At 59.2% G+C, this 57,671-nt stretch carries 45 protein-coding genes, 1 tRNA gene, 2 pseudogenes and 1 riboswitch (2 of these 49 cut by a window edge); of the genes and pseudogenes, 21 read left to right on the forward strand and 27 right to left on the reverse strand.

From position 1 onward, the window contains the following. From mgtA to JJD66_RS09985, 5 genes and pseudogenes are all read left to right on the forward strand, one after another. Positions 1–1,388, forward strand: a pseudogene (gene mgtA / locus JJD66_RS09965) (magnesium-translocating P-type ATPase) (it extends 1,317 nt beyond the left edge of the window). A gap of 163 nt (positions 1,389–1,551) precedes the next feature. Continuing rightward, entirely contained in the window at positions 1,552–2,268 is a 717-nt protein-coding gene (locus tag JJD66_RS09970) for an MgtC/SapB family protein (protein ID WP_003190369.1), read from the forward strand. A gap of 288 nt (positions 2,269–2,556) precedes the next feature. Continuing rightward, positions 2,557–3,183, forward strand: a complete 627-nt coding sequence (locus tag JJD66_RS09975; protein ID WP_034127079.1) for a response regulator transcription factor — start codon at positions 2,557–2,559, stop codon at positions 3,181–3,183. A 6-nt stretch (positions 3,184–3,189) separates the two neighbouring features. Beyond that, positions 3,190–6,804, forward strand: a complete 3,615-nt coding sequence (locus tag JJD66_RS09980; protein WP_200648056.1) for a transporter substrate-binding domain-containing protein — start codon at positions 3,190–3,192, stop codon at positions 6,802–6,804. A 134-nt stretch (positions 6,805–6,938) separates the two neighbouring features. Next, positions 6,939–7,361: a chemotaxis protein CheY gene (locus JJD66_RS09985; RefSeq protein ID WP_105226412.1), complete on the forward strand. Its 423-nt coding sequence runs from the start codon at positions 6,939–6,941 to the stop codon at positions 7,359–7,361. A 35-nt stretch (positions 7,362–7,396) separates the two neighbouring features. On the opposite strand, the gene JJD66_RS09990 is transcribed toward JJD66_RS09985, so the two are convergent. From JJD66_RS09990 to JJD66_RS10005, 4 genes are all read right to left on the reverse strand, one after another. Continuing rightward, a complete protein-coding gene (locus JJD66_RS09990; RefSeq protein WP_198715200.1) occupies positions 7,397–8,320 on the reverse strand; it encodes an ABC transporter substrate-binding protein in 924 nt (307 codons plus the stop codon). Beyond that, entirely contained in the window at positions 8,317–8,676 is a 360-nt protein-coding gene (locus JJD66_RS09995) for a (2Fe-2S) ferredoxin domain-containing protein (RefSeq protein WP_200648057.1), read from the reverse strand. Before JJD66_RS09995 ends, JJD66_RS09990 begins: the two co-directional genes overlap by 4 nt. Further along, positions 8,676–10,598 carry a TonB-dependent receptor plug domain-containing protein gene (locus tag JJD66_RS10000; protein ID WP_200648058.1) on the reverse strand — a complete coding sequence of 641 codons (1,923 nt, stop codon included), beginning with the start codon at positions 10,596–10,598 and terminating at the stop codon, positions 8,676–8,678. Before JJD66_RS10000 ends, JJD66_RS09995 begins: the two co-directional genes overlap by 1 nt. 91 nt (positions 10,599–10,689) lie before the next feature. Then, a riboswitch (cobalamin riboswitch) is annotated at positions 10,690–10,895 on the reverse strand. Between the two features lie 62 nt (positions 10,896–10,957). Next, a complete protein-coding gene (locus JJD66_RS10005; RefSeq protein WP_200648059.1) occupies positions 10,958–12,037 on the reverse strand; it encodes a 3-deoxy-7-phosphoheptulonate synthase in 1,080 nt (359 codons plus the stop codon). Between the two features lie 982 nt (positions 12,038–13,019). On the opposite strand from JJD66_RS10005, the gene JJD66_RS10010 reads away from it, so the two are divergent. Both JJD66_RS10010 and JJD66_RS10015 read left to right on the forward strand, forming a co-directional pair. Further along, complete coding sequence (locus JJD66_RS10010) at positions 13,020–13,769, forward strand: carbon-nitrogen hydrolase family protein (RefSeq protein WP_200648060.1); 750 nt, start codon at positions 13,020–13,022, stop codon at positions 13,767–13,769. Next, positions 13,770–14,216 (forward strand): GNAT family N-acetyltransferase, encoded by a 447-nt coding sequence (locus JJD66_RS10015; protein ID WP_200648061.1) that lies wholly within the window; start codon positions 13,770–13,772, stop codon positions 14,214–14,216. A gap of 35 nt (positions 14,217–14,251) precedes the next feature. Here the strand turns inward: JJD66_RS10015 and JJD66_RS10020 are convergent, their stop codons facing one another. Continuing rightward, entirely contained in the window at positions 14,252–14,491 is a 240-nt protein-coding gene (locus JJD66_RS10020) for a DNA-binding protein (RefSeq protein ID WP_200648062.1), read from the reverse strand. Between the two features lie 82 nt (positions 14,492–14,573). On the opposite strand from JJD66_RS10020, the gene JJD66_RS10025 reads away from it, so the two are divergent. From JJD66_RS10025 to JJD66_RS10050, 6 genes are all read left to right on the forward strand, one after another. Beyond that, complete coding sequence (locus tag JJD66_RS10025; protein ID WP_054895748.1) at positions 14,574–14,939, forward strand: helix-turn-helix domain-containing protein; 366 nt, start codon at positions 14,574–14,576, stop codon at positions 14,937–14,939. A gap of 151 nt (positions 14,940–15,090) precedes the next feature. Continuing rightward, the gene (gene gacA, locus JJD66_RS10030; RefSeq protein WP_005786991.1) at positions 15,091–15,732 is read left to right on the forward strand and encodes a response regulator transcription factor GacA; all 642 of its coding nucleotides are present in this window, start codon (positions 15,091–15,093) and stop codon (positions 15,730–15,732) included. Between the two features lies 1 nt (position 15,733). Continuing rightward, positions 15,734–17,557, forward strand: coding sequence for an excinuclease ABC subunit UvrC (gene uvrC / locus JJD66_RS10035; protein ID WP_019821446.1), 1,824 nt, complete (start codon positions 15,734–15,736; stop codon positions 17,555–17,557). A 32-nt stretch (positions 17,558–17,589) separates the two neighbouring features. After that, positions 17,590–18,150, forward strand: coding sequence for a CDP-diacylglycerol--glycerol-3-phosphate 3-phosphatidyltransferase (gene pgsA, locus JJD66_RS10040; protein ID WP_003190391.1), 561 nt, complete (start codon positions 17,590–17,592; stop codon positions 18,148–18,150). Between the two features lie 60 nt (positions 18,151–18,210). Beyond that, positions 18,211–18,286: transfer RNA gene (locus JJD66_RS10045), tRNA-Gly, on the forward strand. A gap of 497 nt (positions 18,287–18,783) precedes the next feature. Then, positions 18,784–19,071: a helix-turn-helix transcriptional regulator gene (locus JJD66_RS10050; protein WP_198715206.1), complete on the forward strand. Its 288-nt coding sequence runs from the start codon at positions 18,784–18,786 to the stop codon at positions 19,069–19,071. A gap of 71 nt (positions 19,072–19,142) precedes the next feature. Here JJD66_RS10050 and JJD66_RS10055 read toward each other — a convergent pair whose 3' ends face one another. The 19 genes and pseudogenes from JJD66_RS10055 to tssB all read right to left on the reverse strand — a co-directional run bounded on the left by JJD66_RS10055 (position 19,143) and on the right by tssB (position 41,521). Then, on the reverse strand, positions 19,143–19,493 hold the full coding sequence (locus JJD66_RS10055; RefSeq protein WP_198715208.1) for a DUF3085 domain-containing protein: 351 nt from the start codon (positions 19,491–19,493) through the stop codon (positions 19,143–19,145). 238 nt (positions 19,494–19,731) lie between these two features. Beyond that, entirely contained in the window at positions 19,732–20,025 is a 294-nt protein-coding gene (locus tag JJD66_RS10060) for a hypothetical protein (protein WP_200648089.1), read from the reverse strand. Between the two features lie 1,029 nt (positions 20,026–21,054). Then, the gene (locus JJD66_RS10065; protein WP_200648063.1) at positions 21,055–21,405 is read right to left on the reverse strand and encodes a hypothetical protein; all 351 of its coding nucleotides are present in this window, start codon (positions 21,403–21,405) and stop codon (positions 21,055–21,057) included. A 242-nt stretch (positions 21,406–21,647) separates the two neighbouring features. After that, entirely contained in the window at positions 21,648–22,325 is a 678-nt protein-coding gene (locus JJD66_RS10070; protein WP_200648064.1) for a hypothetical protein, read from the reverse strand. Then, positions 22,258–24,258: an RHS repeat-associated core domain-containing protein gene (locus tag JJD66_RS10075; RefSeq protein ID WP_234452195.1), complete on the reverse strand. Its 2,001-nt coding sequence runs from the start codon at positions 24,256–24,258 to the stop codon at positions 22,258–22,260. The genes JJD66_RS10070 and JJD66_RS10075 overlap by 68 nt, the downstream gene beginning before the upstream one ends. A gap of 135 nt (positions 24,259–24,393) precedes the next feature. Further along, positions 24,394–24,867: an SMI1/KNR4 family protein gene (locus JJD66_RS10080; RefSeq protein ID WP_200648065.1), complete on the reverse strand. Its 474-nt coding sequence runs from the start codon at positions 24,865–24,867 to the stop codon at positions 24,394–24,396. Positions 24,868–24,879: 12 nt separating this feature from the next. After that, entirely contained in the window at positions 24,880–29,517 is a 4,638-nt protein-coding gene (locus JJD66_RS10085; protein WP_200648066.1) for an RHS repeat-associated core domain-containing protein, read from the reverse strand. Between the two features lie 54 nt (positions 29,518–29,571). After that, positions 29,572–30,000 carry a DcrB-related protein gene (locus JJD66_RS10090; protein ID WP_198715050.1) on the reverse strand — a complete coding sequence of 143 codons (429 nt, stop codon included), beginning with the start codon at positions 29,998–30,000 and terminating at the stop codon, positions 29,572–29,574. A gap of 272 nt (positions 30,001–30,272) precedes the next feature. Next, positions 30,273–31,779: pseudogene (locus tag JJD66_RS10095) on the reverse strand (type VI secretion system Vgr family protein); the annotation flags it as partial. Between the two features lie 25 nt (positions 31,780–31,804). Next, on the reverse strand, positions 31,805–32,062 hold the full coding sequence (locus JJD66_RS10100; RefSeq protein WP_198715052.1) for a PAAR domain-containing protein: 258 nt from the start codon (positions 32,060–32,062) through the stop codon (positions 31,805–31,807). Between the two features lie 76 nt (positions 32,063–32,138). Further along, complete coding sequence (locus JJD66_RS10105) at positions 32,139–32,660, reverse strand: Hcp family type VI secretion system effector (RefSeq protein ID WP_198715053.1); 522 nt, start codon at positions 32,658–32,660, stop codon at positions 32,139–32,141. 105 nt (positions 32,661–32,765) lie between these two features. Then, on the reverse strand, positions 32,766–33,611 hold the full coding sequence (gene icmH, locus JJD66_RS10110; protein ID WP_200648067.1) for a type IVB secretion system protein IcmH/DotU: 846 nt from the start codon (positions 33,609–33,611) through the stop codon (positions 32,766–32,768). Next, a complete protein-coding gene (gene tssK / locus JJD66_RS10115) occupies positions 33,604–34,950 on the reverse strand; it encodes a type VI secretion system baseplate subunit TssK (RefSeq protein ID WP_200648068.1) in 1,347 nt (448 codons plus the stop codon). The genes icmH and tssK overlap by 8 nt, the downstream gene beginning before the upstream one ends. A gap of 37 nt (positions 34,951–34,987) precedes the next feature. Next, the gene (gene tssJ, locus JJD66_RS10120; protein WP_200648069.1) at positions 34,988–36,337 is read right to left on the reverse strand and encodes a type VI secretion system lipoprotein TssJ; all 1,350 of its coding nucleotides are present in this window, start codon (positions 36,335–36,337) and stop codon (positions 34,988–34,990) included. Then, positions 36,334–37,356, reverse strand: coding sequence for a type VI secretion system baseplate subunit TssG (gene tssG / locus JJD66_RS10125; RefSeq protein WP_198715057.1), 1,023 nt, complete (start codon positions 37,354–37,356; stop codon positions 36,334–36,336). The genes tssJ and tssG overlap by 4 nt, the downstream gene beginning before the upstream one ends. Continuing rightward, positions 37,320–39,086: a type VI secretion system baseplate subunit TssF gene (tssF, locus tag JJD66_RS10130; protein WP_200648070.1), complete on the reverse strand. Its 1,767-nt coding sequence runs from the start codon at positions 39,084–39,086 to the stop codon at positions 37,320–37,322. Before tssF ends, tssG begins: the two co-directional genes overlap by 37 nt. A 7-nt stretch (positions 39,087–39,093) precedes the next feature. Next, complete coding sequence (gene tssE / locus JJD66_RS10135) at positions 39,094–39,507, reverse strand: type VI secretion system baseplate subunit TssE (protein WP_198715059.1); 414 nt, start codon at positions 39,505–39,507, stop codon at positions 39,094–39,096. Further along, a complete protein-coding gene (gene tssC / locus JJD66_RS10140; protein ID WP_200648087.1) occupies positions 39,508–40,980 on the reverse strand; it encodes a type VI secretion system contractile sheath large subunit in 1,473 nt (490 codons plus the stop codon). Positions 40,981–41,017: 37 nt separating this feature from the next. Beyond that, positions 41,018–41,521, reverse strand: a complete 504-nt coding sequence (tssB, locus tag JJD66_RS10145) for a type VI secretion system contractile sheath small subunit (RefSeq protein ID WP_200648071.1) — start codon at positions 41,519–41,521, stop codon at positions 41,018–41,020. Between the two features lie 336 nt (positions 41,522–41,857). Here tssB and vasI point away from each other — a divergent pair, with 336 nt between their 5' ends. The 7 genes from vasI to JJD66_RS10180 all read left to right on the forward strand — a co-directional run bounded on the left by vasI (position 41,858) and on the right by JJD66_RS10180 (position 54,677). Continuing rightward, positions 41,858–42,520: a type VI secretion system-associated protein VasI gene (vasI, locus tag JJD66_RS10150; RefSeq protein ID WP_234452196.1), complete on the forward strand. Its 663-nt coding sequence runs from the start codon at positions 41,858–41,860 to the stop codon at positions 42,518–42,520. Next, complete coding sequence (tssA, locus tag JJD66_RS10155; protein ID WP_200648072.1) at positions 42,508–43,926, forward strand: type VI secretion system protein TssA; 1,419 nt, start codon at positions 42,508–42,510, stop codon at positions 43,924–43,926. The genes vasI and tssA overlap by 13 nt, the downstream gene beginning before the upstream one ends. A 4-nt stretch (positions 43,927–43,930) precedes the next feature. Next, positions 43,931–46,450, forward strand: coding sequence for a type VI secretion system Vgr family protein (locus JJD66_RS10160; protein WP_200648073.1), 2,520 nt, complete (start codon positions 43,931–43,933; stop codon positions 46,448–46,450). Continuing rightward, positions 46,447–48,243 carry an esterase/lipase family protein gene (locus tag JJD66_RS10165; protein WP_200648074.1) on the forward strand — a complete coding sequence of 599 codons (1,797 nt, stop codon included), beginning with the start codon at positions 46,447–46,449 and terminating at the stop codon, positions 48,241–48,243. The genes JJD66_RS10160 and JJD66_RS10165 overlap by 4 nt, the downstream gene beginning before the upstream one ends. Next, positions 48,231–49,484: a T6SS immunity protein Tli4 family protein gene (locus JJD66_RS10170; protein ID WP_200648075.1), complete on the forward strand. Its 1,254-nt coding sequence runs from the start codon at positions 48,231–48,233 to the stop codon at positions 49,482–49,484. The genes JJD66_RS10165 and JJD66_RS10170 overlap by 13 nt, the downstream gene beginning before the upstream one ends. 180 nt (positions 49,485–49,664) lie before the next feature. Then, positions 49,665–53,303, forward strand: coding sequence for a type VI secretion system membrane subunit TssM (gene tssM, locus JJD66_RS10175; RefSeq protein WP_200648076.1), 3,639 nt, complete (start codon positions 49,665–49,667; stop codon positions 53,301–53,303). A 51-nt stretch (positions 53,304–53,354) separates the two neighbouring features. Then, the gene (locus JJD66_RS10180) at positions 53,355–54,677 is read left to right on the forward strand and encodes a hypothetical protein (protein ID WP_200648077.1); all 1,323 of its coding nucleotides are present in this window, start codon (positions 53,355–53,357) and stop codon (positions 54,675–54,677) included. Positions 54,678–54,828: 151 nt separating this feature from the next. Here the strand turns inward: JJD66_RS10180 and JJD66_RS10185 are convergent, their stop codons facing one another. Beyond that, positions 54,829–55,056 (reverse strand): hypothetical protein, encoded by a 228-nt coding sequence (locus JJD66_RS10185; RefSeq protein ID WP_054895720.1) that lies wholly within the window; start codon positions 55,054–55,056, stop codon positions 54,829–54,831. Between the two features lie 220 nt (positions 55,057–55,276). Then, positions 55,277–56,245 carry an AraC family transcriptional regulator gene (locus JJD66_RS10190; protein WP_200648078.1) on the reverse strand — a complete coding sequence of 323 codons (969 nt, stop codon included), beginning with the start codon at positions 56,243–56,245 and terminating at the stop codon, positions 55,277–55,279. A gap of 101 nt (positions 56,246–56,346) precedes the next feature. Between JJD66_RS10190 and JJD66_RS10195 the strand changes: the two genes are divergently transcribed. Continuing rightward, a complete protein-coding gene (locus JJD66_RS10195) occupies positions 56,347–57,597 on the forward strand; it encodes an MFS transporter (RefSeq protein ID WP_198715068.1) in 1,251 nt (416 codons plus the stop codon). A gap of 40 nt (positions 57,598–57,637) precedes the next feature. On the opposite strand, the gene yecR is transcribed toward JJD66_RS10195, so the two are convergent. After that, positions 57,638–57,671: the end of a YecR family lipoprotein gene (gene yecR, locus JJD66_RS10200; protein ID WP_198715069.1), read on the reverse strand. It continues 269 nt past the right edge of the window; 34 of the gene's 303 nt are visible here — the last part of the coding sequence; the start codon falls outside the window, past its right edge; its stop codon occupies positions 57,638–57,640.

A 57,671-nucleotide genomic window follows, 5' to 3' on the forward strand; every position in this document is an offset into this window, starting at 1 on the left:
TTCCACAAGGTCGACGAGATCCCATTCGACTTCAACCGCCGCCGCATGTCGGTGGTGGTGGCCGAGGAGCACCAACCGCACCTGTTGATCTGCAAAGGGGCGGTGGAGGAAATTTTGTCGGTGTGCAATCGCGTGCGTCATGGTGACGTCGATGAGGCACTGACCGACGAACTGCTGGCGCGCATTCGCCAGGTGACCGCGGCCTTTAACGAAGAAGGGCTGCGGGTGGTGGCGGTAGCGGCGCAGCCGATGCCGGCAGGACGTGACACCTACACCCTGGCCGATGAAAACAACCTGACGCTGATCGGCTACGTGGCGTTTCTCGACCCGCCCAAGGAAAGCACCGCCCCCGCCCTCAAAGCGCTGAAGGCTCACGGCGTGGCGGTGAAAGTGTTGACCGGCGACAACGAACTCGTCACGGCGAAGATCTGCCGCGAAGTGGGCCTGGAGCAACAAGCTTGCTGATGGGCAACGACATCGAAGCGATGAGCGACGTCGAACTGGCCCTGGCCGTGGAAACCACCAATGTGTTTGCCAAGCTCACGCCCAGCCACAAGGAGCGCATCGTGCGTCTGCTCAAGGCCAACGGACATGTGGTCGGCTTTATGGGCGATGGCATCAACGACGCTCCGGCGTTGCGCACGGCGGATATCGGAATTTCGGTGGACAGTGCGGTGGACATCGCCAAGGAAGCGGCTGACATCATCCTGCTGGAGAAGAGCCTGATGATCCTGGAGGAGGGCGTGCTGGAAGGCCGGCGCACCTTCGCCAACATGCTCAAATACATCAAGATGACCGCCAGTTCGAACTTCGGCAACGTGTTCTCGGTATTGGTGGCCAGTGCCTTTATCCCGTTTTTGCCGATGCTGCCGATGCACCTGCTGGTGCAAAACCTGCTGTATGACATCTCGCAGATTGCGATTCCGTTCGACAACGTCGATGACGAGATGCTTGCCACGCCGCAACGCTGGCAGCCGGGGGAAGTGGGGCGCTTCATGTTGTTTTTCGGACCGATCAGTTCGATCTTCGACATCACCACGTTCGCACTCATGTGGTATGTGTTTGATGCCAACACCCCAGACCACCAAACGCTATTTCAATCCGGCTGGTTTGTGGTGGGGCTGCTGACCCAGACCCTGATCGTGCACATGATCCGCACGCCGAAAATCCCATTCCTGCAAAGCCGCGCAGCGCTGCCGTTGATGTTGATGACCGGTGTGATCATGGCCGTGGGGATATTCCTGCCGATGGGGCCTTTGGCGCACTACTTCAAATTGCAGGCGCTGCCGTCGCTGTACTTCGTGTTCCTGCCGGTGATTTTGCTGGCTTACATGGCGCTGACCCAAGCGGTGAAGGGCTACTACATTCGCAAGTTTGGCTGGCAGTAACAGGTTCCATGCAACATCGCCAATCCTGTGGGAGCCGGGTTTGCCCGCGATGACGGTGTATCAGTCGCCAGATTCATTGGTGGTATACCGCTATCGCAGGCAAGCCAGCTCCCACAGGGACCTGCGAGTTACCAATGTGCCGCTGCATTCATGGAGATTTCTTATGCAGGCAATCAACAACATAAACCTCAACTCCCTGGTCGACACCGTGGTCAGCCTCAGCGCTGCGTTTATTCTCGGTGGCCTCATCGGGTTCGAGCGCCAGTACCGCCAGCGCACCGCCGGCTTACGTACCAATGTGCTGGTGGCGGTGGGCGCGGCGATCTTTGTCGACATGGCCAACCGACTGGGCGGTGCGGAAGGCGCGGTGCGCGTGGTCGCTTACGTGGTGTCGGGCATCGGCTTCCTGGGGGCGGGTGTGATCATGCGGGAGGAGGGCAATGTGCGTGGGCTCAATACAGCCGCCACCCTTTGGGCTTCGGCCGCGGTGGGCGCCTGCGCCGGGGCCGACCTGATCCTCGAGGCGTTGCTGGGCACGCTGTTTGTGCTGGCGGCCAATACCTTGCTGCGGCCGATCGTCAATAACATCAATCGTCAGCCCTTGGACGTGGTGTCGGCAGAGGTCACCAATATCCTCTATGTCATTGCGCGCCGCAGTCAGCAGCAGGCCGTGATGGTGTTACTGGAAGCCGAGCTGGCACGCTGCAACTACCCTGCCAGCGACGTCGACGTGCGACCGTTCGGCAGTGACGAAGTGGAAATCGAGGCCATCCTGGCCGCCACGTCGGTGGATGGCGACGAACTGGACGCGCTGGTGGCGCGCCTCTCAACGTCAACCCTGGTGGTGCAGGCCTTCTGGAGTCCGAGCACCACCGACTGATCCTTATGGGCTGGCCAGGATTGGCTAAGCTTGCATGTGGAAAAATCCTACATGTTGTCCGGATTATCCCTTCGGTTGAAACATCATTGCATTGCTAAAGTTAGGTACTTGCGGCTGTTGCGCCGTTGAGGTCCGGCGTCCGTCGCTCTGTTGAGTTAATTGAAAGGGCCAGACACTGCTTGGTTACCGCTCCAAGGAAGCAGTGCCGCTTGTCGGAACTGTCATTTCTCACAGGTACCCAGGTCCGGCGTGATGTGTAAGGGTATTTTGTCCACATAAGGAAGTTTTATGAGCAAAGCATTAATTGTGGATGACCATCCGTTTATCCGGGCAACGGTCAAACACCTCCTGCAATTGGAGGGGTTTGATGAAATTTTTCAGGCGGGGGATGGCGCTGACGCTATGCAGTTGGCGAGGGAGCAACGTCCCGAGCTGATTATCCTCGACCTGGCGATGCCTAAATTAGGCGGGTTGGAGGTTATCAGCCGCATCAAGGCGTTGGGCTTGCCGTGCAAGATTCTGGTGCTGACCTCCTACCTGGCGGTATTTTTTTCTACCCGTTGCATGCGTTCCGGTGCGATGGGGTTCGTCGCCAAGACCGGTGAGCTGGATGAGCTGCAAAAGGCTATCAAAGCGATCATGTCGGGCTACAGCTGCTTCCCCAGTTTGCCGACCAGTTCGGTGCGCCGCGATGATCTGCAAGAAACGGAACGGCAGATGATCGAGTGCTTATCGGACCGTGAGTTAACCGTATTGCAAATGTTGGCCCTGGGGCTGGGCAACAAGGAAATTGCCGAACAGATGCTGCTGAGCCACAAGACCATCAGCACTTACAAGACTCGACTCAAGGAGAAGTTACGCATGTCTTCGGTAGTGCACTTATCCAAGTTTGCCCAGCGCAACCATCTGATCTGAATTGAGATGATCACCACCGCGTTTATAAGGTTCGCCACGATCTTCTGGATGAGCCTGTTACCTCAGATCGCGGTGGCCCTGGATGAGCCCCATGCTTTGCGGCTGTTGGGGCACTCACGTATTGACACCCCGCAAGTAGCACTGGATGAGTCTGATTGGCGCTGGCTGCGCGAGCGGCGCACATTGTTGATGGGGGTTTCTGCTCCCGATTATGCGCCTTTTGACTTGACCAATAACAACGACGAGCTTGAAGGTATCACAGCCGATTTTGCCGCACTGGTGGGTCAGGCCCTGCATATCTCCATAGAGGTACGGCGTTACGATACCCGCGATGAAGTGATCGAAGCCTTGAAGCAGGGAGGCGTGGATTTTCTCGGTTCCGCCAATGGCTACGAAGCGGCCGACCCGCAACTGCTTTTGTCTCGCTCCTACGCCAACGATCAACCGACCCTGGTGACTCGCAGCGGCGATAGCCAGGTGTTGAATGACGACCTGGCGGGCAAGCGCGTAGCGATGCTGTATCACTATATGCAGCCCGACGCCGTTCGGGCGTTTTACCCCCAGGCCCAATTGGAGTTGTTTGCCTCGACTTTCGAAGCTATTGGTGCCGTAGCGTTTGGTCGCGCCGACGTCTATCTGGGGGATGCTATCAGCAGCAACTACCTGATCAATCGCAATCACCTCAACAATGTACGTATGGCGGATTTTTCCGGCTTGGAAGTCAACCCGTTTGCGTTTGCCGTCGCCCGCGAAAATACGCGTTTACTGCCCATTCTCAATGCCGCGCTGGAGGCGATTCCCGCCAGCGAGCAGATGGAAATCCTGCGCCGCTGGAGCGGAGGTAACCTGGGGATAATCGGCGTTGACCGGTTGCATTTGAGTGCCAGCGAACAACGTTGGGTGCAAAAGAATCCGAGGGTCAGAGTCGCGGTGCTCAATGACTTTCTACCGTTATCTTTTATTGGTGATCAAGGCCAGTTCGAAGGGTTGAGTGCCGAGGTATTATCGCGTATCAGCTTGCGTACCGGCTTGAAGTTCGATGTGGTCCCGGGCGGCTCATTGCCGCGCCAGATCAATATCGTCAGTGCGGGTACGGCGGACATGCTGGCGGTCGTCACGCCTAGTGCGGAGCGTGCTGAAAAAGTGCGTTTTACCCGGCCCTACCTGACCAATCCCTTTGTGCTGGTAACCCGTAACGGTCCCCACAGCCCGCTCACGCTGGAGGACATGGTCGGCAAACGCCTGGCCATGGTGGTCGGCAATGGCCTGCATGAGGACATAGCGAAAAATTTTCCAGGTGTGATGTTTGTCGACGTGGAGAACCCCCAGCAAGCCATGGCGCTGGTGGCCAATGGTGACGCCGACGGCGCGGTCAACTCGTTAATCAGCGCACGTTATCTGATCAGCCGTTATTACCGCGACCGCCTGCGTGTCAGCAGTACGGTTGGCATTGAGCCTGCACGCGTGACCTTTGGGGTAAATCGCAGTCAGTTGGAGCTGTATTCGATCCTCGATAAGGCGCTGCTGAGCATCACCCCTCAGGAAATGGACGAACTGATTGGCCAGTGGCGTAGTGAGGTCATCATCGAGGACAGCTATTGGTTGCGTTATCGGAATGTGATTCTTCAGGGCTTTGGGTTGGCGGCGCTGTTGTTGGCAATCACGCTGGGCTGGGCCATTTACCTGCGCAGCCTGATTCGCAAGCGCCTGCAGGCCGAGCGAGCGCTAAGCGATCAGATGCGGTTCATGAGCGTATTGATCGACGGCACACCACACCCGATTTACGTGCGCGATCGCCAAGGGCGGCTGATGGCCTGCAATAACGCCTACCTCGACGTGTTTGGCTACAAACTTGAAGACGTGATCGGCAGGACCGTGGTGGAAACCGACATCGAAAACCCGCCACAGGCCCGGTCGTTTCATGAGGATTACCTGCGCTTGATGGCCGGCGGCGAGCCGCAGATTCATGATCGAATCCTCAAGGTGCCCAATGGCGATGTGCTGACCATTTACCAGTGGATGCTGCCGTACCGCGACGGCGACGAGAAGGTGGTGGGCATGATTGCCGGTTGGGTAGACGTAAGCGAACGGCACCGGCTGCTCGGCCAGCTACAGGAAGCCAAGGACGATGCCGACGCCGCCAATCGCGCCAAGACGACCTTCCTGGCGACCATGAGCCACGAGATCCGCACGCCGATGAACGCCGTGATCGGCATGATCGAACTGGCCTTGAAAAATGCCGAACAGGGGCGGGTCGACCGCGATGCTCTGGAGGTGGCCTCGGTAGCTTCGCGGGGTATGTTGGAGCTGATCGGCGATATTCTCGATATAGCGCGGATCGAGTCTGGGCATTTGTCACTGACCCTGGAGCCCGCCAACCTGCATGAGTTGTTGGCGTCGGTCGCACGTGTATTCGAGGGGCTGGCCCGAGCCAAGGGGTTGGCACTGCAGGTTGAGCTGGACCCGTTGATTGACCAGGCGGTGCTGGTCGACCCGCTGCGATTCAAGCAGGTGGTCTCGAATCTGCTGAGCAATGCCATCAAGTTCACTCCCCATGGGCAGGTCAGCCTGGTCGCGCAGGCGGTGGTCGAGGACGATCGCTTGGCCGTGCAGTTATGGGTGCAAGACACTGGCATCGGAATCAGCGTCACCGACCAGCAGCGGTTGTTCAGTGTGTTCATCCAGGGCAGCAATAATCAGCAATCGGCACGCAGCGGGTCTGGGCTGGGGTTGGTGATCAGCCGCAGCCTGTGCGAAATGATGGGCGGCCAATTGCACTTGAGTAGTGTGTTGGGGCACGGCACTCGGGTGGACGTGACGTTGACCCTGGCCATGACCACCACGCTGCCGGCCCCGATTGAGCCTGTGCAAGAGGCGGCGCCAGAGGGGCGCGCGCTGAGTATTCTGGTGGTGGACGACTACCCGGCCAACCGCTTGCTGCTGGCTCGACAGTTGAGCTTTCTGGGGCACCGTATCATCACGGCCGAAGACGGTGTCCAAGGGCTTGAACAGTGGCGAACGGGGCAGTTCGACGGCGTCATTACCGATTGCAACATGCCGTTCAAGAACGGCTATCAGCTGGCCCAGGAGATTCGCGCACAGGAGCGTGAGCGCGGTCTGGAGCCCTGCCTGTTACTCGGTTTCACCGCCAACGCCCAGCCGGAGGAAGCCGAGCGCTGTCGGCAGGCTGGCATGGATGGCTGCCTGTTCAAGCCCACCGGGCTGGACGACTTGCGGGCGGCATTGGCGTCGCGTTCAGTTGGCACTAGCCCGCGACCCTTGGCTACCTTCAACTTGAGCACCCTGGTTGCGCTGACCGGGGATGATCATGCCGCGCTGGTCGAATTGCTGGCGCCGTTACTCGAAAGCCTGGAGGCGGATCGTGCCTTGCTGCCACGGCTGGCAAGCCAGGCAGACTTTGCCAAGTTGCACGACCTGGCTCATCGTGCCAAGGGAGGCGCGCGGATGGTCAAGGCCAACCCATTGATCAGTGTATGTGAGGCATTGGAGGCGGCGTGTGAACAGCAGGACCGTCAGGCATTGGGGCCAGCGGTTGCAAGCGTGGGTGAAGCGATCGATGTTTTGCATCATGGCTTAAGCGCTTATTGCAATCAGCCCTGACTGTGGTTGATCGCCTTTCGGAGGATTTGGGAAAGTTCTTACATGAAGGGGGAATATGCCTGATTTTTTCGTCGGCATATGTCTGGAAAATGGGCGACGCTCACTGTCGAGCACTGCCTGCCCAGGGGTTTGCCATGCCGAACAAAGCATTGACCATCCTGATTGCCGATGAACAACATCTGCAACGCCTGTACATCGAGAAAATGCTCAACCACTTGGGCTATTACCGGATCGTGCCGGTGCAAACGTTCGAAGAGGTGCGGATTCTCACTGCCATTCCTGCCGAACCCTTCGACGTGCTGATAACCAATGCAGGGCTGTTGGCCCATGCCCATGAGCCTCAGCCCCAGGTGCGTCATGTACTCGTCTACGAGCATCTGGACCTGGGCGCCCCTTGCGGCGTAACGCCGGCCGTGCGAGTGCGATTGCCGGGCGTGCCGGACCACGTCAACCTCGAACACTTCATGGACATCGTCGACCCCTGCGAGACTGCCCACGGCCTGCGGGTGTTGCCGTGGCTGCGGGAGTTGTCCCGCATGCCGGTGGCCCGGGCCTAGTCCACAGTCATAGGAGCGAGCTTGCTCCTTACAGATTACCGTATGCCGCGAAATGTACGGGCCAGTTCAATTGCCACCTTGCCGCCGCCGACGCCGGGTACTAAATGGGTAAACGGAATATCGATCATCCGGTTCTCACGCACCGCTCGCAGCGTCGATAACACCGGGTCGGTGGTCAGCAATTGGCGCTTGCGGTTAGCGGGGGACCACAGGGCGTCGGCCAATAAAATGATGTCAGGGTCCTTCATCAGCAAGGTTTCACTGTTCACGGTCACTCGTGATAGGGGGATGTCAGCCAGCACATTGCGGGCACCCGATGCGGCCAGCAGTGCTGTGACAAACCCCCGTTGGCCTTCACTGGCGAGGCCGTTGACCTCACTGTCCAAGTAAAATACCGATACCGGTTGGGCGTTGTCAGCCAATGCCTGGGCATGTTGCAGGTCGGCGTCCAGTGCGTCGCTCAGGGCCTTGGCGCGTTGTGATTTGTGCAGCAGGGCACCAAGGGTGAGCAGGTCCTGGCGGATGTGCGCGAAGTAATCCAGGGTGTGCCCGTCACACGCGGACTCCAGCAGGTAGGACGCCACGCCGTTGTCGGCCAGGCCAGTGCGTGAGCTCACACCCTTGCCGAACGCGCTGGCGAACCCGCCCACCACCAAGTCGGGGCGCTGTGCATACAGCATTTCGCTGGAGGGATATTGGGCGGCAATCACCGGCACTTCGAAATACCGGCCCTGTCGATGCGTGTTGTCGCTGTCGTCCAGATAGGCCACGCCCACCATTGAAGGCCTGGCATCCAGCGCCAGCAAGAGGTCGGCCGCGTGTTGATTGAGGGCGACGATGCGCGAGGGCGGCGCGTGTGGCAGTGTCCAGGCCTGGGCGCAATTGGTGTAATTGTCTGCCAGCGTCTGTGTTGCGCAGAGCAGGGCAATCAAGATCAAGCATAAGCACCACGTTTTCATGCGCGCTCCTTGAGCAGTAGATCGTCAACCACTTCACCGCCTGCCAGGTGCATATCCACCAGGCGTATCACATCCGCCTTGCTGTGCACGCCGTACCAGCAGCGCTGCGGGTAAACCGTGAGCACCGGCCCGAGGTTGCAGGGGAACTGGCAATGGGTGCGGGTCAGCAGCACGCCGTCGGGCACTTCGATGCGTTGCAGCTCCAGCAACCGGCGGCGCAGGGCTTTCCGCAGTTGCAAGGCTCCACGCTGGGTGCAGCGCGGGCCGGTACACAGGAACACATGGTGACTGTGGTCAGGAATTCGCGACCAGTCGGGGTGGGTGTCGACCCCGTCGATTGGCGTGATGTCGGCCATCAGAAGCGATACCTGTAACGCACCTCTGCGGTGAAGGGGCGGCCGAGGTTGTCGACGTTGTTGGCGCGACTGGTGACGTAGTCGCGGTCGAACAGGTTTTCCACCAGCAGGCTCAAACGATGCTGGTGGGCACTGTCCAGATAGCGATAGGCGTCGGCGTCCACCACCGAATAATGCCCGTACTCGACCTGCTTGGCGCTGATGACATCGCGGATATAACGCAGCGCCGCGCCTGCACCCCATAGGCGGTTTTGCGATTCAAAACCGATGCGTGAGCGGGCGAAAAAACTGGGGATATCGTTAAGGGTGACCCCGGCGCGGGATTCGGTCAGGTTGCGGGTCATGTCGGCCTGCACGCTCCATTGGTCGTTGAGCGCCAACCTGGCGTCGGCCTCGAAACCGCGCATTTGGATCTGGCCCTCACCATTGACCCACTGCACATCGTCCAGAGTGATCAGGTCGCTGATCTTGCGTTTGAACACGGTGACGCTGGCGCTGAAATCGCGTTCCGCAAGTTGCCCTGAGTAGTCGAGGCCCAGTTCAGCGTTGCGGCTTTTCTCTGGCTTGAGGTGGCGGTTGCCCTGTTCGTCCGCTTCGTTGACGAACAGCTGTTCGGCATTGGGCAGCTTGTAGGCGGTGCCGTATTGGCCGCGCAAGGCCCAGTGATCGTTGAGGTTGTAGAGGGACGTGAGCATGCCGACGGTGGCACTGTCACCGCCGCTCATGGCCTCGTGGCGTACGCCGAGGCTGGGGTGCCAGTCGGGCAGGGCGTCGATCTGCGGGCGCAGTTGGCTATACAGCGCGTGGGCCTGGGCTTTGTTATCGTCGATCACCAACACATCGTCCTGGCCCTTGAACCATTGGTTGTCGCTGCCGACGATCACTACATGGCCGCCCGGCAACTCGGCCTTGCCTTCGGCTTGCACGCCCCAGTCGGTGAAGCCCCAGTAGTCGTTAGGGTTGATGACCTGGGTACCACCACCGTCTAGGTTGTTGATGCGGGTATAGCGGGTATCCCAATCGTTGATGTGGCCCTTGACGAAATAACTCAGGCGTTCGTCGAGGCTCTGCTCGAACGTGGTTGTGGCGATTTGCTGTACACGGTCGTTGGTGGTTTTGTGAGAGGCTACCGGACGGGCGAAATCCAGGTTGGCGTCGGCGTATTGGTAGAACAGTTCCAGGCGCGAATCATCGCCAAAAGATTGAACTGCCTTGGTACCGAAGGTGGTGACTTCGTAAGAGCGTTTCTTGTCCGTGACATTTTTCATATCGCGATTGCGAAACGGCTGGTAGCCCTCGGACGCATTGCGGCTGACGTAGGCCAACACGCCCAGGTCGCCCCAGCCGTTGCTGAAAATCTTCTCGACCCGTGCGTCACCCGTGGTGCCGCCGAAGGTGTCGAGGCCCATATTCACTTCGCCGGCAGCCGTCCGCGTCTGCGGACTGCGAGTCACGATGTTGATTACGCCCGATACCGCCTGGGTACCGAACAGCAGGCTCTGGCCACCCTTGAGCACTTCGATGCGTTCAATGGCATTGGCCGGCAGCGTGTCGAGGTACAGGCCACCGTACAGGCGGTTGTTCAAGCGCACGCCATCGAGCAGGATCAGGGTGTCATCGTTGCGCCCGCCGAGCAGGGAATAGGTGCCATAGTCGAATGGGCCGTTCTTCGGCGCCACGTACAGCCCAGGAATGAACATTTGCATCACCCGCGACACGTCGGCTGAAGGGCCGGCCCGCTCGATCTGTTCGCGGCTGACCACGTTGACGTTGCTGCCGTACTGGGCCATGGCCGCAACAGTGCTGGATTCCACTGAGGGCGCCGAGACGATTTGCGGGTTGAGCACCAGGGGCGTGTTGTCGGCCAGCAGCAACGGGCTGAACAGGCAACTGATCAAGGGAGTGAAGGAATGTCGGATCATAGTCTTCTCGAAAGTATCTTCGCAGAAGCACGCAAGAGAAGGCATCGAGCACACGCCAATACCGGCCCATGCCCGCCCACCGCAGGAGTTTGCCAAACAGAAATTCCAGGCCGGTCTCCGGGCTCATGCGTATGGATACCTTCACCTTCCCATGGCGCGAGGGCCACAGTGGTGTGTCGAAGGGATCACGCATATACCGTTGCGGGGGCAGCACCGGACTTGCTCAATGTGAGCGTACCGGTTTCCCGTTTCACCCCAAGCACGGCGGCAGGGGGCACCTGAAACAGGCGGGCATCTGAACACTCGCACGAGTGCTCGTCAACTGTCCCGCCCTCTCCCAGGTTTTTGATTCCCACCGATCAGTCGGCCTTGCCGTGCTCCCGCAACCGCTCAGCGGCACTGCGTAACACCTGCTCGGTCCCGTCCCAACCCAGGCAACCATCGGTCACCGAAACGCCGTATTTCATCGACGCGCTCAGCGGCTGGCAGCCTTCGAACAGGTGACTCTCAAGCATCATGCCGACCAGCGAGGCATCACCTTGCAAGCGCTGCTCCAGCACGTCATTGAATACCGCCGGTTGGCGCAGCGGGTGCTTGCCGCTGTTGGCATGGCTGCAATCGACCATGATCCGTGCCGCCACCTTGGACTTGGCCAGGTCATGCTTTACGTCGGCCACGCTTTGCGCATCGTAGTTGGGCCCACGGTGGCCGCCGCGCAGCACCAGGTGGGTGTCGGGGTTGCCGGGCGTCTGGATGATTGCCGGGTGGCCCTGGCTGTCCACGCCGAAATGACGATGCGGGTGAGACGCTGAACGCATCGCATCGCAGGCAATGGCAACGCCACCGTCGGTGCCGTTCTTGAAGCCCACGGGCATGCCCAGGCCGCTGGCCATTTCGCGGTGAATCTGCGATTCGGTAGTGCGTGCGCCAATGGCGACCCAAGTGAGCAGGTCATCGAAGTAGCCGGCGGCCATGGGTTGCAGCAACTCGGTGGCCACCGGCAGGCCCAGGCGCAGCATTTCACGCATCAGTTCGCGGGACAGGGTCAGGCCGGCGGCCATGTCATCGCTGCCGTCCAAGTGTGGATCGTAGGCCAAGCCTTTCCAGCCCACAGTGGTGCGCGGTTTCTCGACGTAGGCACGGATCACCAGCAGCATCTGGTCGCTGACTTCAAGCGCGAGCTTCTTCAGATTGCGCGCGTATTCCATGGCCGATTCCGGGTCGTGGATAGAGCACGGGCCGACAATCACCAGCAAGCGTGAGTCTTCGCCATTGAGGATGGCGCGCACGGCTTGGCGATGGGCGTGGACTTGTTCGTTGAGGAACGGGCTGAGCGGGAGTTGGTGCTTGAGTTCAAGAGCGCTGGGCAAACGCTGGGTCAGGGCTTCATTGGCGCTGTTGAGGGTAGAGACGGGCAAAGCGGCGACGGAGGAGTTCATATTCAAGGCTTCCTGGGCAAGCGGCGGGCGATTCCCGCACGCTTGGCCTACTGGGGTGTTCGACAATTGGCCGTATCGGCTACGTGTGTTGGCTTGCCACCACGGGGTGACCGGTCGGAGGCGGCAGGCTGTCCCGAACGGAGCTGGCTAAATCGCCATGCAGTGCAAGTGTCGTAGCGGTAATAGGTGGCGTAGTTCATGGTGTGATTCCTTTAAATGAGCGTGAAAAACAAGTTATCAGGCGCTGAAAAAACAAAACCCCCGGTCGGGGAGCCGACCGGGGGTTTAGATTTCTCTGGTAGGCGACCCCTTGAGTAGTGGGCGCCGATTTCAGGTATCAGGCGCGCCAGTGGCTAAACCAATACCCAAAATAAAAGCCGGCCAGTGCGCTCGAACCGTTCACACGGATAGCCGACACCGAGCGCAAGGCGCTGGCAGCAGGGCAAACCTGAGTGTGGGTGAGTGGCAACATGGGGCTCTCCAAATGATGGGGGGAGCTTACTAGAGGCGTGCGGGTGGATTCAATCAGTAATTTCTATTGCGTAGCAGTACTTACCGCTATGGGCATAGGTATCTACACAGTTTTGCTGCGACGCTGGACCTGTGGCGAGGGAGCTTGCTTCCGTGACGGTCTGACAGCCGGCGCTGATCTGGCTGAGGCACCGCGATCCAAATGTGGGAGCTGGCTTGCCTGCGAAGACGGCCTGACAGTCAACACAGTTGAACCGTGTACATATCCATTCCTGCGGTAACGGCCACCTAGGGTTCCGCTCTGACAGCGGCTCACTTTTGAAAAGAGCCGGAATGCCGGCCAGCGTGGTTTAACGGGGCGCCTAAGATCAAGATCAAAAGCAGATCAAGAGCGACTCGTTTCGCATCGAGGCACCGTCCACCGTTACAGCGTCGTGTAGATACCTATGCCGCTATGGGGTAAGTGTGGATATGCTGACAACTCTCAAACAGTGATTGCCAGGACGCGACCATGACTGCCTTGACCCTTGCTGCGGCGCAAACCGTTTCCATCCCGGGCGATATCGCTGCCAATATCCAGCGGCACCTGGCGTTGATGCGGGCCGCGGCTGAACAGGGCGTGCAATGCCTGGTGTTTCCAGAACTGTCACTGACGGGCTACGAGCCGTCCCTGGCGGCCGACTTGGCCATCGACCCGCAAGACGCCGTGTTGACGCCGTTGCGTGAGCTGGCGCGGGAGCTGCGGTTGACGGCTGTGGTGGGCATGCCGGTGCGTCTGGCGCGACAAACAGGTGTGCTGATCGGCGCGCTGGTGCTTGGGGCGGACGGTTCAGTAGGCGTCTACACCAAGCAGCATCTGCACCCCGGCGAAGAGCTGGCATTTGCCGCGGGGCAGGGCGGTGAAGCCCTGGGATTGGCAGAGGAGCGTATCGCATGGGCGGTGTGTGCGGACTTTTCCCAGGCCAGCCATCCACGTCAAGCGGCGGCAGCGGGCGCCACGGTGTATGCCGCCGGCGTACTGATCAGCGAGGGAGGCTACGCGGCGGACAGTGCTTTGCTTGAAGGCTATGCGGCCGAGCATGGCCTGTTGGTACTGATGGCTAACCACGGTGGCCCATCTGGAGGCTGGGCATGTGCCGGTCGCAGTGCGATCTGGACCGCCGATGGCAACTTGCTTGTTGCCGCCCCCGGTGTCGGCGACGCGTTGGTGATCGCCCGTCGCGAGAGCGGGCAGTGGACCGGCCAAGTGGTCGCCCTCTGAATGATGTTTCATTTGCGCCGGGCCATCGAGCAGGACCTGCCGTTTGCCCGCACCCTGACCCAGGAGGCTATGAGCCATTACTACCGTCAGAACGGCTTGTTGTGGTCTAACGACGGCTTCGACGTGGCCTGGGCGGGCCGCGAGAACTGGCTGATCTGCAACGATGATGGCGTGATGGGCTTTATCAGCCTGAGCCGCGACGGGAAAGCCCTGTATATCCGCGAGCTGCACCTGCTGGCGTGCTGCCGCAAGCAGGGCGCGGGCACATGGGTGCTGGAGCAAATGGCGCTCAAGGCACGCGTCGAGGGCCTGGGTTTTCTACGTTTGACGGTGTTCAAGACCAACCCGGCAAGAAGGCTGTATCAGCGTCTGGGGTTGAGCATTGTCGGTGAAGAGGATGGCTTCTGGCGGATGGAGCGTGAGTGTCGCGCACTCACATCGGACTAAAACAGGCACGTCCTACAAATAAGCGCATACTGCTGTCAGCTAGTGCTTTGTTCATCGTGGGATTGAGCTTCAGCTTCATCCACGATAACGCCCTCTTTCATGCCCAGAAGTACCGCCACTTTATGGGCTTCTCCACGCCGTCCCTTTTTTCGCCCGGCGAGCACTTGATAGGTGGTTGCCGGGTCTACGCCATGCTCACGGGCGAACGCTTGAACTGACTTTCCTTGATGTTCCAGCCAGGCCTTGGCTTGTGCAGCAGTACGGATTCCGGGCATAGTTCAAAACCGTTCAAGTTTGTTTAACGAAGTGATGGTGTGACACCTCTTGGGGTGTGCCAATTTAGGATCATACATCCAAATGAGTGGAATCGGTTCGCGCTTAAGGCAAGAAAGAGAGCGACTTGGCCTGTCGCAGAAAGTTTTTGGAGAGATTGGAGGCGTTGAAGCGAACGCCCAAGGCAAATATGAAAGCGGTGGTCGTGCACCCAAGGCCGACTATTTGTCTCGCGTCGCCGAAAAAGGAGTGGATATCCTGTACGTGTTGACCGGCAGCCCAACGCCGATCCAGCTGGATAACCTGAGCAAGATCGAAGAAAAAGTGTTGGGCAATTACCGAGCGATGTTCAAGGAAGACCAGGACGCAATCCGTCGCTTGACCAGTACCTTGGCTGAGCATTCATCCGTGGTGAACGGAAAAGCCAAGTCGCACCCCCAGGATTCCTGACCTTTAGCCCAGGAAACAGTGCTGTTCGCCAGCCGGCGAACAGCCGCAGCATGTTGAATCTCTATATATATGACACTTGCAACTAGGTCTGCGCCTTGGTTTTTTGCTAAGGTGTTCAGCAACCTATAAGACCATATCGCGAGGTGTCTGCTTGATTAGGGTGCTAGTAGTCGATGACCATGATCTCGTTCGTACAGGCATTACACGAATGCTGGCTGACATCGACGGCCTGCAAGTAGTCGGCCAGGCGGAGTCGGGGGAGGAATCCCTGATCAAGGCCCGGGAGTTGAAGCCCGATGTGGTACTGATGGACGTCAAGATGCCTGGGATTGGCGGTCTTGGTGCCACGACCAAGCTATTGCGCAGCCACCCGGACATCAAGGTCGTGGTGGTCACGGTGTGCGAGGAAGACCCGTTCCCCACCCGTTTGCTGCAAGCCGGTGCCGCCGGCTACCTCACCAAGGGCGCAGGCCTGGCCGAGATGGTGCAAGCCATTCGCCTGGTATTTGCCGGCCAGCGTTACATCAGCCCGCAGATTGCCCAGCAATTGGCGATCAAGTCGTTCCAGCCCACCAGCGATTCGCCGTTTGATACGCTGTCGGAGCGGGAAATCCAGATCGCCTTGATGATCGTCGGTTGCCAGAAAGTGCAGTCGATCTCCGACAAGCTGTGCCTGTCGCCCAAAACCGTCAATACCTACCGCTATCGCATCTTCGAGAAGCTCGCCATCAGCAGTGATGTTGAATTGACCCTGCTCGCGGTGCGCCACGGCATGGTGGACGCCAGCGCCTGACATGACTACGCCGTTTGATCCAAGTGCCTTTCTATCGACCTGCAGTGGCCGCCCCGGTGTGTACCGCATGTTCGACAGCGAGGCGCGCCTGCTGTATGTGGGCAAAGCCAAGAACCTGAAGAACCGTCTGGCGAGCTACTTTCGCAAGACCGGCCTTGCGCCGAAAACCGCCGCCTTGGTGGCGCGTATCGCCCAGGTCGAAACCACCATCACCGCCAATGAAACCGAGGCGCTGCTGCTTGAGCAGACGCTGATCAAGGAATGGCGGCCGCCTTACAACATCCTGCTGCGTGATGATAAATCCTACCCTTACGTGTTTTTATCGGATGGCAACTTTCCGCGCCTGAGCATTCACCGCGGGGCAAAAAAGCAAAAGGGTAAGTACTTCGGGCCTTACCCCAGCGCCGGGGCGATTCGTGAAAGCCTGAGCCTGCTGCAAAAAACCTTTTTTGTGCGTCAATGCGAAGACAGCTTCTACAAGAACCGCACCCGGCCGTGCCTGCAATACCAGATCAAGCGCTGCAAGGCGCCCTGCGTGGGCCTGGTGGAACCTTCGGAGTACGCCGAGGATGTGCGCCATTCGGTGATGTTCCTCGAAGGGCGCAGCAACGCACTCACCGATGAGCTGTCCGGGGCCATGGAGCAGGCCGCCAGCACCCTCGATTTCGAAAAGGCTGCCGAACTGCGCGACCAGATCTCCCTGCTGCGCCGCGTCCAGGACCAGCAAAGCATGGAAGGCGGCACCGGTGACGTCGACGTGATCGCCGCGTTCGTCAACCCGGGCGGCGCCTGTGTGCACCTGATCAGCGTGCGTGGCGGGCGGGTGCTGGGCAGCAAGAACTTTTTCCCGCAGACCGGTATCGACGAAGACGTGGCAGAGGTGATGGCCGCGTTCCTTGGCCAGTACTACGTCAGCAGCCCTGAGCGCGACCTGCCGTCTGAACTGATCGTCAACGTGGTGCACGAAGACTTCCCCACCTTGATCGAGGCCATCCACGAGCTGCGCGGCCGCGAGCTGGACATCAGCCACCGCGTACGCGGCACTCGTGCCCGCTGGCAGCAACTGGCCGTGACCAACGCCGAACAGGCCCTGGGTGCACGCCTGGCCAATCGACAGCACGTCGCAGCACGCTTCGACGCCCTGGCCGAAGTCCTCAACCTGGACGAGCCGCCCCAGCGCCTGGAGTGCTACGACATCAGCCACTCCAGCGGTGAGGCCACGGTGGCCTCCTGCGTGGTATTCGGGCCGGAAGGGCCGATCAAGGCCGACTACCGGCGCTACAACATTGAAGGCGTTACCGCCGGCGATGACTACGCCGCCATGCACCAGGCGCTCACGCGGCGTTTCAGCAAGTTGAAGGATGGGGAGGGCAAGTTGCCCGATATCCTGCTGGTAGACGGCGGCAAGGGCCAGTTATCCATGGCCCGTGACGTGCTCAACGAACTGGCGGTGCCCGACCTGATCCTGCTCGGTGTGGCCAAGGGCACCACGCGCAAGGCCGGTTTCGAGACGTTGTACTTGAATGATGCCGCCCATGAGTTCACTTTGAAGGGCGACTCACCCGCACTGCACCTGATTCAACAAATCCGCGACGAAGCGCACCGTTTCGCTATTACCGGCCACCGCGCACGCCGTGGCAAAACCCGGCGAACCTCAACCCTGGAAGGGGTGGCGGGGGTTGGCCCGACGCGGCGTCGCGACTTGCTTAAACATTTTGGTGGCTTGCAGGAGCTCTCCCGTGCCAGCATTGACGAAATAGCCAAAGCACCCGGTATCAGTAAAAAGCTCGCTGAATTGATTTATGCCAATCTGCATAGCGAATAGAATGCCTTCTCACCTCGTAGCCAGTTGTGCCGATGAATATCCCTAATCTGATCACCGTACTACGCGTCCTGCTTATCCCGATTTTCATTCTGTTGTTCTATTTGCCGTATGAATGGAGCTACGTCGCGTCCAGTTCGGTATTTGCCTTCGCAGCCGCCACCGACTGGCTCGACGGCTACCTGGCACGCCGCCTGGAGCAGAGCACGCCCTTTGGCGCGTTCCTCGACCCCGTGGCCGACAAACTCATGGTGGCCGTCGCCCTGGTCCTGCTGGTGCAGGAACACGGCAACCTGTGGCTGACCCTGCCGGCCGCCGTGATCATCGGCCGCGAGATCGTCGTCTCGGCCCTGCGCGAATGGATGGCCGAAATCGGCGCCCGCGCCCACGTGGCCGTCTCCAACATGGGCAAATGGAAAACCGCAGCGCAGATGCTCGCGCTGGTGATCCTGCTGGCCAACCCGTCGGACTTCTCGTTCTGGGTCCTCACAGGCTACGCCTTGCTGCTGGTCGCGGCCGGTCTGACCCTGTGGTCCATGCTGCAATATCTGCGCGCCGCCTGGCCCCATCTGCGAACCACCGTTGAAAAGAAATAAAACTTTTTTGAATCAAGGGGTTGACGGGTGCTGAGGATTCTATAGAATGCGCATCACCAAGCGGGAATAGCTCAGTTGGTAGAGCACGACCTTGCCAAGGTCGGGGTCGCGAGTTCGAGTCTCGTTTCCCGCTCCAAGCATAAAAGAAAAAGCCACTCTAACGAGTGGCTTTTTTTTGCCTGTGATTTACGGAATAGACGCTAAGGCGTCTTTTTTTGAGTGCAAAACCGTGGGTGCTCAGGGTGATCCGGTAAGACTCAAATTCGTATTGCTCCTGGATTCGCTCAGTTCACCTGTCACCAAGCCTGCTACTGTTTATTCATCTTCCCGGCGCGCATCGACCTTTGGTCACGCGTCACTTCTGGTACCGATAATCCTGAGTCACGGTGGTTTCCAGGCGGTGGACTTGCCCCATCATGCGACAGCAGCAGCTCGCCTTCATCAGCTCAACCCCGACAACCTTCCTATCCTGGCAACTGCTTGAAAAGGCCTCGCTGCGTGATGCGCCCCCAATGCTCACCCGAAGAAGCTATGAGACATGAGAATTGGACCCCATGAACGCGGTGTTTATACTCAGTGAACCCGCAGTGTGAAAGGGGCAAAAAACACATGGAGCTACACAAGGAGCAAGGAATGGTCTACGGCCAACGGAAAGAAACGCAAACGGGGCGACGATCAACGACTCTTCGCGCTGCCAGCGCGGAATGTTCCGGCGTGCGTCTGCGGGTAGTGCTGTCGGAGTGCAAGATCGCGCCAATGGATTTCGCGCTATTTCTGAAGATCAGCCCACAGCGGCTGACCAATTGGTTTTCTCGTGGTATCCCGTACTCGCAGCTCGATAAGATAGCCAGGCTGGTGAGCGTTAATGCACAGTGGCTGGAAACAGGGGATGGCGAGAAATTCCCGGCGAAAAGCGAGTAGCGAAGCCCTGCGCGAGCACATAGCAGAGAGCCCCCGGCAGGCGGGGGCTCAAGGTCTGATGGTTGATTGGGTTACGGCGTGACGGTCCGCAACATCAGATAGGTCGCCGTGGCGGCCAGTTCCAGATCCTCCTCACCGTTGAGGATGGGCGTGAACGCCTCCGAATGCGGGTCGAAATGTTCCGCGAAATCATCGCCGCCCAGCTCCTTGCGGGCCAACGCCCACCAGTCGTCGAATACGTCGACATCGGGGTTACAGCCCACCGCATAGGCAAGCAACCTCTGGCGGCCATTGGCTTGGCGTTCACCGCGCTCGGCGAGCCAGTAGACGCCCTGGTCCTTGACCAGAATGATGGAACATTGATTGGCGATAGCCTCTGCCAGCACCGGCTTCAGATCGCTGCCTTTGAAGAGCAATGACAGGGTGGTCTCCTTGCAACAGAAGGACTCCCCAACCGCAAGGGAGGGCGTCCCTTGGGATGACGGAAGTGATGAAGGGATAACGCGGCCAATGCGCCATTGACGCACCGCGGTCTTGAAGGCGTTGACCGCCTGGGATGTTGCCGGCGACGCCAGCGAACATGGGGGCAGCGTGGTCGAATGCTTTGGCGGCGGGTGTCTGTCAAACCGCATCAGGCGAATGCCGGGTTATGGCCGGTGGTCAGTACTCATTTAGCAGGAACACTGCCGTAAGGTTCCGGTCCGCTTCGGTGAAGATACACAGGGCCAACCCGTTACTGATGGTGTAGGACGACAGCAGGTAGCCGCCGAGTTCCAGAGCCGCGTTGTTGTAGCGCCGATGCTCTGCGCGCACATCGCCCCAATCGCCGCAGATGTGCCGGCGCACATAGGGCAGCGGGTCGAGCAGATCCTGTCGGATCAGGGCGTCCACGCAGCGGGAGATGGTCAGGCCACCGAGGGGAAAGCGAGGCTGGAGGGTGATGAAGGCGGGCATGGGGAGATGCAGATCCTCCACGGCAATGGGGCTTCGTACTCTAGCAAGGTAGAACGTTTCGGCGGCGAGGTCGCGGTCACAAACACGTGCGTAATGGCATGGCTTGTGGGGGCGGCAGGTATGCTTCGGCTGGGTAGGAAAATTCCATGAGGCAGGCTCTTGGCAACGTGTCCAACCCCGCAGGTACTTCATCGTTCGCTGACCCATGACGGTGTCACTTTTTATGGGTGAAGGCGTTCGGCCCCGCTGGTTTCCTTGACCGCATACATCAGGCAGCGCACTGCTTCACGATCCTGTTCCGACAAGCAACGGTAGTAATGGACCAGACGCTCTTCCTCTCGATTGAGCTGTCGGGGCCGCAGGGCTGTACCGATGGCGGTACGTAATGAGGGAAAAAATGAGGTATTTAGCATGATCCTATTTCTTTATGAGATGAATGGGCGCGTGGGATTCTTGCCCTAAACAACTTAATAAATAACGTTTATTCTAGAAAATGGCTCGTCATTTTTCGTGACTGTTGGGTATTTCAGATGGGGCCGTCGGAAGTGTTTGGATAAGGTGTAGGAGCGATCTTTCAAAGGAGGTAAAAACACGCGATGGAGGGACTCTACCGCGGATCGGGTCCTATGCGGTGCCTGAGAGGTCCCAGTGCTGGCTTTCGATCAGGAGTCGCGAGCGTCATACCGATAGTGAGCGTGCTCGCCACGGGCATTGATGTTTTCGCACAGGCGCCCGTCGGTATCATAGTGGTACAGCGTTTGCGCATTGGAACAATTGCGAGTAATTGGCCGTACACGTTCCAGCTCAGATGCTTGGTCGTGTCCGGCGCGTCGGTGGTGCCCCAGTGGGGGATAACGCGCCATTCGTGGTCGGGTTGCTCGAACAGCGTCGGAAGTGTGTAAGTGGTTCCGTCAGTGCGAACGGGGTGTGGGCGTTGTACGGGGGGGGGGGGCGGCGACTGGCATTCATGCATGTTGCCAGGCGCCGTCGGTCGGTAGCCAATAGACACCTCCATCGCTCTTGTTATTTCTATTTGTAGACACCCTTTACTTCGGCTTTTTCTATGAAAATATCCTGTAAGTTACCTTGGATCTCTTTGTTGTTGTATTTAAGGGTAAAGTCTTCATTGATGTTGTTTGGGAAATGAGTTCCGTCCAGTGTGCCAAATATTACAGATGCGCTATCGGCAACAATTATGTCGAAAATTCTGAAAATATCGTCTCTTTCGCTGACACTGAGTTTGGCTAGCGCACACCGTACTCTGGAGTATAAGTCTGCATTTGAGTCAACGGGTTTGCTCAGTTCTCTCTTGTAGTTAGACGAGTTGTCTTCGAATAGCTCTTCGAATATGGCGCTTATCACCTGCTCGTCAAGATTCATATGTTTGTCCTTACCTGAGTTCTGGGTGTGTTTCTTTGTTAAGTTTAATGAGTTCCTGGTGCTTGTTATTCGAATAGGCGAACTGGCGAACAATGTTTCCGTCGCGGTTGATGACCTAGTTAAGTTGCCCGTTGGCTTCGTAGCCGTACATGCGAGGCTTTCCATGGCCAGGTTGTCGACGATGCGCTTGACCCCGGTCAGCCGATCCAGACTATGTCCATACCCAAGAAACCGGAGTGTTGTTAGTCCGAAAAGAGTGAGAGAATTGCAGATTTTGATGGGGCCATAAAATTTATATTGTCGAGATCCAAGTTTAAATATTTGCAATAGTCTAGAATGATTGACTTGTTGATTCGTTTGGATTTAATTTTGTTGTCGTAGAAGGTGGTGTTTTCAAAGCGCATTGGTTCACCGGTTTGATAGAAAATCCATCTTGGATCTTTCATTGAATATACCGCTCGTAAGACCTCTCCATTTTCAATGTATGTGAATGAATTTATAACGTTTTTATGCGATGTATCAGTCCAGTCAAATACATAAAATCCTTTTTCTAGTTCTGTGCTTAGCTGAAAGCAGAGCGTCCTCCATCCATCCTGTATATTGCTTATCATCATTGTTCCGCATGTTGCTTTGCAGGGTAGAAAAATCGCCTTTAGGATTTTACTGTTATATATTTGAGGGTCGCATTTGTCCGCGACGACGAAGATATCATTTATTTTGTTAGTGCCTGCGTGAAGGCTATATGTTTTATCTAAGGCTGCCTTGATTTTTAGCTTATACAAAACATCTTCGTATGAAGCTTCAGTATAAGCGAATGTGATTTTTTTACATTGAGATATATTCATGTCTTCCTCAGCAGGAGGATCGTCCTGATGTGATTTTTCCGTTTTTGTCAATGTTCCAGAAAGTGCTTCTGGCATTTGGGTCGTTAGCGGTGACTTGTCTTTGATGTTTTCTGCTGGCACTCGAATTTGTGTCGTACTCAATATTATAATGGGTGCCGTTCTTATCATACTGAATGTCGGGTTTGTTGGCGCCAACTTTTGTACCATTAACATCGACCTGCTGTTGATTTTTGCGTATGTTGGAGACGCCTTTGGTTTTCTTTAAATTGCTGATCTCATTGTCAATTATTTGATCATGTCCTGTGCCTCCATGCTTTTTGGCTATCCCGTTATTTGCAGCAGCCAAGCCCAACGGATCAATCCACCCCGTTGGATTCGCCGCATACTGATACAGGTTATCCCCGCCCAACAACCCAATCGGATCCGGCTGGGTAAACCGACCCACATCAGGATCAAAGAACCTGAAGGTGTTGTAGTGCAGCCCGGTTTCGCGGTCAAGGTACTGGCCTTGAAAACGTAGGTTCTGCTCACGTCCCGGCTGCTGATCATGCCACTCGTCCCGGCTCTTGCCCCAGGCCTGGTACTCGCTGTGCCACACCGTGTTGCCGTCGGTGTCGGTCAGCTGTTCCGGTAGCCCAGCCAGATTGGTGTGAAAGTAAAAGATCACCTCGCTACCGGGCTTGCCATCGACGCGGGCCAGCGGTTCATAGCTGCTCGGATCGGCATACACGTACAGGCTGGGCCTACCGTCCTGCACCTCTTCCAGCAGTCGCAAGCCTTGCCAGTGGAACAGCGTGCGGTGGCTCGGCTCGCTGGCGTTGTCGTGATACACCAGCTTGCTGATCCGCCGGCCCAGCGGGTCGTAGCCAAACACCACGCGTTGGCGCAGCGCGCCGTTCTGTTGATGTACCTCGATCAGCCGGTGCTCGGCGTCGTATTCGAAACGCTGGATACGATGGCTGCCACTGCGCTTTTCGCTCAGCCGCCCAAAGCGGTCATAGCGATAACGCTTGTCCTGATACACATGCACGCGGTTGTGCTTGATCAGCCCGTTAACCCGATAGCCATCGAACAGGTTGCCGGCCGCATCGTAGTTGAGGCTCTCGATGGACTGGCCCCGGTGCACGCTCTGGATCTGTTCGACGGGGTTGTAGCCGTATTGGGCGCTGCCTTGATAGGACTTGCCGGTTGTTGCCTGATTGTAAAATCGTCCGATCAGGCCGTCGTCATTGGCCGCTGCGCTCGGGCGGCTGCCGCCAGGTCGCTGGGTCTGGGTCAGTATCTCGGCCACCAGGTTGTCGCTGGCGTCGTACTGGTAGTCCTTCTGCAACAGCGGCAGCACCTCGCGGGCCACCTGCTGATAGTGCAACGCCTTCTGGCTGAGGCGGCCATTGCGGTCGTAGCGGGTGCGGGTGTGCAGGGCGCCTTGGGTGCGCAGCACTTCGTCGTGCAGTGCATCGCGCTCAAAATCGCTGATCACCTGGCCGCCCAGGTTGATTTGATGCAGGTGGCCGCTGCCGTAGTACAGGTGGTTGAGCTGGCGTTGGTCGGGCAGGGTCAGGGTTTGCAGGTTGCCCAGTTCATCGTAGTCGTACTGCAGCAGGCCGGCGCTGTTGGTCTCGCTGAGCAGTTGGCCGAGGGTATCGTAGGTGTAGTCGAGCCGCTGCTGGTCACCTTGGTTATCGGTAAAACTGATCGCCAGCAGGTTGTCGGCATTGTCGTAGGCATACGCGGTGACGCCATCGTCGGTACGTTTGCAGATCAAGCGGCCGAGGGCATCGCGCTCGAAGTGGTGTTGCAACGGGGCAAGTGATTCGGTGGTGTCCTTACCGTCCAGATCGGGCTTGGCATTCGACGCGGGGATATGATGGATGCCGGTGACCTCGCCCAGCGGGTCGTACTGGTAGATGCGCCCGCTGCCATCCAGGTCCTGCTGGGCCAGCAGGCGGTCCAGCACGTCCCACTCGAAGCGGTAGCGTTCGCGGTTTTCATTGCTCAGGTGCCGCAAGCGGTCATAGGCGTCGTAGCCAAACTCGACGCTGTGGCCGAGGGCGTCAACACGCTGGATCAGCTGACCACTGCAGTCATAACGCAGGCGGGTAATGCGCTGGGCCGGGTCGGTATGAAAGAGCCTACGTTTCGCTTATTCCTCGTCGACATCGTCTTCATCAATCAGGCCTTGAACGAACCTGAGAAAATTTGAACAAATATGCTTTTCGGATTTAGCATGATTTTCTTCAGGACTGAGGGCGCTATCAAAGGTATCTTTTGTGAAATAGCTGACGCCCCCGGTATCGAGATTAAGGCAAAAGAAGTTGCCGCCCCAGTCGTTCGCGAAAGGTAGGAGGTTCTTGGGGATGACATTTTTTTTCAGCATTAACTTATAAGTGGATAATATTGTTGACTCGCCATCAGAAACCGGCTTGAAAGTGGACACTTCCACTGGGTCATTAAAGTCCTCGGTTTGCCAATAGGTTCGTTCGGGGGTGCCGCCGTTATACTTCAAGTAGTGATTTCGGAAGGACGTCGGCAGGCTTTTGCCGATAGCAGACTCTAAGTGGTCTAAATCTGCTGCGGTAATGGTTGAGCTATTGCCCGAGAATTTATTCTCAATCATCGTTATCTCCAATCATGGGCAGGGCCCGGATCTTAGCTTGTTTTTGGGGATTCTGTTCGCTAGCCAACCATTTTTTGAGGCCACGAGGACGGCTTCGCGCGTGTCGTACTTAACCTTAAAGTGTTTCTCAAACTGCGCGACTGACCCTCCATGAGGGAACGTGGCTTCATGGGCAGATGTTTTGACCAACTGCATGGTTGTCGTACCTTTTTGGGGGTTGAAGTCGTCAACGTGGTGCCAGGTGTAACCTGCTGCTGCACTTTTGGGAATGCCTGCTTCTTTGAAGGCCTGTGTGAAATCTCGTGTTCTCCGGCCTTGCATATTGATGGTAACGATATTTCTTTGTGTCCCTGTGGTCGGGAACAGGTCACTGCTTCCTGTAAAGTCCACCCCTGCATACGCCCAGCCCCATGGATCTGCCCAGACAATGGGGTTTGGAGCGTATTGATAAAGATTGAAGCCACCTGCAAGACCAATGGGGTCTGGTGTTGTAAACCGCCCTACCTCCGGATCAAAAAACCTGAAGGTGTTGTAGTGCAGCCCGGTTTCGCGGTCAAGGTACTGGCCTTGAAAACGTAGGTTCTGCTCACGTCCCGGTTGTTGATCATGCCACTCGTCCCGCGTCCTGCCCCAGGCCAAGTACTCGCTGTGCCACACCGTGTTGCCGTCAGTGTCGGTCAGTTGTTCCGGCAGCCCGGCCAGGTTGGTGTGGAAGTAGAAGATCGCCTCGCTACCGGGCTTGCCATCGACCCGTGCCAGCGGTTCATAGCTGACTGGGTCCGCGTAGACATAGAGGCTGGGCCTGCCGTCCTGAACCTCTCCCAGTAGCCGCAACCCCTGCCAATGGAATAGCGTGCGGTGGCTCGGCTCGCTGGCGTCGTCGTTGTACACCTGCTTGCTGATGCGCCGGCCCAGCGGGTCGTAACCGAACGCCACGCGTTGGCGCAGCGCGCCGTTCTGTTGATGCACGCCAATCAGTCTGTGCTCGGCGTCATACTCGAAACGCTGGATGCGGCTGCTGCCGATGCGCTTTTCGCTCAGCCGCCCAAAGCGGTCATAGCGATAACGTTTGTCTTGATACACATGCACCCGGTTGTGCTTGATCAGGCCGTTGACCCGGTAGCCATCGAACAGGTTGCCAGCCGCGTCGTAGTTGAGGCTCTCGATGTGCTGGCCCAGCGACGCAGGGCTGCTGCGGTGCATGCTCTGGATCTGCTCGACGGGGTTGTAGCCGTATTGGGCGCTGCCTTGATAGGACTTGCCGGTTGTTGCCTGATTGTGAAATCGTCCGATCAGGCCGTCGTCATTGGCCGCTGCGGTCGGGCGGCTACCGCCAGGACGCTGCGTCTGGGTCAGTATCTCGGCCACCAGGTTGTCGCTGGCGTCGTACTGATAGTCCTTCTGCAACAACGGCAACACTTCGCGAGCGACCTGCTGGTAGTGCAACGCCTTCTGGCTGAGGCGGCCATTGCGGTCGTAGCGGGTGCGGGTCAGCAGGCTACCCTGGGTGCGCAAGACCTCGTCATGCAGTTGGTCGCGTTCGAAGTCACTAATTACCCGGCCGTTGAGGTTGAGTTGATGCAGGTGGCCGCTGCCGTAGCACAGGTGGTTGAGTTGGCGCTGGTCGGGCAGGGTCAGGGTTTGCAGGTTGCCGAGTTCGTCGTAGTCGTACTGCAACAGGCCGGCGCTATTGGTCTCGCTGAGCAGTTGGCCGAGGGCGTCGTAGGTGTAGTCGAGCCGCTGCTGGTCACCTTGGTTATCGGTAAAACTGATCGCCAGCAGGTTGTCGGCATTGTCGTAGGCATACTCGGTGACCCCATCGTCGGTGCGTTTGCGGATCAGACGGCCGAGAGCGTCGCGCTCGAAATGGTGCACCAGTAGCGTGTGCGATTCGGCGCTGTCTTTGCCGTCCAGCTCGGGTTCGGCCAGAGGCGCGGGGATATGGCGGATGCCGGTGACCTCGCCCAACGGGTCGTACTGGTAGATGCGCCCGCTGCCGTCCAGGTCCTGCTGGGCCAGCAGGCGATCCAGCACGTCCCACTCGAAGCGGTAGCGTTCGTTGTTTTCATTGCTCAGGTGCAGCAGGCGGTCATAGGCGTCGTAGCCAAACTCGACGGTATGGCCAAGGGCGTCAACCCGCTTGATCAGCCGTCCACTGCGGTCGTAACGCAGGCGGGTAACGCGCTGGGCCGGGTCGGTGTAGGCAGTCAGTTGCCCGGCGGCGTCGATGTCGTAGCGATCAATCCGCCCGTCGGGGCGCTGACTTTCGATCAGGTAGCTGCGGGCGTCATAGCGATAGTGGGTGTGCTCGCCACGCGCATTGATGGTTTCGCTAAGCAGGCCGCGCCGATCATAGCGGTAGTGGGTCTCGTTGTTGGAGCAGTCGCGGTAGTTGAGCAATTGCCCGTGTGCGTTCCAACGCAGGTATTTGTGCTTGTCTAAAGGGTCGGTGATGCATTGGACTTGGCCTTGGCTGTCATAACGGTACTGGGTCTTTCGGCCGAGAGGATCTTGCTCCCACAGCAGATTGCCCTGGCTGTCGTAACCGAAACGTTGAGTGCGCCCGGCGCCATCGGTGACGCTTAAGGGTAACGCCCAGTGGCGGGTGTAGCGGATCCGTTCGCAGCGGCCCAGTGGGTCGCGGGTCTCGATCAGGCGGCCGAGTTCGTCGTAGCCGTATTGCCATTCGCCGCCTTGCGGGTCGATGCTCTTGAGCAGTTGACCGCTGAGTACGTCTTCCTGCCAGCAGTGGCCCATGGGGTCGATGTGTTTGTAGATCTCGTAGAAGGGCCCCCAGTAGTAATGGTCCTGGCGACCGAGGCTGTCGGTGACGTGGGTTGCGCCTTTTTCCAGGTCGTACTCGAAGCGATAGTCCTCGCCATCGCTGCCCCAATGGCGGATGACGCGCCACTCATGGTCGGGTTGAGGTTCGAGCAGGGGCGGAAATTTGCAGAGGCTCCCGTCTGCGCGCACTGATTGAGGACGTTGTTCGGGAACTTCGAAACGTTGCCATTGATACTGCCGAGTCGCACCGCTGGGTAGGGTGTGGCTATCGAGGTAGCCTTGCGCCGTGTAAGTGAAGCGACGCAGGACTTGGCCGGTGGCATCGAGCACTTCCTGCAACTGACCGGTTTGGGTGTAGCGATAGCTGGCCAGCACTTCGGTGTGTTCGATCTGCGGGGCCTCGCCAAGCCTGATATAGAGCCGCTCCACTTGGCTGACTCGCTTCGGGTGTTGCGTGCCATAGCTTAGTCGGATGGTGGTTTGGCTCAAACCGTCGCACACGTAGTGCAGCCGGCCGGCCTGATCGTAGAGAAGGCCCAGCATATTTAAGTTGCGGTCCCCCAATTTAATCAGGCGTGAGCGTTTCGGGTTGTGCGGGTCAGTCTGGAAGACTTGGTAGAGACCGGTGTAGATGTCCTCGACCACGGTCTGCCCGTCTTCAAGTTGAAAGAACGCTAACCCATCGAGAACGCTGACAAAGGCATCGCTTGCCTTTAGCCGACCCAGCTCCAGGCGGGTGCCTTCGTCATCGACATAGATCCACAACTCGCCGCCCTCGGGGTGGGGCACGCGCAGGATTTCCACTTCGTAGGGCACACTCCAGCCCATGCCGAACAGGCCATCGCTGCGCAGGTCATTGCTGTCATAACCTCTGGCCCATTCAATGGGAAGCAACCCCGGCAAGGTGAAGTCGTGATCCTCCGGTCCTCCCAGTACTTTGCTTCCGGTTGAAACAATCACTGGGCTGCCTTTGCATGGACGGATGCGTGGCTGCGGTTTGGGACTGCCCTTGGGGCGTGGGCGAAGCTTGATTTTGCGCGAGATCAACATGCCGGCCACCATGCCGGTGAATTGCGCAATCTTGCTTTTGCCATTGCGGATATCCCGCACGGTCAGTGGCTCGCCACCGATGCGCACGTTGGGAGAGACATTGGCATCGCTGTCGATGGTTGCATCGCACGTGGTCTTGTCGCCGGCTCGGGCGGCAGGCTGCCCGTTGATGAACACCTTGCTGGACCCTTGCGCGATGTAGGCATCGGGCATGGGGGGATGGCGTTCGCAGGTGACCTTATCCTGTTCTGCTGGCTCCGTTCCTGGCGCTGCTGGTGTGGTGACAGGAGGGTTGAAAATGTCGTAGATCGCCATGCCCAGCCCGAGCACTGGTAAGAGCATGGGCGCGGCGGACATTGCCATTGCGCCTACGTTGTCCAGAAATGACGGTTCTGCCTCCTCTTCGGCAGCCTCCGCGCTGCCACCTCCCGAGCTGCGCCCTGCGGCCCGAGCCGCCGGCTTTCCGTTGATGTTGGTATTTTGCGAGCCGCTTTCAATTTTGCCGAAAGGCTCTGCCGGGAACACGCTGTTGGCGAGAGAGTCACACCCGTCGGTGATGGCTTCACCAATGCTCTTGTCGCCTATTGGAATCATGCTGGCGCCGCCTACCAGCGCTCCAGCAATCACAGGGACAAGCACTGCCGCCGCACCGCCCGTGCCCACAACCGCGACAACGGTGCCGGCGATAGCCGCCGCAACGAGAGCGGTCGCGGCGGCGTAGACAACCGCTTCTGCCAAAGCACTCATCAGTTCGGCAGCCAGTGGTGGATGAAGGATCGAATCTCCTTCTCTGGCGGCATGGACGTTCTGCGCCATAGGTGTGTGCTCCTTGCTGAACGGGCGTGTATGTAAATGGGTTGAGTGGCCAGATCAGGAAAAGAGCAGGCTGTCTTTGATCACGCGCCAATGGCTAATATCTGCCTCGGTCAGCGCGCTGTGTTTGCTGTAGTTCAGGACCAGCAGGCGTTGTTGCCCAGGCAGTTGGCAGGCCAACTGGAGCTGATACATAGGCTGATTTCCATGCATGAACTGCAGTGCTGCTTCACGACCTTCGACTTGCTTGTCTTTCCCAATCAATACGGTCACGGGATCAGTGCAGGTCAACGCGGTGAGCCGTTTGTGCAGCAAGTCCAGTTGAAACGTGTAAGCGTCATCCAGGCTTTGGTGTTCTGGTAGCGCGCTACGAGCGATGACCAAAGTGGTTTGCCGCTCCCGAAACCGGAGCATGTTCAGTGTGGTGTCATCGGGCATTTCATCGCCGAGATCGACGTTGAGATCCTGAGTCAGGTATCTGGCCATTCAGGTGGTCCTTAATTTGGGAAAATGCAGGTCAGTCAAAGTCCTCAGTCCTGCTGAAAATGACTGTTGACTTCGTCCTGGAGCGCGCTGGCAGCTCGACCGTCAGCAGCAACGGCAGCAGTACCACCTTCCACATTGAGATCCAGCATGCCGTCAGGGGTGTTGATCTGGCCGGACTGCAATCCGGTGATATTGAAGTTCTCGCACGTGATATTCAGCGTGCCGTTGGCCTGCAGCTCGATCACCGTCTTGCCGCATTTCAGGCGTAAAGCGTTGCCCACTTCGATGGTGTATTCGTCGGCGATTGAGTCACTTTTGCTGCCGCCTACTTTTAGAGTGTCATTGGCCTTAACCACCCGCATGCGGGTGCGGCCGACGGTGATGGTTTCGTCCTGGCCGACCTGGCTGCTTCGGTCCGCGCCAATCGATTGGGTCTGGTTGTTCTTGACGACGGTGTTCTGATCTTTCTGGGCATGGATAAACACTTCCTCCTGGCCCAGCTCATCCTCAAAGCGCAGCTCATTGAAACCTTCGCCCTTATGGGTGCGGCTTTTGATGGTCATCCTCGTCTTGTGTTTGGGCAGCTCGTAGGGCGGCAGGTTGGTCTGCCTGTAGGCGGCCCCAGTGGCGATCGGCTGGTCAGGATCTCCGTCCAGGTGGCTGATCACTAACTCCTGGCCCACACGCGGGATGGCCATCGAGCCCCAGGTCGCCCCGGCCCAGCCTTGAGCCACACGAATCCAGCACGAACTCTGATCATTGTTTTTGTCCGAGCGGTCCCACGGGAATTGCACTTTCACCCGGCCCCATTCATCGCAATAAATCTCTTCTCCTGGCGGGCCGACGACGGTGGCTATCTGCGGGCCATCAATGCAGGGTTTGGCGCGTAGCGGCGCCTTCCACGTGGGCCAGCTTGGCGTCGTTGCGCAGGGCTGCTAGGCGGGTCTTGGTAAAGGGCTTACCGGCGATGTCGCGCTTGTAGCGCCCGGGGTAGTCGTAGCGCTCGTAGTCCTTGTGCTGGTTGTTCAGGTCCTGGTCGCCGGTGGCGGTGTGCTGCTGGTTGTAGCGCGGGTGGGTGAAGGTGTAGTCGCGCTGCACCTGGCGTGCAGTACGCACTTGTTCGGTGTAATGGAAGCGGGTCAGTGCCGGTTCCGTGGCGTCGCCGCCGCCCATGGCCTGGTAGATCACCGGGCAATCGGTATGGGTGCCGATGGTGCCCAGCCCGCCGACGCGGTCGGTGAGGACCAGGGTGTGGCCGTCGGCGCGGTGTTCGAAGGTGTAGAGCAGGCCCTCTTCGGCGGCGAGGCGGGCGATGAAGTCGAGGTCGGTTTCGCCGGCCTGTACGCAGTATTCGCGGGGTTGGTGCTCGAAGCAGATTTCGCTGCGGATGTCGGTCAACTTATGCTCGGCCAGCATGCTGGTGATGATGTCGGGCACGGTCTGGGCCTGGAAGATGCGCCAGTTGGAGCGCAGGTTGAAACGCGCCAGGGTCGGCTCGACTACGGCGGTGTAGCGGGTGCGGCGAAAGCCGGTGTCGCCCTGTTGGAACAGGCTGACCAGGCCGTGGACGTAGCGCACCGGGGTGTCCTCGCGCCAGATGGTGAACACGGCGGCGAGGTCGAGCATGCGATAGAAGTCGATGGCCGGGTGATGACTGACCAGTTCCAGCTCAAGTTTGAAGGGTTGGGAGAGACCTTCTTCAAGGGCGAACGAGACCACTTCGAAGGGATCGCCCCGCAGCGGTTGGAAGGTATAACGCAGGTCGCTTTGACGGGGCATGGAACCTCCTTGTGGTGAGTGTGGGTCAGTTGATCAACCAACTGGCGTCGCCGTTTTCCAGCACGCCTTCGTGGTTGGTGGTGTCACCGACGCGGGCCACGGCTTTTCCGTTGACGGTCATCGAGGGCGAGCCGCTGGTGATCACGGCACCGCAACCCAGGGTGTCGCCGACAAGGGCGACGGCGCGTCCGTTGACGATGACGTTGCGCGTACCGCTGTTGATGGTGGTGGGGCCACACATCGGGCAATCATGGTCGTGACCGATCAGAACGACGGCGGGCATAAAGCCTCCTGATAAGTATTGAGTCAGTGAAGGCTCCGCCGCTGCACCAAGAGCAGCGGCGGAGCAGGGGCCGCGCTTAACCCGCTGCAGCCGGTTTGCGCCAGTCGTCCGAGGCTTCGGTGCCGGCCACCACATGGCTCCAGCTGACCTTGCGGTACGACAGGCTGGTCTTGATCAACTGGGTATAGTTTTCGTTGTCGGCGTCCTGGGCGTGCGGCAGCACGGTGTGGATTTCGACGACGGTGGCGTCTTCGAGCTTGGTGGTGAAGAAGTGCTGCTGTTTGCCCTCAGAGCAGGTGCGGAACCACTTAACCTCGACGGTTGGCAGCATTTCGCCGGTGGCCAGAGCCTGGTAGAGCAGTGGCGAGGCTTTGTTCAGCGCGCTGGTGAAGGTCAGCGGTTTATGCATTCGCTGGCCGCTGGGCTGGCCGCTTTGCGGGTCGGTGGGCGCGGCGATCTGGTGGTCGATTTCCTGGGCGAGGATTTCGTCCTCGTGACCTTCCACATAAACGTTGCCCACCGAGTCAGCGGTGAAGGCGCCCTTGGTGATATGGCCCTGGTTTTTGCCGTGGATGCTGATGTACGCGGGTGTTGGCATGACAAGCTCCTTGTCGCGATCAAGTGAACGACCCGTGGGGTCGCGGGTTATGGCCTTTACGGCCATGGCTTTGCAGGCGCTCGGTGTGAGCGCGCTGAAAATCGGTTACAGGTGAAGCACCCGCTCCAGCGACACCAGCACCTGTTGGGTGATGGCGTTCAGGCGGATTGAGTAGATCGTGTAGGCAACCGTCAGCACGACGGCGGCCATGGCCCAAGGCGTCCACAGTGGCCAGGCGCGTTTGATCCGGTAGTTGCGTGGCGCGACGTTTTTCAGCGGGTCGGTCAGGCGCTTGGGCGTCTCGCCGCGCAGGGGGCGCAACAGGCCGTGCAGTTGGTCGATAATCTTCTGTATTTCGTCATCGCCCTTGATATGGGCGCCGTATTTGCCCTTGAGGCCGGAGATCAGGCACTGGTACATGAACTCCAATACATGCTGGTACCGGGCGGCTTCGGGGATCATGTTGTTCATGACGGTGAAGAATTTTTCGCCGCCTTGGGTTTCCCCGTGGAACTGGCTGAGCAACGAGCGTGCGCTCCAGCTGGAGAGCCGGCCCCAGGTGGTGCGCATGACCACCTCGTCAATCAACAAGCACAGGCTGTAGGAGTAGGCCTTGAGCATGCCGGCGTCGTAGTCGAGCTGGCTGACTTCTTCCATGATGGTGGTGATCTGGTTGCTGACGCTCAGGTACAGCGCAGGTACGTCATCGTGGTGGTCCAGACGGCGCAGGCGGATGACCAGGCCGATCAGCGGCGTGGCGGCATCGCACAGCGGGTTCCAGGTCACGCCGCGCAAGTCGTATTCAGGGTCGGCGAGTAGCACCGGCCGCTTTGGCTTGGCTGGCTCCTCAACAGGGTCCGGTTTTTTGCTGCCGGTTGCCTGTTGCAAATAACCCAAGAGCTGATGGTTGTCCGCAGGTGGCGGAGTTTCGGTGGGCGTTGCTTCACTCATCTGTCTCACTCCTGATCGCCCAGAACTGCAACTCCAGTTCCGGGAACTCACCGGCAATATGGAAACCGAACCCGCTGCCGCTGCTCAGGCTTTGCCAGGCCGGGTGATGGCGGTCGAGTTCGAAGTAGCTGAAGCCGGCATGGAACGGCAGGTGGCGCGGCGCCACCGGCAGCGGCCGCAATGGGATGCCCGGCAGTTGCAGGCTGACCAGTTGCTCCAGCCCTTCGGTGGAGGTGATCTTGATCTGCCGGGGCAGTTGCTGACGCAGGGCCTCGGCGGGCAGTTCGGCGCGCACGGCGAGGATGAATTCGGCGTTCTCCAGCAGGCGCTTGTCGTTCAACGCGGCGCTGCGCACGCCGTACTGCTGATCGACGATCGGCAACGACACCGCGCGCGGTTGCAGCACGGTGCCCAGGGCGCGGCGCAGGGTGTGCTCCAGCATCTGGAACGACTCGCGCAAATTGTCGTGCTGGTAGGCCGGGTATTCTTGGGGCAGATGACCTTCATCGGTAAAAGTCACTAGTTCGCCGCAGGCTTGGGCCAGTGCGATGTACAGCCGCTCCGGGTGAACCTGGCGTTGCCGGGCCAGGTGCTGGAACAACGGGAACAAGCGGTTGAGGGTTTGCAGTAGGTTGAAGTCGGTGACGTCAGCCACCCCCGACTGCCCCGGTGAGCCGATCCGCTGGGCCAGATTCTTGGCCCGCTCACGCATCAGCCCGGCAACTTCCCCCAGGTAGCGGTGCAACGCCGGCACCGCTTGCAGGGACAGGCTGGTGGGGTAGAAATGCTCGTCCATCACCAGGCTGCCGTCCGGACGTTTGTCTTTGATCTTGCCCAGGGCGATGCCGGTAAAGGCACTGCGGTCGCTGCGTTCGAGCATCAGTTGCAGGTTGGGCACGGCCAGGTCCATGCCGACCTGATCGCCGTCATCGCTGTGGGTGTCACGGATTTCCTCGCGGCGGGCGATGTAGCGGCTGTTGCCGTACTGGTCGGGCCAGCGCACTTCGAGGGCTCCGTTGGAGCGCAGCGGCAGGGCCAGATAGACGATCTGGCCGACCGCGCTGCTGTCAGCGATCTCCAGCGGGGAGGGCGGTGCCAGGTCGTGGGGAATGTCGAAGACGCTGCCGTCGGGCATGATCCCGCGTGCCCGGGTAATGGCGATTTTGCCGAAGTTCAGGTATTCGTCGTTCAACGCCAGCTCGCTGAAACCGTAAAGGGCGTCGTTGAGGCTGTGCAGGCGCTGGTGCACGGCGGCTTCGGCGGCGCGGGCCTGTTGCTGGAAGTGCTGGGGTTTGACGAACAAACCTTCATGCCAGATGACGGGGTTGCGTGAACTCATCGGTGATTACTCGGGGCAAAAGCGGCTGAAAGAGGCGTCATCGGGTTTCTCCCTTGAGGCTGACCTGGGTGGCATCCAACTGCACCAGTACGGCGTACTGGCGGCCCTTGGGCTCGACGCGCAGGCGCTGTTTCCACTGGCCGACATCGGTGTTGTGGTAGCTGGCAATCACCGCGATAAACCGGGTGTCTTCATTCAGGGCGCGCAGGTCGATGAACTTGAATTGGCCGGGGTTGAGCAGGTAGTCGTCGGCGCGGATGTAGGTGCTGCCCAAGGTCTTTTTCAGGTCGTCGGCCATGGCTTGTGGGCTGGCGTTGACCAGCAGCGAGTCGTCGGTCAACTGCAAGACCTTGAAGGCGATGGGCGTGGCGACATGCGCCAGCGCCGGATTGCCCCAGGGCGTGGTCAGGCTCACACCCTGAGCGTCGTAGTCGCCCAACAGCGCGTCCTCGATAGGCGACATTGGCACTACGGGGCTTGGCTTCTCGCTCAGTGGCGACTGGGCCGGTACGCTTTCGTAAAGGTGATTGAGCAGGGTTTGCACCTTGTCCGTCAGCGCCTGCGGGCTGGCGGCCTGCACGTTGAGGGTGTAGGGCGAACGGCTCGCGTCTTCATCCATTGCCGTGCCGGTGCTGATCAGGCGCGGGTTGACGTCGTCGCTGGCGTACAGGCTCAGGGAGTAGCGGCTGGGCTGGTCGTCGGGGCCGCCGACCGGAATCGATGGGGTCCAGATCACCTGGCCGATTTTGCCGAGCATGGTGCAGCCGCCGAGGGCCAGGCAGGCCAGCAACAGGGTGCCCAGGCGCAGGTTGCTGAACAGGCTGACGCTGCGCTTGTGTGCAGGCGCGCTAATATCCGCCAGCGCTTCGGGCGGCGGCGCTTTATGCATCGCTAGCAGCGGATCGCCTTGCTCGGTTAAATCCACGGTTTGGCAAAGACGCTCGAATTCCGGGCAAGTGGCAGCTCGCTTATCCACCTGTGGCCGACTCGGCAGGTCTTGCTGGTGCCACACGTGCATGCCTTCAGGGTGGTCGCCGAGCAGCTCATCGAGCGAATGCTGCCCTGGGGCGTGCTCGCCCAACTGCACCGTGACCTGATACGCACCAATCTGCAATCGATCACCGTCGTTGAGGCTGATCGCAACATGGCGCTCAAGCGGCAGGTCGTGACCGTTGACGTAGGTTCTACCGCTGCGGTCGATCACGCAGAAGCGCCCTTCGACGACGCGGATGTCGCAGTGGTTGGGGCGTACGCTGTTGTGGCGATCTTCCAGGCGCCAGTCCACTGCGGCACTGCCGATGCTGCCGCCCTGTGGGCCAAACCGGTGAAGAGGCAAATAGCCGTGCAGCAACTGCGCAGGATTGTTGATAACCAGGGTCAGCTTCATGCGCGCCCCCGAATCCGCACCACGGCGGGATGGCGGTGTTCTTGATGTTCGATAAAACTGGTCCAGCCCAGGTGGGTGCCGCTGGCGCGTTGCAGGTTGAACGGCGGTACATCTTCTTCGCGTAGCCCCAGTTCCAGGTCGTAGGCGGTGGCATCGCGCAGCAGAAAATCCATCAACTGGCGCAATCGCCCGAACTGATCGCCGCTGGGCAAAAACTGCCGAAAGCGCGTCTGGGTCAGGTTGGGAATGACGAGGGTGAACTTGCTGGCGCGGGTTTTACTGCGGTCGCCCACCACGAAATCGCTTCCGAGAACACCGTTGGCTTTGCCAAGTAACAGGCGCTGGCGTTGGTCCAAACTCACCGAGCGCGCCTCGAATTCACGGATATGCACGCCGTGCAGGTCGAAACAATGTTCGACGATGCCGGACACCACCGACGGCGAGCGGCTGCGGTTGGCAATCAACCCGGCAAAGCTCAGCAGGCGGCCCCATGGCAGCGGCGTCGCACCGCGCAGGTCGTTGTCGTTCAGCCCGACCATGGAGAATACGTAGCGCGAAAAGCGGTCGCTGGCCTCGGCCTGAAAGCGAATGTAGTAGCGGTATTTTCGCCAACTGGTGTGCAGCAGGGTCAGCAAGCGATGGTTGAAAAAATCCATGAACGCCGGGCGAATCCCGCGCTCCTGGGCCTGCTCGTAGGCCAGGCGGTCCAGGTAATAACCGGGCAAGGGCGAGTCGGTACCGTGCAGGCCAAAGAAGCTGGTCTGCAAGCGATAGCGCACCTCTTCGCGGTTCTCCTCAATGCGTGCCGCCTCGACTACATCGGAGGCTGGAAAGCCCAACCCTGCATGGCTTTGCAGGCGCACACGACGTCTCGCCGCCGCACTCAAGGGCTGTGCCTCCAAGTCGTCGCCATGCAAGTCGTGCAGATGCTCCAGCAGACGGTGAAACGAGTAGTTCCGCGCGTCGGCCAGCAGCACATCGGCTAGATCACGGGTTGTCTGCCGGTCAACAGTGGCCATTCATAGCGCTCGTTGTTAGTGGTATTGATCACTTCCAGGCGATGGAAGGAGTTGATGCTCGCGTACAGCGCGAAGAAGTGCGAAAGCACGCTGGCGAACAGGTACAACTCGCCCTCGCAGAGGAAGGCGTTCTGGTCCAGTTGCAAACGGGTTTGCACGCCGCGCACCGGCTGGCCCTTCATCAGCCAGTCGATGGGCGTGGTCACGGCCTCGTGGATGCCATTGAGGCGCTTGCGCGTGGCGCGGGCCTGTTGCAGGTCGTGCAGGGCGGCGAAGTCATAGGCGCGGATCACTGCCTTGAGCGGCTCGGCCGACAGCAACGACAGGTAGTTCAGTGACAGGTTGGAAATCAGCGTCCAGTGCAGGCTGGCATCCAGCACCGGCCGGTAGCTGCGGGTCGGTGCGATCAGGTTGGTGTAGGTGGCGAACGACGGCGTGACTTCGGTGGACAGCGATATATCCCCGACGCCCAGCAACTGCGGCAAATCGCGGTTGCTGCAGGTCAACTCGATGGACGCTGCTTCATGCTCACCGATGTACAGGCTTTCGTCGCCGCGCACGAAAGCGATGCGATGACGCAAGCCCTCACGCCCATGGGACTCTTCGATATGCGTGCGGAAATACAGGGCGGTGCGGCCCCGCGCGTGTTCGATCTCGTGCTGGAACGACTCGAACGGAGTAAAGCGTCGCAACGGATCGCCCTTGCGCTCCTTGTCGGCGGCATCCCAACCGGCCACCTGGTCGACGCTGAAAATTTCAAAGGCTTCGGGGCGGTTGCCGCTGGGGCTGATACGCCGTTCCAGGCTGCGCCCATCCAGCGCAATCGGGTTGGCGTCATGACGGAACAGGTTGACCGCCGGCGCGCAGTACAGGTGCAGATCGCTGGTGCGCAGGCGGATATCAGGCGGCATAGGCCGGCTGAACTGAAATTCAAAGCGCAGGCTGGTGGCGCTGACCTCGGGCCAGACGCGCGCCAGTTGGGTCAGGCTGAAAAAGTGAAAACGCTGCGGGAACACAAAATATTCCTGCAGGATCCGGTAGCCATCGAACACATTGCGCGGGTAGGGCAGCAGCGCCTCGTCGGGTGTGAAACCGGGAAAGCCGATCGCTTTGGCCGGCAGGCGATAACTTTGCTTATCTATGTGCAACGTGACGCTGTCCAGGTAATGGGCGAGCCACAGGTACAACGTCAGCGCGGTGGCGTTGTCGCCGCCCAGGTGAAAGTCCAGCTGGTCGCAGGCCATGCTGGTGAGCGGCTGCTCGGTCAACACCTTGAGGTCGATGCGCATCACCGAGGCTTCGCGGCTGTGGGCATCGCTGACTTCCTGCAACGCCAATGGGTACAGGTTGACGTCAGTGCAGGTACGAAACTGGCAGGAGATGCCATCCACCGGTTTGGCAAACAACGGGGTGCCCTTGGGTATCACCTGGCGCTGGCTGATCGCATCCGGCAACGGTGTAAAACGGATGATGGTCGCGCTGGGCAACGGCCGCAGGTAATTGGGCCAGAGCATCTGCAGCAGCGGATGAGTCAGCTCCGGCAAATCGTCGTCGATCTTCATGCCCAGCTTGGCGGTGAGAAAGGCAAAGCCCTCCAGCAGCCGCTCCACGTCCGGGTCGCCGGCCTGATCACCGAGAAACTGCGCCAACTGCGGGTTGTCCTCGGCAAACTCGCGGCCGAGTTCGCGCAGGTAGCGCAACTCCTCGGCAAAGCGTTGTTTCAAGTCCATTGCATTTTCATCTCACGCGGGTGTAACCGTCGCGGCCGTGCATGGCCACCTCGATCTGCACCTGTTCTTCCTTGTGGTTGACCTGCACCTGGCAATCCAGACGAAAGTTCAGCTCCAGCGGTAGGTCCGGGTCGGGCTGAAAGCGCACGCCCGTGACCTTGATGCGCGGTTCAAAGGCTTCCACCGAACGCCGGATATCGGTGCTGATGGCCACCACCAGGTCACTGCTGGCCTGGGTGACGCCATTGAAGTCACGCAGGCCCAGCTCAGGGCTGCTTTGCGAGCAGCCCTGGCGTGAATTGAGCACCTGTTCCAAGTGGCGTTTGATCGCCTCGACACGCTGGCGCACCTGTTCATCCGCGCTGCCGGGGCGGTAGCGCGGTGCGTCGGGTTCCAGGCGTTCGAACAGGCTGGCGCCCATTTACTGGGTGTCCAGCCGACCAACGAGTGAGATCTCGAAGTTGGCGCCCATGTACTTGAAGTGCGGGCGCACGGCCAACGACACCTGGTACCAGCCTGGATTGCCTTCCACGTCCTGCACCACGACTTTTGCGGCGCGCAAGGGGCGACGGCTGCGCACATCGGACGAAGGGTTTTCCTGGTCGGCGATGTACTGCTTGAGCCAGTCGTTCAGTTCGCGCTCCAGGTCCTGGCGTTCCTTCCAACTGCCGATCTGTTCGCGTTGCAGCACCTTGATGTAGTGGGCCAGGCGATTGACGATAAACAGGTACGGCAACTGGGTGCCGAGCTTGTAGTTGGTCTGGGCTTCCTGGCCTTCGCGGGTCTTGGGGAAGTTCTTCGGTTTTTGCACCGAGTTGGCCGAGAAGAACGCCGCGTTGTCACTGTCCTTGCGCATGGTCAGCGGGATAAAACCGGCTTCGGCCAGCTCGAACTCCTTGCGGTCGGAGATCAGCACTTCGGTCGGGATCTTGGCCTGCAATTGGCCCAGGGATTCATACAGGTGCACCGGCAGGTCATCCACCGCGCCGCCGGATTGCGGGCCGATGATGTTCGGGCACCAGCGATAGCGGGCGAAGCTGTCGGTGATGCGCGAAGCCATCAGGAATGCCGTGTTGCCCCACAGGTAATTGTCGTGGTTGCCGTCGACAGTTTCGTCGTAGCCGAAGCTGCGCGTTGAATTGTCGTCGGTGCTATAGGGCGGGCGCAGCAAGAAGCGCGGTAGGGTCAGGGCCAGGTGGCGGGCGTCTTCGGATTCGCGCAGGCTGCGCCATTTGGTGTGGCGTGGGCCTTCGAAAATGTCGCTGACTTCCTTGAGGTCGGGCAGGCCCTGGAAACCTTCGAGGTTGAACAGTTCAGGCCCTGCCGTCGAGACAAACGGGGCATGGGACATGGCGCCGATGGACGCTACATAGCTGAGCAACTTGATGTCCGGCGAGCTGGGGCCAAAGGTGTAGTTGCCGACAATGGCGCCCACCGGCTCGCCGCCAAACTGGCCATAGCCGGCGGTGTAGACGTGCTTGTACAAGCCGCTGCGGGTGATGTCGCCGGCGTTGTCGAAGTCGTCCAGCAGCTCCTCTTTGGTGACGTGCAGCATTTCCAGCTTGATGTTTTCGCGAAAGTCCGTGCGATCCACCAGCAGCTTCAGCCCACGCCACGACGACTCCAGTTGCTGGAACTGCGGCTCATGCAGGATCACGTCCATCTGCTTACCCAGGGCGCGGTCGATTTCAGCAATCATCTGGTCGACGCGGTGCTTGTTGACCGGCTGCTGGTGATCGCCGCTTTGCAGTATTTCGCTGATGAACGCGGCCACGCCTTGGCGGGCCACGGCATAACCTTCCTGGGACGGACGAATGGTGGTGTTGGCTAGCAGTTGGTCGAGCAACGACAGGGGTTCGTCAGCCACCAATACTTGGGCGGCGGCGCTTTCCATAGGCATGGGGAGTACTCCGTTTAGAAGGGCGTTCAAGTCAGTTGTTGGGCGCGTCGAGCACCAGGTTCAGTTCACTGGCCAGGCGTTGACGGGCGGTTTCATCAGTCAGCAGGGTTTGCAGGTGTTTACGAAAGGCCGGGACATTGCCCATCGGGCCTTTGAGCGCAACTAAGGCTTCGCGCAGTTCCAGCAACTTGTTCAACTCCGGTACTTGGCGGGCGACTGCGTCGGGGCCGAAGTCATTGATGTTTTTGAATTGAAGTTGCACTTTCAAGTCGGTGTCTTGGTCGTTGTTCAGAACAGACGGCACCGCCATGTTCAGAGCAACTTCGGCTTTGGTGAGTACTTCATTGAAGGTGTCTTTATCTATTCGAACGGATTGCCGGTCTTCAAGGGCGGTTAGTTCACCGTGGCCTTTGAAGTCGCCGGTAACCAACAGCTTCAGGGGAAGCTCTACTTCTGCTTGTTGATCGCCTGTGGCTGGGACGTACTTGATGTTGACGCGTTCTTTGGGGGCGACAGAACCATGAGTTTTCGACATGGGAAAAATCCTTTTCGTAAGGTCGGCGTATTAGAACCAGCTGTTGCAAGGTTTGTCTTGTAGGACGAAATGGACGCGATTCGTGGGCTGTGGATGTAGGAAAAAGCATCGCGATAAGAATTTCTAAATTTCCTACGCTCGCTATGGAATTATCTGAAAGATGCCTCTTTTTATTCTCGATTTGGCAGTGTGTTGCGCGTCTTTTACTTGCCTATCCATTGAGGGCGGGTGACGCTTTGCAAGTTAATAAATTTAACTTTCGGTCTAAATCACGTTAGTTCGGAAGTTGAAAAATATCCGGTTTTGATTCGACGAGGCATAATTCAGGAGGCGTTGATGCGCAACGGATGGCGAGGATGGAAATGGGCGCTCTGCCTGACGGTTGTGGCGGTAATGGAGGCGCAGGCAGCGACCCAGGATTGCCCTGCCATCGTCTCGCCCTTGAAGCGCCTGGAATGCTTTGATCTGGCGGCCGGCACGCCCATTCATCAGCCACCAGCACCGCCACGTGCCCTGGGCCGGGTGCTGCCGATTGTCGATCTGGTCCAGCGCAATGAGGCCAAGCGTCCACCCGAGGATCAGCGTTTTCTGTTGTCGTCATTCCCGGAGCCGGACAACGATCAGCAACAGCGGCTGGTGATCTCAGCCCCAGCATTGGGCGCGCTACCGCCTCGGCCTTACCTGGCCATCAGTTGCGAATCGAAAATCTCGCGCCTGCAATTGGTGCTGGATGAACCGGCCAAGCCCAACAAGATTCGCATCCAACTGTTCAAGGATGAGCGCCCGGTCTCCGGGGCTTATCAGTGGCAGGTGCTGGACGACGCGGGTCTGGTGGTGGATGCCGGGCGCGGGCTGCAGGCGATTGCCTTGTTGCGCAACATGGGCGGCGGCCAGCGTCTACGACTGGAGAGCGACTATTCGCGGCTGCACGGCCTGGTCTTCGACGCTGAAGGGCTGGGTGAACTGATCGAGCAGGAGCGCCAAGTATGTCGCTGGTAATCGACGTGCCGGCGGACACTGTCAAGCTGCTGCTGACCCCCATCGACCCCGAACAGCCCGCCGGGCATTTCGATGTTGAGGACGAAACCTACCAGGCCATCGACCAGGAGATGGTCAAGCTTGGTGGCCTGCGTGAAGGCGACATCGACTGGTCGTATATCGACGAAGCGTCCCGCCAGTACCTGGCGACCCAGTGCAAGCACTGGCGCGTCGTCGCGCACCTGCAGGTGGTGTGGCTGCGCACCCGGCAATGGGCGCGCTGGGCCGATGCCCTGGGTTTGTTGGCCGGCATGGTCGAACTGTATTGGGACAGTGCCCACCCCAAGCCCGGCCCCACCGGTTACCTGAACAAGCGCAAGCAAGTGCAGCGCCTGTTGGGCGACCTGGGGCAGGTGTTACCGACCCTGCAGCGCAGCAGTTTTGAACCGGCCTACCAAGCCGCGGCGGAACTGGCCCTGGCCAACCTGCAACGCTGTGCCGAAAGCGCCAAGCTCGACCCGGCCCCGTTGGACGCGTTGCAACGCCAGTTGGACAAATACAGCGAGCCGGTCGTTGCCACTGAGCCCGCCCGTGCGGCCACCTCCGGCAGTGTGCTGGAGTCAGCCTTTTTCACCCGCCCCAAACCGCAAGCGCCGAGCAATGAGCGCGAACAACGCCGCGCCGTGTTGAACATGGCCGAGCAGATCAATCAACAAGACCCTTACGACCCCACCGGCTACCAATTGCGTCGCGTCGGCCTGTGGTCGCATTTGCGTACTGCGCCGCCCATCACCCGCGACCGTCGCACCGAATTGACCGTCGTGCCCAAGGATATCGTCGACGGCTATCAGGACGCGCTGAACCACAACGCCATTGAGCCGAACCTGCTGCTGCGCATCGAAAAAAGCGTCTGCGCCTCGCCGTACTGGCTACGCGGCAGTTACCTGGCCGCCGAGGTCGCCTCGCGCCTGGCGATGGAAGAGGTGGCGGCCGCCATTCGCCAGACTTGCGAGCGGTTTGTCTGCCGCCTACCAGCCCTGCTGGAACTGTGCTTTAGCGACGGCACACCGTTCGTGGATGCGCAGACCCAGGCCTGGATCACCGGTGCCGATCAGGCGCAAACCACCGGCAGTCCGGTGCAGGAATACGCCGGCCTGCGCGACGAACTGGCCAGCCAACTCAACAGCGAAGGCGTGGAAGTGGTGCTGCTGCGTCTGCAGGAACTGCATGCCGCCCATAACGCGCCGCGCCATCGCAGCTACGCCACCGTGATTGCCGCCGACCTGCTGGCCTCGCGTGGGTTGTCGTGGCTGGCGGACGATTTGTACGCCAGCGTTGCGCGCTTGATGCGCGATACCACGGCGCAGGGTTGGGAGCCGGAGCTGTATCAGAAGGTGGCGGCCATCATCAGTCAAAGTAAGGACTAGTCACGTGCCCCGCCAAAGCGACCTGCGATTCACCTTCGAGCCCTTGAAAGGCGATGCCTTCGAAGTGGTTTCATTCAGGCTTGAAGAGGGCCTGTCCCAGCCGTTCAAACTGGAACTGCAACTGGCCAGCCACAACGCGGCCATCGACTTCAATAACGTGCTCGACCTGGCGGGGCTGTTCACGATCTGGCGCGGCGAAACCCCAGTGCGCTACGTACACGGCCTGGTGAGCCTGTTCGCCCAGGGCGACACCGGCTTTCGTCGTACCCGCTACACCGCCGTCATCGAACCGACCCTGGCGCGTTTCGACCTGCGCTCCAACTGGCGCATCTTCCAAGGCCAGACTGTGCCCGACATCATCACCAACGTGCTTGCCGAGCACCGACTGACCGACATCCGCAGCGAAATCTGCTTCGATCACCAACCCCGCGAATACTGCGTACAGGCCGGCGAAACCGACCTCGATTTCATCGCCCGCCTCGCCGCCGAAGAAGGCCTGCTCTACACCTTCGAACACCGCGACGACGGCCACACCCTCGTCCTCACCGACCGCGTCGGCGGCCTGGGCACCATCGGCACCCACAAACATTGCCCCGTGATCTACCAACCCATGGCCGGCGGCGATGCCACGGAACCGGCCTTGACCCGTTTCCACTACACCGAACAAGTACGCACCGCACGCCAAGTGCAGCGCGACTACACCTTTACCCACCCGCGCTACGACCAACAGCACACCGCCACCGGCGACCAGGACCTGAAAAACCAGCACAAGGACTACGAGCGCTACGACTACCCCGGACGCTACAAACGCGACATCGCCGGCAAACCCTTCACCAAGACTCGACTCACCGCCCTGCGCAATGACGCCAAACTGGCGCACCTGGCCGGTGACGATGCACGCCTGCAACCGGGGCTGGCGTTCGACTTCAACGAGCATCCCCGCGAAGACTTCAACGACCGCTGGCGCACCATCGCCATCACCCACGAAGGCAAACAGCACACCAGCTTGCAGGAAGAGGCGTTCGGTAGCGACCACGGCACTTCTTATGAAATGACCGCCAGCGCCATCCGCTGGACCTCGGATTGGAAAGCCCCGCTGCGCGACAAACCCTGCATCGACGGCCCGCAGATTGCCACGGTGGTTGGGCCGCCAGGGGAAGAGATCTATTGCGACGAATGGGGCCGGGTCAAGGTGCAGTTCCCGTGGGATCGTTCGGACAAAAACAACGACCACAGCTCGTGCTGGATCCGCGTCACGCAAGGCTGGGCTGGCGCGACCTGGGGCGCCATGGCCATTCCACGTGTAGGTCAGGAGCTGGTGATCAGCTATTTGGACGGTGATCCTGACCAGCCCATCGCCACAGGCCGTATCTACCGCGAGACCAATTTGCCGCCGTATGAGCTACCTAAGCTCAACGCCGTAGCGACAACCAAAAGTCGCGAATTCAAGGGGACCCGCGCCAATGAGTTGCGCATTGACGACACCACGGCGCAAATCAGCGCGGCGTTGATGAGTGATCACGAGCATAGCGCGCTGCATCTGGGTTACCTCACTCATCCTCGCCATTATGGTGGCGGCAAACCCAGGGGGGAGGGGTTTGAGTTACGTACGGATGGGCATGGCGCATTGCGCGCAGCAAAAGGTTTATTGCTGACTGCTGAAGCGCAACTGAAGGCTGCTGCGGGCCACCTGGAGCGCCAGCAAGCCATTGAGGTGCTGCAAACCGCCCTGGCGTTGGCCAAGCAGTTAGGGAGTTCGGCTGAGGTTGCCAAAGGCATTGCCCAGGATTGGCAACCGCAACAGGCGCTCACCGAGGCCGTCAACACCCTGGGGCAGGGCGCCAATGACCAGCCCAACGGCACGGGCACTGGCGCGCAGCCCATCATCGCCCTGAGCGGGCCCGCGGGTATTGCTGCCGCCACATCCCGCAGCATTGCCATAGGCGCAGGCGAACACATCGACAGCGTCGCGCAACAAAACCTGCAACTGACCGCCGGTAAAAAAGTGGTGATTAACGCGGGTGACGAGCTGGGCCTGTTCGCCCAGGGCGGTGACATGCGCCATATCGCCCAGAACGGTCAACTGTTGCTGCAAGCCCAGCACAACAGCATCCAGGTGCGAGCAGATCAAAGCGTGGAAATCAGCGCCAGCCAGCAACACGTGCTGGTGGCGGCGGACAAACACATCACCCTGCTGTGCGGTGGGGCCTACATCAAGATGCAGGGCGGCAATATCGAGCTGGGCATGCCCGGCGATTTCATTGTGAAGGCAGCGAACAAACAATTCATTGACCCCAGCCATGCCGCGACGCAACTCAACAGCTGGCCCAGCACCTCGTTCAACGAACGCTTTCAACCCTTTTTCAACGGTCAACCCATGCGCAACCGTGTCTACGCCTTGGTTCGCAAAGACGGCGCACGCTTCGAAGGCCGCACCGATGGCGAAGGCTACGTCACCCTGCAACAGGGCATGACGCTGGAAGGGTTGACATTGGAATGGCTAGAAAACGGAGACCCCACATGACCAATAGCCCGACGACGCCCCGTGTCGCCCCCATGCACTACAACGCGCGGGGCAACCCCGTGCATACGTGGACCCTCACGCCCAGCCATATCACCGACCCGGTGCACTGCATATTGCCGCCGGATGGCGTGCTGCCGGTGATTTTTGTGCCGGGGATTATGGGGTCGAATTTGAAGAGCAAACCGGAGAAAGGAAAGGAAAAGAAGAAGGTGGGTCCCGTCTGGCGGTTGGATGCGGGGTTCATGGGTAAGAATATGTGGCTCGCGAAAAATTGGATTTTCAAAACAGCAGGTGAACGTCAGAAAATCCTGCATCCACTTCGTGCGGAGGTTGATAGAGACGGGGCAGTGCCTAAGCTCGCCGTAGGCACGGTTATTACCCAGCCAGAATTGGACAAGAAAAAGGCCGCCTTGGTCTTGACCAAACGTTACAGAGAGCGCGGTTGGGGCGAAGTCAGCGAAACCAGCTATCACGCATTTCTTCTTTGGCTGGAAGAAACCCTGAATAGCCAGTTCCTGCCTCACCAATGGCCGCAATTCGACGTTCGGCCTGAGCACCTGCATACCGTCGCTGTCGAGCCTGGGCCGACTCATATCACCCGGCTAAAACCCGAAATTCCCATTGCTATGCCGGGATTGGGGGCCAACCTGGCGAGTCAATTGCCGTCGATTATCTCGGATGAGTTGTTAGCGCGCGGTGACTATCGAATGCCGGTGCATGCGTGTGGGTATAACTGGCTGGACTCCAACAAAATCGCTGCACAGCGCCTGGCCGAACGCATAGACGAATTGATGCACCAATACGGTCGAAACTGCCAACAAGTCATTCTGGTCACCCACTCCATGGGCGGATTGGTGGCTCGACGATGTGCGCAGCTGCCCGGCATGAGTGCCAAGATTGCCGGCGTCGTGCATGGGGTAATGCCCGCCACTGGGGCTCCGGTCGCTTATCGCCGTTGCAAGGTCGGTATGAGCGATGAAGATCCGATTGCCGGAGCAGTGATTGGTCCGACCGGCCAGGAAGTGACCGCCGTTTTTGCGCAGGCGCCTGGCGCTTTGCAATTGCTGCCGACACAAGATTATGCCCCTGGCTGGCTGAGGTTGATCGACAACCACGGTGTTTCGGCGATGCCGCGCCAGCCTGTAAAAGACCCTTACGAAGAGATCTATCTGCGCCGCGACCGTTGGTGGGGATTACTGCGTGAAGAGTGGTTGGCACCTAAGGATGGTGATCCGATTACATGGGAAACATTTGCGGAAAACATATTGGAAGCGAAAGAGCTTCATCAGAAAATTTCAGGCTCTTATCACCCTCAAACTTACGTCTATTACGGCAGCGAAGCTAAGTACCCCAGCTTCGAATCCATCACTTGGCAAATGGAGCGCGGGTCTCGCCTCAATGGTCCTCATGGCTCATACCCCGATAGCTTCACAGTTTCCAATCTCGAGATGCATCAGGTCAGAGATGATGGCCGCAGCCCTGTGTATGTCGGCGGCCACGAGCAACCCATACCACCCATGCGTGGTGATCCCGATGCGCCCGTCAAAACCGTGAAGACCAGTTATTGGGAACTGCATTGCAAGATGCAGGACGGCTCCGGCGACGGCACTGTGCCGGTCAGTTCGGGCAGCGCACCGATAAAACACGCGCGCAACGGTGGCGTTCGCCAGCAAATCAAGGCGCCTGGGTTCGATCATGAGGCGTCCTATGCCAACCCGTTAACGCAGCAATTCACTCTCTATTCGATTATCAAAATTGCGGCGAAAGCCAAGAGGCCTCTATGCGCCGGTTGATCATTGTTTTTGTCTGCCTGGTGCTGGGCTCTCTTACTGCATGTTCTGCGCTCAAACAGCCTAGCGAGAAGGAGAAACGTAACGTGAGCGAGATGACAAGCAACATGCGCACCTGGGCCTTGGGCCGAGGTTTGATTGACTTGCCGGCCAATTGGAGTGGTGGCGGCGACGTGAAGCTCTACTACGGGCTGGGCGCCGATCATGCGTCTATTGAAGTACGTGTGCTGGGAGAGGGCGTGACGCGGGAACGTTTTGACGCAGCTATACGTGAGCGAGCCAGTAGAATCGCGGCGGTCAAGAATGATGAGATGAACGATATACCGATGTTGGTTTCGGCCAGGGTTGATACACCGCAAAGTGCCATGTTGCAGTACTACATGCGTAAAACCCAGCGCCAGACCTTCGTCCACGAACTCCACCTGCTGGTCGATGACGCTTACGTCATGCTTCGGGCTGACTCCTTTAAAGGAAACACCGCACCGGTTGAAGCGCGCCTGTCAAAGCTGTCCAAGGAGATATTCAAAATTGCACCTGAGAAAGCCGGTGCAGGCTTTGCCCTGGGGCCGATTGTGATCCGAAGTCACCACGATCAGGAGATCGCAAGCTTTGAGTTCAGTCCGCCTGCCTCTGATATTTCGCTGGAAATTTACATCAATGCTTTATCGCCTAGTCAAACAAAGAGCATAAAGACCCGGACCGAGGAAGGCGCACGGGTTTTCCTCGCAGGTGATTATGAAAGTCTGCGCACGAAGAAGATCACTCTTGCGGGAATGTCGGCGGAAGAATCCCTGATTGGCTTCAGCGACGATACTCATCGTCAACTCCTCTTCGGGGCTGAAAACTATCGTGAGAATCCATCGCTAAGTCGCCCGAGCATGAACTTCCGCATGTCGGCTGGAGGTATGAAAGCCGAACCGATCGGCCCCGACGAACTAGAGGATTTGGTTCGCTGGACCCTGCCCGAATTTGCCAGCAAAGGCTACGAACTGCCTCTCTGGCAACAACCCGCCTCACCAGAACCCGTCAACCCCTCGCTCACCGACTACGAAGCCATGGCCGTGTGGGACGCAATCCTCAAATCCGTACGCATCCGCTACGGCTCGGTCGCGCCCAAGCCGGACCCGTGGGCCAACATTCGCGGGCCTAGTGCCGAAGAAGCTGCCGAAAGCAAGCGCATCCTCGATGAGTTCATTGCCAGCTTGGAAAAACGTAGGTCATTACCAGGGGATAGCGATCAATGAATAGCGCCCACCGGCTTTCTTTTGGCCGCCTTCAACCTGAATCCGCCCAGCGAACAGGAGAAACAAACTGTGCACGAATTGACCCGCAACATGCTCGCCTGGGCGTGGATTAGCGGGAGCAAAAGGGATGCGTTCACCGTGTGTAAGCAACGAACTCTAAAAAAGCGCTAGGAGCGATTCATGAAAACAGTCTGGAGTTACCTCAAACGCTGGGGCCTGCCGGTGCTGCGCCAATTCAACCAGGCATGGCCGGTGTTGGTGCTGCTGGGCGTGGTGTTCTTGCTGGTCGCCATCTGGTGGCTGGGCCCGCAGTGGACGTGGCGTGAGCGCCAACCGTTGGCCGAGTGGGCGATGCGGGTCTCGGCCAGTGTGGTGGTGATCGTGGTGCCGCTGCTGATCTGGGCGTGGCGCGTGCGCGAGCGTTATCAGCGTTTGCAGGTTGAGCGCCAGCACGAGGCTGCCGTGCAGGCCGACCCATGCTTGCCTTATATCGAAGCTCAAGAGCGGGCGCTGGACCGCAGCCTGGGCAATTTGCTCAACAACATGGAGCGCCGCCGTTCACTGTATCAACTGCCGTGGTACCTGGTGCTCGGTGAGGAGAATGCCGGCAAGACCAGTCTGATCACGCGCTCCAACCAGAGCTTTTCGTTGTCTCATGTGACCAAGGCTGGGGTCAGGGCTCAGGAAGAGCAACTGGCCTACCCGGTGGATTGGTGGATCGGGGACGAGGCGGTGTTGATTGACCCACCGGGTGAGTTTCTCAGCCACCCGGATTCACCGGCTGAAAACGTCGAGCAGCAGGGCAAGGTCAAGCCGGTGTTGCCCACCGGCACTCATGCGCGCCTTTGGTCGCACCTGCTCGACTGGCTGACGCGTAACCGCAGCCGTCGGGCATTGAACGGCGTGGTGCTGGTAATTGATGTACAGGCCTTGTTGGCGCAACGTCCCGAACAACGCAAGGCCCACGCCAACCTGCTGCGCACCCGGTTGTTTGAGCTGACACGACAGTTGGGCACGCGCTTGCCGGTGTACATCACGCTGAGCAAGTTCGACCTGCTGGAAGGCTTCGAAGAGTTCTTCGCCCGATTGTCGCGCAGCGGGCGCGAAGACCTGCTGGGCTTCACTTTCAGCCTGGATGCGGTGGATGATTTCGATGCCTGGCTGGCGGAGCTGACGCGCGAATACGAAACCTTTGTCGACTGCCTGACCGAGCAGGTTTTCAATAGCGCCAGGGAGTCGCGCACATTGGATGAGTGTGATCGCTTGCAGGCGCTGATGCATCAGATGGCGGGCTTGCGTCCGGCCCTGTTCGGCTTCCTCAGTGAAATGCTCGGCAGTGATCGCTTCACCACACCGGCGTTGGTGCGCGGGCTGTATTTCTCCTCGGTGCTGCAGCAGGGCACCCTGAGCAACGCCTTCGTCAAAGAAGCGGGACAAGCCTATCAACTGCCGCCACCGCCACCCGAAGTCAAACCAGCTGGTGGCACGGCGATCTACTTTGCCCAGCAACTGTTCCAGCGGGTGATTTACCCCGAGGCGGGGCTGGCGGGCGACAACATCAAGGTGGCCCGCAGCAAGCGGCGGTTACTGATCGCCGGGTTCAGCGTCGCCTCCTTGGGCTGTCTGGTGGTCATCGGCACCTGGCAGTTTTATTTCAATATCAACCGCGACAAGGCGGCCAACGTATTGGCCAAGAGCCAGGAGTTCAGTGAGCGGGACATCGACGCCAAGGTCGACCCCACCGGGCGCAACCTGTTGCTGCCCCTGGACCAGATCCGTGATGCGGTTCTGGTCTACGGTGACTATCGCCAAGCCTGGCCGTTGCTGTCGGATATGGGGTTGTACCAGGGGAGGGCGATTGGCCCTACCGTGGATGAGGCGTACCTGAATCTGCTGTCCAAACGCTTCCTGCCGGCGATTGCCAGTGGTGTATTGGATGCAATCAACACCGCGCCCGCCGGCAGCAATCAGCAGCTGGCGGCCCTGCGCGTCTACCGCATGCTCGAAGAACGCCAAAACCGCCGCCCGGCCATCGTCGAAGAATGGGTCGCCAAGCAGTGGCAGCGCGCCTATCCAGGCCAGGGCCAGTTGCAGGCCGATCTGATGGGGCACCTGGGCTACGCGCTGAAATACGCCGACGCCGATCTGCCGCACTACCGGGAGCGCATTGCCCAGGTGCAGCAGCAATTGCGCCAGTTGCCCATGGCCGAACGGGTCTACATGAGCCTGAAACAGGACGCCCTGGAGCGTTTACATCGCCCCCTGGACCTGCGCAATGAGGTCGGCCCGGCGTTCGATATCGTCTATCGCCCACTGAACACCGATCAAGAGGGCAGCGGCCTGCAGTTACCGCCGCTGCTCACCGCCAAGGGCTTCAAGGACTACTTCGAGCCCGGCACCGAGGGCATCATCGAACTGGCGATGATCGACCAGTGGGTGCTCGGCGAGCGCCAACGCCTTGACTACTCCGACGAAGACGGCAAAGTGCTGACCCAACGCATTCGCGCCCTGTACAGCGCCGACTACGTGGACAGCTGGCGACGCGCTCTGAATCAGTTCGCGGTCACCGACTTCGACGACCTCAGCCACGGCGTGGCGGTACTGGAACAAGTCACTGGCCCGGCCGCACCGCTACGACGGCTGTTGGAAGCCCTGCGTGACAACAGCGTGATCTACCCGGCCGTGCCCCTGGCTGAAGGGCAAACGCCGCTCAAGCTGGACAAGATGCCAGAGGGGCAACAACAGGCAGCAGGGATTCGGCGCGCATTCTCCAGTCTTTCAGAGCTGATCACAGCACGAGGCGAGCAGCCGTCTTACTACGAAGAAACCCTGCGTTCGGTCAGTGCCGTCTACGACTATGCCAAAACCGTGCACGACAACCCCGATCCCGGCAAGGCGGCGCTGAAAACCGTACTCAACCGCTTCTCCCTGGGCGGCGCCGACCCCATCGCCAACCTGCAACGCGTCGCCGTGGGCCTGCCCGAACCGCTGAACCAGCACGTCAAAAAAATCGCCGACCAGACCTCACAGGTTCTGGTAATCGCCGCCCTGCGCGAACTGGAAAAACGCTGGGACAGCGAAATCTACAGCTTCTACCGCGGCCGCCTGGCAGGCCGCTACCCGTTCAAGGCCAGCGGCGAGGACGCCTCGCTGGAAGACTTCGAAGCCTTCTTCGGCCCACAAGGGCGCCTGCAGCAATTCCACGATCAATACCTGAACGTGTTCCTCAAGGACAACCTCGACGCCCTGTACTCCGACAGCCTCGGCGGCTACCTGGTACGCAGCGACGTGCTGGAGCAACTGAAAAAGGCCGAGCGCATCCGCGACACCTTCTTCAACCACCGCGGCCATCTGGCCGTGCAACTCACCATCGAACCTCTGGCCCTTAGCGCCACCCGCCTGAGCAGCATGCTCAGCGTCGACGGCCAACTGATCCCCTACCAGCATGGCGCGCCGCAACGCACGGGGTTGGTGTGGCCCAACAGCCTGGGCAACACCAATGGCAGCCAACTGACTCTGGTGCATAGCACCGGCAACACCGCCAGCATGAGCTATCGCGGGCCGTGGTCGTTGTTCCGGCTGCTGAGTCGCGGGCACCTAAATGGCCGTACCGACACCAGTGTGGACCTGACCTTTTCAGTCGCCGATGGGTTGATGCGTTATCGGATTGGAGCGGAGAAGGCTAATAACCCGATTACACAGCGCAGTTTTGAAGGGTTTGTATTGCCCAGAACTCTGTTGGAAGAACGTCAAATAAAGAAAAAACCGAACAAGGTCGAGAAGCTCGCCGCAACAGCTCTCACCTATGAACGCCCATAAGTCAGCGATGACTGGGTGCGAAATAATCACACGCGAAACAGGACTGCTTAGATGGCAATCAAGCTGCAAATGTTGACCGAAGACCCTAAAGAAATTGAGTTGATCGAGCGGTACTGGGCTGTCGATGAGTCAGGGCAGTACCTTGAAAAAGTGAGCGCTCTGACGGACGTTATTGAAATGGCTCCAGGCGTTACACTCGCCAGCTTCGTACGGCAACGTTGCAATGCATTCGATGATAATCAGGTCTGCCCCAAGTGTGCGGAATTGATCGAAATCAAAAATCGCTCAGAGGCCAAAAAGGTCCCTCAACGGTCCACGAAGCTTTGTACGCTTTGTCAGAACGACCATGACGCCATTGCGCTTGAGGCTAAAAAGACCAAAGCCGCAGAGCTTGAACGGCAGTTGGCCGAATACGTACGCAAGCAGTTAACTCGTACGGTGAACTACTCAGCGGTCCCGGATAATCAGGTGGTGCTTCTGCTGGCGTTGGACAGGGCTGTTACCCCGAGGTTGACCAGTGGCGGCTTCAGACCGGGTGATTGTCGAGGGCTGGCGCCTCGATATGTCGATGACTTCATGCTGCAATTGCGTGAGGCTGGGCTCGTCCTTGATGACCCCAGTAAAGCAAGCCCGGGCACCTACTATTGGGAGGGCGATGAGATTTGGGTGTTGAGGGACCAGGTTGTCTATCGTTTGGCGCCAGATGTCGCATCAAGGCGTGCGGACGAGGTCATTCGTAACCTGTCGGATAGGGTGTATACCGATGCTGACGGGCTGTTCAACCTGTGGCTTGATTACGCAGTCGCTGATGTCATGCGCTATCTGGACGCTCAGTGCGAACTCTATAACCATGATCTGTCGGAACAAGAGCTGGCAGAAATTAAAAGTACTATGCGCGCAGCTTTGCATACCTACAGTGTTTCACAGCTGTGGTCGGTGGCCTGGAAGGTTGTCAGGGATGCCGCAAGTTTAGCTAACCGCGAGTACTACAATCGCCCCAAAGCGGCGGCGACCATTCCTGGAAAGGTTCGGCGGAACTTGGAAAAGGTGCAGCGAGAGTCAATTGAACTCAAGACTTGGAGCCGCCCGGAACAACATCCTGCAGGCACACTGGGAATGGTGTTAGGCGAGATTTTGGGTGTTGATGAAGATACCCCTGGCCATAGGGTCTCGTCCCTTGTTGCCTGGCTCACAGGGCAGGCGTGTTCTCCCAGCGTCGAAGCAGCGCTTGATGAACCGATACGCGAACTGATGACCTTGGCGCTGTCCCACGATGTCGGCTCTTCAGTGATGCTGCGGTTTGCGGAGTTGATTCGTGCGGGGCATGACGTTGGTTTTGCTATTGAAGAAATTGGTGAGGCGCTGCGCTCGTAAAGGGGGCAGGATTGCTCCATACAATAAAAGTTCTTGTATCTGCGACGGCTCAATGAGGCCGCGCTCTGCCTACACCACCCCCATGGCGGTGAACAAGCCGATCGCTAGCGTTACGCTGATGCTACGTGAACGCATGTTCATGAGCGGATGCTCAGGCAAGGCGTGGCCGTAATTTTTTGGTCATGCGCGCGCACCTTGTAATCTGGTTGAACTGCACGTAATGGGCTTGCGCCGTCCATTCCTCGACCAGGATCAAATACTCGGCCGGCGGATTGATCTGGCGCAGATACCCGCACAGCAGGCGTGTGCGTCGCGCGTTCATCGGCTGCTTTAGTGTCAAGATGACGTTGTCTGCGGCGCGGCATTCAGTGATCTCCATGACTGAGCCCCTCATCGAGTGCTGGCGGCAAACGTGCAGGCCCAGGATCAGAGGCTGGAATTCTTGCCGCGTGGCGTTCATTCTCAGATGAGTCGTCGCAGGCGTCTACTGTCATACTTGACAGTCCTTTAGCCGTTGTTGCACTGCCGTGACCCATTACTCGACGTAACGGGCGTTAAATGATTCAGAGGCACAGATCCTCGACTACATGCGCTCAGCGTCAAGTAACAACGGGCTGCCTCACCTTGCGACTTAATCCCGGTGTCTTGCCCGTAATGCGTTTGAATGCGCGGCTGAAAGCGGCCTGGGATGTATAGCCCAATCGCTGTGCTACCTCTTCGATCGGCAGCCTTTCGAGGGTCAGCCACTGGCTTGCGAGCCGCATTCGCAGTTCAGTGACATAGCGCAGCGGCGTCATGCCAATCGTCACCTGGAAGCGATCCGCGAAGGCTGAGCGTGAGGTATTGCATTGCTCTGCCAACTGGGCAACGGTCCAGTCGCGGCCCGGTTGTTGATGGAGCGCTAGCAGCGCACCGGCCAAGCGTGGATCGCGCAAGGCGGCGACCAGGCCAGAGGCATTACCGCAAGCGCACTCCACCCAGCCGCGAACGACCATGGCGGCCACCACGTCGGCCAACCGCGCGAGGATACCGGCGAAGCCCACACGTGCGGCGCTGACCTCGCGTTCCATGGTGGTCAGGATAGGCACCAGTCCAGGGTAGCGCTGGCCGCCGGCATCAATCAACATCAGGCCCGGCATCAGTTTGCCAAGGCCATGGATACTGCCCAGTTCAAACTCCATGCAACCACTGAACAAAATAGTGCTCGGCGTTGGGCTGGCATCGGTTGCGGTGTGCACCGCGCTCACGGTGTCACCGAGGGGGACGCTGTCTAGACCGTCGATGTCCTGAACAGGTGCGTCCGCATGGGAAGACAGTTGATGGGCGGCGCCATGGGAGATGAACACGGCGTTGCCGGCAGACAGCGCGTAGGTGGTGCCGTCCTCCATTCGCAGTACCGCATTGCCGACCGCCATGAAATGGAACCAGGCATGCCCAGGTTTTTCAGCGAAGCCCAAACCGAACGTCGGACTCGTTTGTATACGCCGGTATTCGACGCCACGCAGGCGCATACCGCGCAACAGTTCGTTGATGAGATCCGAGGAAAGAGCAAACTGATCTGCAGACATTATTCAGGTGTTTTGGTCAAAAAGTAGAGGTTTTTGATCATAGATCATCCAATTTCCGGCGCCTAGACTGCGGCTTGAAATGAAGACTGGAGATCCATGCAATGACTGACTGTATATGCAATGCCGTATCCAACCGCCATCCCGGCGCCTTCTCGGAGGCAGAGCCTGCGGCCCCCGCGTGGATGGCGGTCTTCTCGCTGGCAATGGGGGTGTTCGGATTACTGACCGCTGAGTACCTTCCGGCCAGTTTGTTAACACTGATGGCGACTGATCTGGGAGTGTCCGAAGCACTGGCTGGCCAGGCGGTAACGGTGACAGCAGTGGTAGCGTTGTTTGCCGGTTTGTTGGTGCCAGGCCTGACCCGCGGTATCGACCGACGTTGGGTGTTGCTGGGGTTTTCAACGCTGATGGTTGCCTCCAATCTTCTGGTCGCCGTTTCCTCCAGCTTCGCGGTGCTGTTGTTGATGCGCATCTTGCTGGGGATCGCCCTAGGCGGGTTCTGGAGCATGGCTGCGGCCGTGGCGATGCGCTTGGTGCCGAGTGCTTTGTTGCCTCGGGCGCTTTCGATCATTTTCAGCGGGATTGCTATCGGGACGGTTGTTGCCGTGCCGCTGGGCAGCTATCTGGGTGGGCTATACGGCTGGCGCAGTGCGTTCTTTGCAGCAGCGGCGGTAGGCATGGTGACCCTGGCTTTTCAGTCATTGACTTTACCGCGCCTCGCGCCGCGCCGGCCGGCACGTCTGCGCACCGTTTTCGAGGTGTTGCAGCGCCCGGGCATCGCCATGGGGATGTTCGGTTGTGTGCTGGTGCATAGCGGTCACTTTGCGATGTTCACCTATGTTCGGCCATTCCTGGAAGGCACTACCGGCATCGGCCCGCAAGGGCTGTCGCTGATGTTGCTGGGGTTCGGTGTGGCGAACTTCTTCGGCACGCTGTTGGCTGGCAGGCTGCTGGAGCACCACCCGCTGGCCACTCTGGTGTTAATGCCTGCGCTGGTCGGGGTTGCAGCACTGGCGTTGGTGCTGTTGCCACCCTCGTTGCCGGTGCAGGCAGTACTGCTGGCAATATGGGGCTTGGCCTTCGGCGGTGTGCCGGTGGCGTGGTCGAACTGGGTCGCCAGCGCGGTACCTGATCAGGCGGAAAGCGCCGGGGGCATGGTGGTGGCATCTGTGCAGTCCGCCATCGCCACGGGCGCCGCCGCTGGCGGAGCAGTGTTCAGCCTCGGTGGCAGCGCGGGCGTATTCATAGCGGCAGCGATGCTGATGCTGCTGGCTGCGTTTCTGATTGCGCTGCGTGTCCGGGTCCCTTCTGTCCATGGCGTTCGCGAGTCCACGCCCGCATTGCACCTTTGATTCGGTTTTTCAAACCGCCTCGTTGCGCTTTGGGTGGATGTCACATTTGGCACCGATAATCCTGAGTCACGGTG

The organism is Pseudomonas sp. MF6751 (assembly GCF_016613265.1).
Taxonomy (GTDB): domain Bacteria; phylum Pseudomonadota; class Gammaproteobacteria; order Pseudomonadales; family Pseudomonadaceae; genus Aquipseudomonas; species Aquipseudomonas fluorescens_BV.

What these genes read in the sequence shown, in the direction of transcription:
- tssB (WP_200648071.1), bottom strand. Translation starts at nt 41,521, where the DNA reads ATGTCGAAAACTCATGGTTCTGTCGCCCCCAAAGAACGCGTCAACATC.
- JJD66_RS10005 (WP_200648059.1), bottom strand. Translation starts at nt 12,037, where the DNA reads ATGAACTCCTCCGTCGCCGCTTTGCCCGTCTCTACCCTCAACAGCGCC.
- JJD66_RS09980 (WP_200648056.1), top strand. Translation starts at nt 3,190, where the DNA reads ATGATCACCACCGCGTTTATAAGGTTCGCCACGATCTTCTGGATGAGC.
- JJD66_RS10100 (WP_198715052.1), bottom strand. Translation starts at nt 32,062, where the DNA reads ATGCCCGCCGTCGTTCTGATCGGTCACGACCATGATTGCCCGATGTGT.
- vasI (WP_234452196.1), top strand. Translation starts at nt 41,858, where the DNA reads ATGCGCAACGGATGGCGAGGATGGAAATGGGCGCTCTGCCTGACGGTT.
- JJD66_RS10185 (WP_054895720.1), bottom strand. Translation starts at nt 55,056, where the DNA reads ATGGAGATCACTGAATGCCGCGCCGCAGACAACGTCATCTTGACACTA.
- JJD66_RS10020 (WP_200648062.1), bottom strand. Translation starts at nt 14,491, where the DNA reads ATGCCCGGAATCCGTACTGCTGCACAAGCCAAGGCCTGGCTGGAACAT.
- JJD66_RS09985 (WP_105226412.1), top strand. Translation starts at nt 6,939, where the DNA reads ATGCCGAACAAAGCATTGACCATCCTGATTGCCGATGAACAACATCTG.
- JJD66_RS10085 (WP_200648066.1), bottom strand. Translation starts at nt 29,517, where the DNA reads ATGGCGCAGAACGTCCATGCCGCCAGAGAAGGAGATTCGATCCTTCAT.
- JJD66_RS10170 (WP_200648075.1), top strand. Translation starts at nt 48,231, where the DNA reads ATGCGCCGGTTGATCATTGTTTTTGTCTGCCTGGTGCTGGGCTCTCTT.
- tssA (WP_200648072.1), top strand. Translation starts at nt 42,508, where the DNA reads ATGTCGCTGGTAATCGACGTGCCGGCGGACACTGTCAAGCTGCTGCTG.
- icmH (WP_200648067.1), bottom strand. Translation starts at nt 33,611, where the DNA reads ATGAGTGAAGCAACGCCCACCGAAACTCCGCCACCTGCGGACAACCAT.
- pgsA (WP_003190391.1), top strand. Translation starts at nt 17,590, where the DNA reads ATGAATATCCCTAATCTGATCACCGTACTACGCGTCCTGCTTATCCCG.
- JJD66_RS10105 (WP_198715053.1), bottom strand. Translation starts at nt 32,660, where the DNA reads ATGCCAACACCCGCGTACATCAGCATCCACGGCAAAAACCAGGGCCAT.
- JJD66_RS10070 (WP_200648064.1), bottom strand. Translation starts at nt 22,325, where the DNA reads ATGCCAGAAGCACTTTCTGGAACATTGACAAAAACGGAAAAATCACAT.
- tssK (WP_200648068.1), bottom strand. Translation starts at nt 34,950, where the DNA reads ATGAGTTCACGCAACCCCGTCATCTGGCATGAAGGTTTGTTCGTCAAA.
- JJD66_RS10050 (WP_198715206.1), top strand. Translation starts at nt 18,784, where the DNA reads ATGGTCTACGGCCAACGGAAAGAAACGCAAACGGGGCGACGATCAACG.
- tssM (WP_200648076.1), top strand. Translation starts at nt 49,665, where the DNA reads ATGAAAACAGTCTGGAGTTACCTCAAACGCTGGGGCCTGCCGGTGCTG.
- JJD66_RS10060 (WP_200648089.1), bottom strand. Translation starts at nt 20,025, where the DNA reads ATGCCCGCCTTCATCACCCTCCAGCCTCGCTTTCCCCTCGGTGGCCTG.
- uvrC (WP_019821446.1), top strand. Translation starts at nt 15,734, where the DNA reads ATGACTACGCCGTTTGATCCAAGTGCCTTTCTATCGACCTGCAGTGGC.
- JJD66_RS09995 (WP_200648057.1), bottom strand. Translation starts at nt 8,676, where the DNA reads ATGGCCGACATCACGCCAATCGACGGGGTCGACACCCACCCCGACTGG.
- JJD66_RS09970 (WP_003190369.1), top strand. Translation starts at nt 1,552, where the DNA reads ATGCAGGCAATCAACAACATAAACCTCAACTCCCTGGTCGACACCGTG.
- JJD66_RS09975 (WP_034127079.1), top strand. Translation starts at nt 2,557, where the DNA reads ATGAGCAAAGCATTAATTGTGGATGACCATCCGTTTATCCGGGCAACG.
- JJD66_RS10025 (WP_054895748.1), top strand. Translation starts at nt 14,574, where the DNA reads ATGAGTGGAATCGGTTCGCGCTTAAGGCAAGAAAGAGAGCGACTTGGC.
- tssE (WP_198715059.1), bottom strand. Translation starts at nt 39,507, where the DNA reads ATGGGCGCCAGCCTGTTCGAACGCCTGGAACCCGACGCACCGCGCTAC.
- JJD66_RS10165 (WP_200648074.1), top strand. Translation starts at nt 46,447, where the DNA reads ATGACCAATAGCCCGACGACGCCCCGTGTCGCCCCCATGCACTACAAC.
- tssC (WP_200648087.1), bottom strand. Translation starts at nt 40,980, where the DNA reads ATGGAAAGCGCCGCCGCCCAAGTATTGGTGGCTGACGAACCCCTGTCG.
- JJD66_RS10065 (WP_200648063.1), bottom strand. Translation starts at nt 21,405, where the DNA reads ATGAATCTTGACGAGCAGGTGATAAGCGCCATATTCGAAGAGCTATTC.
- JJD66_RS10090 (WP_198715050.1), bottom strand. Translation starts at nt 30,000, where the DNA reads ATGGCCAGATACCTGACTCAGGATCTCAACGTCGATCTCGGCGATGAA.
- JJD66_RS10195 (WP_198715068.1), top strand. Translation starts at nt 56,347, where the DNA reads ATGACTGACTGTATATGCAATGCCGTATCCAACCGCCATCCCGGCGCC.
- JJD66_RS09990 (WP_198715200.1), bottom strand. Translation starts at nt 8,320, where the DNA reads ATGAAAACGTGGTGCTTATGCTTGATCTTGATTGCCCTGCTCTGCGCA.
- JJD66_RS10010 (WP_200648060.1), top strand. Translation starts at nt 13,020, where the DNA reads ATGACTGCCTTGACCCTTGCTGCGGCGCAAACCGTTTCCATCCCGGGC.
- JJD66_RS10180 (WP_200648077.1), top strand. Translation starts at nt 53,355, where the DNA reads ATGGCAATCAAGCTGCAAATGTTGACCGAAGACCCTAAAGAAATTGAG.
- tssG (WP_198715057.1), bottom strand. Translation starts at nt 37,356, where the DNA reads ATGGCCACTGTTGACCGGCAGACAACCCGTGATCTAGCCGATGTGCTG.
- tssJ (WP_200648069.1), bottom strand. Translation starts at nt 36,337, where the DNA reads ATGAAGCTGACCCTGGTTATCAACAATCCTGCGCAGTTGCTGCACGGC.
- JJD66_RS10000 (WP_200648058.1), bottom strand. Translation starts at nt 10,598, where the DNA reads ATGATCCGACATTCCTTCACTCCCTTGATCAGTTGCCTGTTCAGCCCG.
- JJD66_RS10190 (WP_200648078.1), bottom strand. Translation starts at nt 56,245, where the DNA reads ATGTCTGCAGATCAGTTTGCTCTTTCCTCGGATCTCATCAACGAACTG.
- tssF (WP_200648070.1), bottom strand. Translation starts at nt 39,086, where the DNA reads ATGGACTTGAAACAACGCTTTGCCGAGGAGTTGCGCTACCTGCGCGAA.
- JJD66_RS10080 (WP_200648065.1), bottom strand. Translation starts at nt 24,867, where the DNA reads ATGATTGAGAATAAATTCTCGGGCAATAGCTCAACCATTACCGCAGCA.
- JJD66_RS10015 (WP_200648061.1), top strand. Translation starts at nt 13,770, where the DNA reads ATGATGTTTCATTTGCGCCGGGCCATCGAGCAGGACCTGCCGTTTGCC.